Source organism: Bacillus glycinifermentans, assembly GCF_001042475.2.
GTDB lineage: Bacteria > Bacillota > Bacilli > Bacillales > Bacillaceae > Bacillus > Bacillus glycinifermentans.
Genome location: NZ_LECW02000011.1, coordinates 1 through 55,339, shown reverse-complemented (window position 1 = coordinate 55,339; position 55,339 = coordinate 1). Strand labels below are relative to the sequence as shown.

Genomic DNA, 55,339 nt, shown 5'->3' with positions numbered 1-55,339 from the left:
TAGTTTTCAAAGATCATTTATCAAAGCGACTTTTATATTATATCCAATCTCTAATATAAAGTCAAGAACTTTTTTCAAGTTCTTTTTTTGTTTCATTGCCTGTTTCGCGGCAACGAATAATAATATACCACCGTATTTACGATTGTGCAATACTTTTTTAAGAAAAAATTAAATTTGTTTTAAATTAAGCCGGAACCGCTGTAAAAGCGGCTTCGGCTTAGGGGAAATTAACGATGCCTCATTTGCGGGAATAGTAAAACGTCCCTGATTGAAGGAGAATTCGTCAACAGCATAATAAGCCGGTCAATTCCAATTCCTAAACCGCCTGTCGGAGGCATTCCGTATTCCAATGCTTCGACGAAGTCTTCATCCATCATATGGGCTTCATCATTACCCTCTTCACGTTCTTTTAATTGCGCCTCAAAACGCTCTTTTTGATCAATAGGGTCATTTAGTTCAGTAAATGCATTCGCGTGCTCACGGCCCACGATAAACAGCTCAAATCGGTCCGTAAAGCGAGGATCTTCCGGATTTTTCTTTGCTAGCGGCGATATTTCAACCGGGTGTCCGTATATAAAGGTCGGCTGAATAAGCGTTTCTTCGACTTTTTGTTCAAAGAACTCATTGATGATATGCCCTACTGACATATTCTCAGAAATTTCAACCCCGTGCTCTTTTGCGTATGCTCTCGCTTCAGCCAAAGATACTTCTTTCCAGAAATCAATGCCGGTCAATTCCTTAACGGCATCAACCATGTGAAGTCTCTTCCATTCAGGTTTCAGGTCGACTTCATGCTCCCCATATTGAACAGTTGTAGTGCCCAGTACTTCCTCAGCAATGTGAGCAATGAGGTTTTCTGTTAATCTCATGATATCTTTATAGTCGGCATAAGCTTCATACAGTTCTATCATCGTAAATTCAGGGTTATGACGGGTAGAGACACCTTCATTGCGGAATACGCGTCCGATTTCATAAACCTTTTCCAATCCGCCGACAATCAGCCTTTTCAGGTGAAGCTCGATGGCGATCCTCATATAAAGCGGCATATCGAGCGCATTATGATGGGTGATGAACGGACGGGCAGACGCACCGCCTGGGATCGAGTGCATCATTGGTGTTTCAACCTCTAAGTATCCGTGGCTGTCCAAGTATCTTCTCATAGACTGAATGATTTTGCTGCGCGCAATAAACGTTTTTTTGCTGTCCGGATTCACGATCAAATCCAAATAACGCTGGCGGTAGCGCTGCTCTATGTCTTTTAAGCCGTGATATTTATCAGGAAGCGGGCGAAGGGCCTTCGTTAAAAGGTCAAATGATGTTGCTTTAACAGACAGTTCGCCTACGTTCGTTTTAAACATGACGCCTGTGACGCCGACGATATCGCCCAAGTCGGAGCTTTTAAACAGCTCATACCGCTCTTCACCGACGCTGTCTTTTCTTACGTAAATCTGAATTTGACCTTGCAAATCCTGAATATGCGCAAACCCGGCTTTCCCTTTGCCTCGTTTTGTCATCATCCGTCCTGCAATGGTGACTTCAATTGCTTTCTCCTCTAACTCTTCTTTTGAAAACCCGTTGTACAGGTCGATCAGTTCGCCTGATTGATGCGAGCGGTCAAAACGCTGACCGAACGGATCTTTGCCGCTCTCCCTTAGTTGACTCATTTTTTCCCGTCTGACTTGCAGTTGATCGTTCAATTCTTCATGATTATGCTCTTCATGACTCATCAGTATCACTCCGTTACTTTTATTCTTTCAGGAAAAAAGCAGAAAAACTGCCAGTGAAAACTGGCAGTGAGCAGAGGTCGGATTTATCCTACTTTTGCATCCTGAAGCTCTTTTGCCTCGGCTTCAATCGTAAACGCATCCAGCAGTTGAACAAGCTCATCTCTTGTTTCACAATTGTTGATTTCGTTCCGGACCTTTGCGTTTCCTCTTATGCCTTTTAAATACCAAGCTGCATGCTTTCTCATTTCGCGAACCGCTACATGCTCTCCTTTAAGCTTAATTAAACGGTCGAGGTGAAGCTTGCAGACAGACATTTTTTCGCGCACTTTCGGTTCATCTTTCAGCTCGCCCGTTTCCAGGTAATGAACCGTACGGTAAATCATCCACGGATTACCCAAAGCGGCACGGCCGATCATGACGCCGTCCACCCCTGTTTCATCAAGCATGCGTTTGGCATCTTGAGGCGTTTTTACGTCACCGTTGCCGATGACAGGGATTGAGACAGACTGCTTCACTTCTTTGATGATATCCCAGTTCGCCGTTCCTTCATACATTTGAACGCGGGTCCGGCCGTGAAGAGCCACCGCTTTTCCGCCTGCGCGTTCAACGGCTTTCGCATTTTCAACCGCATAGATGTGATCTTCGTCCCAACCCATTCTCATTTTGACCGTAACGGGCTTATTCACGGATTCGACAACGGCAGAAACCATTTCGTAAATTTTATTCGGATCGAGCAGCCATTTGGCTCCCGCATCGCATTTTGTAATTTTCGGTACCGGACATCCCATGTTTATATCAATAATATCAGCTGTCGTGTTTTGATCAACAAACTTTGCGGCTTCGACAAGCGTTTCCTTTTCACCGCCGAAAATTTGCAGGCTGAGCGGCTTTTCGCGTTCATCGATGTAAAGCATTCCCATCGTTTTTGCGTTATTATAGAGGATCGCTTTGTCGCTTACCATTTCGGCGCACACGAGGCCCGCTCCGAACTCTTTGACTGTCAGGCGGAAAGCGGAGTTGCACACCCCGGCCATCGGCGCTAACACAACCCTGTTTTTCAATTCAATATCACCGATTTTAAACATTTTGAGTCCTCCTTTCTTATTCTTCTGATGGAGATAATTCCTCCACTGTTATATTTAACGTATTGGCTACATCCCTGAGCATGCTTTCCGACGGCATACGATTTCCCCGTTCTACCTCGCCGAGTACAGAAACGGATATACCGAGCGCTTTTGCAAACCCTTCTTGAGTATAACCTTTCAGCTTTCTGTACGCACGAATTCGTCTACCCCAGATTTCCGTTTCCATATCCTTACACCTTCTCGATTTTTTGCATGATCACAAGACCCCTCAAAATCCGGATAAATCTCCAGCAGCGGGACGAGTACAAACATACGTTCATGCATTCTCGGATGAGGAACTGTGAGTTGCTCTGTCTCAATATTTTCACGATTATACAGCAAAATGTCAAGGTCTGCCGTTCTCGGACCCCATCTGATCTCGCGGGTCCGGCCGAGCTCATTTTCGATGCTTTGCGTCAAATCGAGCAATTCAAACGGAGAAAGAGACGTCCTGACTTTTGCCGCCATGTTTAAAAATAGATCCTGATCGGTGTACCCGACGGGATCTGTTTCATAAATCGAAGACACGTCGGTAACCGTCACGTACGGATGCTGATGAAGGAGAGCGACGGCTTTTTTTAAATATTCTTCCCGCTGGCCGATATTGGAGCCCAGCGCTATATATGCAGTATGTGTCATGTCCGCTTTCTCGTCATTTCGATAGCTACGGATTTATAGTGGCCGGGTATCGGCGGATCGGGTTTTATCACTTTCACGGTGCATTCCTGAACCGTCTGAAATTGTTTGAGCACGCGCCCTGCTATTGTTTCCGCAAGGGTTTCGACAAGGTTGACCGGCTCTCCTTCCACGACCTCTTTGCAAAGCTTATACAGCTCAGCGTAATTAATGGTCGCATCAATACGATCGGTTTTCCCCGCTTCACTCAGGTCAAGATGGGCCGTCAAATCGACGCGAAATCGCTGGCCGAGTTTGTTCTCCTCCTCGAAAACGCCGTGATACCCGTAAAACTCCATGCCTTCAACATAAACTTTATCGATGATAAGCGCCTCCTTTATCAATCATGGCATCCATCATTTTCGCCATTCTTGAGATTTGCTTGACATCGTGAACCCTGACAATGTCGCATCCTTTTTGAATTCCCAGGCATACCGTCGCCCCCGTACCTTCTGCCCTCTCCTCAGGCGGAAGGTCCAAAACGCGGCCGATGAATGTTTTGCGCGAAGTCCCTAATAAAACCGGATACCCCAAATTGCAGAACGCTTCGAGCTGGTTCATGACGGCAAGGTTGTCCTTAAACGTTTTCGCAAATCCGATCCCCGGATCCAAGATGATGTGATGGTCCGGGACGCCGGCGGCTTTTGCAAGATTGACGCATTCCATCAAATCAGAAATCATGTCCGGTATCAAATTTTTATAATTCCGCTCATGGCGATTGTGCATTAAAATAATCGGCACATCGTGAGAAGCAGCGACCGTCGCCATGTCCGGATCTGCCTTGCCCCCCCAGACGTCATTGATGATAGAAGCCCCGGCTTTTATCGCTTCATCCGCGACGCAGGCCTTATATGTGTCTATCGAAATCGGCGCATCGATTTCCTGAACCAGCTTTTCAATAACAGGTATGACCCTTTCCAGTTCTTCATCGGCAGAAACCTCGACTGAGCCGGGCCTTGTTGATTCTCCTCCGATATCAATGATATGTGCGCCGTCTTCTATCATTTGTTTTGCATGAATCAAAGCGCGATCTATGCTGTTGTATTTCCCTCCATCTGAAAACGAATCAGGAGTCACGTTTAAAATCCCCATAATCAACGTTTTGTCTTCATATGACAACGTATGGTGTTTTGCAATCAACTGTTTTGAACGGGCCAATGTTTGCGGCGCCATATCCTTCACCCTTTAGATCATTTATAGTCTTTGATGCTTTTTCTATCGTTAGTGTATACCTCTTGCAGACTTTTTGTCAGGCTTCCATCCTTTCCCGGAAATAGGGCATTGCCGATTTTCCGAAAAGGCACGATTTCCTGAACGGAATTGGTCATCCAGGCTTCATCCGCACCAAGCAGATGTTCCAACGGGTATTCCCCCTGCCTGACGTCAACATCCATTTTTTCAAGGCACTCCATGATATAGCGTCTTGTCACTCCGTCTAAAATCCCTGTCTTGAGTGATGGTGTATACACGCATCCGTCTCTTGTCCAAAAAACATTGGAAACAATTCCTTCGGCAACAGCTCCGCCGTCCGTCAGAAAGATCCCCTCTTTTAACGGATCATTTCCGATTTCTCTTTTTCCGTATAAATTATTCAAAAAATGATGGGATTTCAGGCGAAACAGGCCTTCCGGCGTATTTCTGCGGACGTTTAGCACAACCCCTTCAATTTCAGCCGGCACAGCTGAAGGGTCAAAGGCGTTCATGATCACCATGACGCCGGGCTGTTTGTACGAATCGGCAGAAAGCCCTGACGGAGAGGGTCCCGCGGATACATTCAGGCGGACCCTCGCATCTCCGTTTGGCGGCTGATTCAGCTCCAGAAGCCTGGTCAGCACGTCCATTACATCATCCTTCGTGAGCGAAACTTCGATTTTCAGATCACTTACTGATTTTTCAAGCCGTTCCAAATGCCGTTTCAAGAGGAATGGCTTCCCTCCATAAAGGCGGAATGTTTCAAAAACACCGATTCCATATAGAAAACCGTGGTCAAACGGAGAAAGTCTCGCTTCCCCCTCCTCCAAGTATTGACCGTTCAGGTAAATGATCATGCATTCACTTTCTTTCGGTATGTCTTAATAAAGTTTTTCAGCATGTCTTTTCCAAAGGAGGTCATGATGGACTCCGGATGGAATTGCACGCCTTCAACCGGCAATTCCTTATGCCTGATCGCCATGATTTCCCCTTCTTCTGTCCATGCTGATGTGACAAAGCATTCAGGCAGCGTTTCAGGCTTTACGATCAGTGAATGATATCGGGTGGCGGTCAGCGGGTTTTCAAGATTTTTAAAGATCGTTAACCCGTCGTGTAAAATCTCGGATGTTTTCCCGTGCATCAAACGTTCCGCCCTGACCACGTCGCCGCCGAAGACCTGAGCGATCGACTGGTGTCCGAGACAGACGCCGAAAATCGGAATCTTCCCGGCAAAAAACCGGATTGCTTCAAGGCTGATCCCTGCTTCATCCGGGCTGCACGGTCCAGGTGAAATCATCAGAAAGTCAGGGGACATGTCTTCGATATCCGCGAGCGCGATCTCATCATTCCGCTTCACAACAAGCTCTTCGCCAAGCTCTCCTAAATACTGAACCAAATTGTACGTAAACGAATCATAATTGTCGATCATTAAAATCATTTCTCAACTCTCCTCTGCTCTTTTTTCTCTTCTTCACTCAGCTCTATCGCCTTTTTCATCGCTATGGCCTTTTTGAACGATTCCTTGTATTCATGCTTAGGGTTTGAATCGATGACGATTCCCGCTCCCGACTGCATGAACGCATGGCCTGCTTTAACATAGATCGTCCGGATGACGATATTAAAGTGCATATCTTGATTATATCCGAACCATCCTATAGAACCAGTATAAAGCCCTCGCCGCGTCGGCTCAAGCTCCTCAATAATTTCCATCGTCCTGACCTTCGGCGCCCCGGTAATCGTTCCTCCCGGGAACACGGCATGGATTACGTCTACGGCGTCGCACTCATCTCTTATTTCCCCGCACACGTTTGACACAATGTGCATCACATGGGAGTATTTTTCAATCACCATAAATTCATTGACGCGCACGGAACCGTATTTTGACACTCTTCCAAGGTCATTTCGCTCCAAATCAACAAGCATGACATGTTCCGCGCGTTCTTTCTCATTCATGATCAGTTCGTTTGCAAGCGATTCATCCTCTGCCTCATCTCTTCCCCGGGATCTCGTCCCTGCGATCGGCCTTGTTTCAAGAAGCCACCCTTTCTTTTTAATGAGCAGTTCTGGCGATCCGCAAATCACTTGAAAATCGGGCGTTTCCAAATAGGCCATGTAAGGTGACGGATTCACTTCCCTTAACATTTTATAGACGTCAAATGACGGTGCCGACAGCCTTTCTGACTGCCGCAAAGAGAGGTTAACCTGAAAGACGTCTCCGCTTGCAATATATTGCTTTATTTTCTCCACGGCTTGTGAAAAACCGGCTTCGGTAAACGATGAAGCAAATGTTGCGCCCTTGTTTTCAGCGGGCTTTTCACGTTTTACCGCTTCGCTGTCCTCCAATTTCCACATCTTTTCAAGCAGATCCAGCTTCTCATAAGCTGCGGAGAGCTCGTCCTCTTCGGTGTGGGTGATCAGCCAAAGCTGCTCCTTTGCATGATCATAAACGGCCAAATCGTCGAACACGAGAAAAAATAAATCAGGCGTTTGCAGATCATCGATTGACAGGAGCTTAAATTTTTCAATATACCGGGCATAATCATAGCTTAAAAAGCCGATAGCCCCTCCCTGAAAATCTGGAAAATCTGCAACCGTCTCCGTTTTCAGCGTTTGAAACCACCTTGTGAACTGCAAAAACGGATCTCCCTCTTTGAATATGGTCTCCCCTTTATAATGGATCGTTGTGATGCCATCTTTTCCTTTCGCTATGGCCACAGGGTCAATGCCGGCAATACTGTATTCGCCGCCTCTGGCGCTTTCCAGAAGAACATGATGTTCTTTCCCTTTGGAAAGGTGCTCATACCGCTGTAAAAAACGCTCATTGGAAAAAGGAAACGTTCTAGCTACGGGCCTTCGTTGTCTCATCGTAATCATTCCTCTGCCGTTATTCTACTGTCCCTATTGTAAAGCATCTCTTTTTTCTAGGAAAAGAGAATTTCGTTTCCAATACGTAAAAAACCGCGAAAACACAAAAAACCGCCGACAATGTCGACGGCCTATGGCTTTCCGTATTTATTCAAATTGATAAAGCGGCGTGCTTAAGTATCTTTCTCCGTTGCTCGGAAGCACCGCGAGCACTTTTTTGCCTTTTCCAAGCTTTTTGGCGACCTGAAGCGCGGCAAAAATCGCAGCACCTGAAGAAATTCCGCCGAGCACTCCTTCTTCTTTCGCTGCTTTGCGGGCATATTCGAAGGCTTCTTCATTTTTAACCGTAATGATTTCATCATAAACATCGGTATTCAAAATCTCAGGAACGAATCCGGCTCCGATTCCCTGTATTTTATGCGGACCCGGTTTTCCTCCGGAAAGAACCGGCGAGTCCGTCGGCTCAACCGCGAATATTTTGATGGAAGGGTGTTTTTCTTTCAGCACTTCTCCTGCACCTGTGATCGTTCCGCCTGTACCGATACCTGCGATGAACGCATCAAGACCTTCATCGCCGAATTGCTCGGCGATTTCTCGGCCTGTCGTACGGCGGTGAATTTCGGCATTCGCAGGGTTGTTGAATTGCTGCGGCATGAAATAGCCGTGCTCTTTCGCAAGCTCTTCCGCCTTTTTAATGGCCCCTTTCATGCCTTCCGCACCCGGCGTCAGCACGAGCTCAGCACCGTAAGCGCGAAGAAGGTTGCGGCGTTCAGAACTCATCGTATCAGGCATGACGAGAATCGCTTTAATGCCTTTTGCGGCAGCAACCATCGCCAGGCCGATTCCCGTATTTCCGCTTGTCGGCTCAATGATGGTGTCTCCTTCTTTCAAAAGGCCTTTTTCTTCAGCGTCTTCGATCATCGCAAGCGCAATCCGGTCTTTTACACTGCTTCCCGGATTCATATACTCCAGTTTTACATATACATCAGCGCTGTCTTCATCGGCTAGTCGATTTAATTTTACGATCGGTGTATTTCCAATTAAGTCATAAACAGAGTTTGCAACGCGAACCAATTATGAACACCTCAATTTCCGAGTATTTTTATTGGGATTATAAATAATTTATCAATATCAAAATATTTTGTCAATCTTTATTTTTTCGGTCATAGAACCACGAAACATCCGCATCTTTCCAAAGCGTTTTGACCGACGCTTTGTCTCCTAATTGATCCATGGCAATCTGTCTTCGGATTTGGTCCTTTACTTGATCGTATGTAAATGTCCGCCCGTCGAGCTTTTCTTTTCGCAGGACGATCGCGTAGCCTTGGCTGACTTTAAGCGGCTCTGTCGTCCATTGATCGTCTTTTAGACGTTTGGCCGTCTCTATGTATTCTGAAGGGACGTTATCCCGCTGTTCGTTGACGAATCCAAGGTCTCCTCCATATGGAGCCGTATACCGGTCTGTCGAGTGTTCCGCGGCGGCGGCTTCAAAGCTTGAACCGTCCTTCAACTCTTTTAAAACCCGCTCGGCTTCGCTTTTTTCTTTTACAACGATGTGCTTCAGCCGGTAAGAATCATCGAATGTGTATAAGTCCTTGTTTTTTTGGTAAAACGATTTTAATTCGTTGTCAGAAATGACGATATCTTTCGTCAGCAATTCTTCAAGAAGGATATTATGCCTGATTTGCTCTCTCCACTCTTTTTCCGTCGTGCCTTCATCTTCGTAAAAAGAATTGTATACGGCTTTGATCAGAAGAAATTCCCTGTCGATTTCGTCTTTAGAGACGCTGATTTTGTTTTTTTCGGCGAGCCGGTCGACGACCCGGTCATTAATCATATCCTCCAATGTTGATTTCCCATACCGCTCTTCCATTTTACTCAGCCATTCTTCCCTCGTAATTTCGTTATTGCCAATATTGGCAATAACCTCCTGAGCAGATGAAGAAGAAGCCGTCATCGATTTTGTAAGGACGTATGCGATTACAATGCAATTGACGAAAAGTGCACCCAATACGATCGGCACCAGTCTTGATTTCAAATTTGTTTCTCCCCTTTCCTTATTGTAAAAGACCCGCTAACGGGTAGCGGGTATTATATCTCATTTAGAAGCGCTTCAAGCTCTTCCTTTGTAAACAAATACGTTTCATTGCAGAAATGACATTGCGCTTCAGCCTTGCCGTCTTCATCGATCATCGCCTGAATCTCCTGTTTGCCAAGTCCGATAATCCCTCTTGCAAAGCGCTCCTTCGAACAATTGCACGCAAAGCGGACGGGAACTGTCTCAAGCACTTCCGGTTCCTCTCCCAAGACAGCGCTAAGTACTTCTTCAGGTGTAAGGCCCTTTTGAATCAGCTTAGATATCGGCTCCACTTTTGATAAATTGGTTTCAAGCTTTGTAATGGTTGCATCGTCAGTACCCGGGAGCAGCTGAATGATAAACCCGCCTGCTGCCAAAATCGTATTGTCGGGATTGACGAGAACGCCGACGCCTACGGATGACGGAACTTGCTCGGACGAAACGAGGTAATACGTAAAATCCTCGCCGAGCTCCCCGGAAACGATCTCAACCTGGCCCGTAAACAGCTCGCGCATCCCGAGGTCTTTCACGACGCTTAATGTCCCGGAAGTTCCGACCGCTCTTCTGACGTCAAGCTTCCCTTGTTCATTCAAATCGAAATGAACGTGCGGATTTGAGACATATCCCCTTACTTCACCTTTTGCGTTCCCGTCGGCGACGATGGCCCCGATCGGCCCGCCCCCTTCGATTTTAACCGTAAGCTTATCTTCGCCTTTCAGCATCGAGCCGAGCATCACGGCCGCCGTCATCGTCCTGCCTAAAGCGGCAGAGGCCGTAGGCCATGTATTGTGGCGCCTTTGCGCTTCATGTATTGTTTCTGTCGTTCTCGCTGCATATGCGCGGACTTTGCCGTCATACGCTATGGCTTTTACTAAATAATCCATTGTCATCCTCCTAAACACTTTCAACGCGATTCCGTTCGTAAATCAGTTCCAGCCCTTTTAACGTAAGGAACGGATCTACGACATCGATGCAGTCGGATTCATCGGCAATCAATGATGCAAGACCGCCTGTCGCAATTACTTTCGGATTTTGCCGCGACTGCCATTTCATCCGTTTGACAATGCCTTCGACCTGTCCGACATAGCCGTAAAGAATGCCGGATTGCATCGCGCTGACCGTACTTTTGCCGATGATGTTATCCGGCCGGGCAATTTCAATTCTCGGAAGCTTGGCAGCTCTCGAATAAAGGGCTTCGGTCGATATCGTAATACCGGGTGCGATCGCTCCGCCCATGTATTCCTTGCGCTCATTAATATAACAGTACGTTGTCGCCGTTCCAAAATCAACCACGATCAGCGGGCTTCCGTAGAGATGAATGGCCGCCACAGCATTTACGATGCGGTCTGCCCCGACTTCTTTCGGATTATCGTATTTGATATTTAATCCCGTTTTCATGCCGGGACCGACAATTTGCGGTTCGATGTGAAAATATTTGGTGCACATTCTTTCGAGCGCGAACATGATCGGCGGGACAACGGAAGAAATGATGATTCCTTCAATTTGGTCAAACATCAATCCCACATAATCAAATAAAGAACGAATGAGCATACCGAATTCATCCTCTGTTTTATGGCGGCTCGTTTCGATCCGCCAGTGATATTCGAGCTCTCCGTTATGATATACACCGAGGACGGTGTTCGTATTTCCCACATCTATAACAAGTAACATCTGATCACCACTTTTGACTAGTTTCTCTTACTTGGACATAAAACATTCTACCATCATACAATACACGATGCCGATTCTTTTTGTAAACGAATCAAAACTGTCCGGGGAAACCGATGTCCGAACGGAAAACAAAAAAACTGCCAAAAGCAATGTTTGGCAGTTTTTCTTTCAAGAATGGAAAGCGAGCCGGTTACTCTTTTTCATCCTCTTTTTTCTCTTGATCTTCTCGTTTGTTGATGTTCACTTTCACGTCATCTGTTTTCTCATCATCAGCTGAAACATCGCGGTCAGGAAGTCTTCCGTTTTCGTACAGATGCTTGATTTGCTCAGCATCGAGCGTTTCAACTTCCAGCAATGTTTGAGCGATCAGTTCAAGTTTGTCGCGTTTCTCGGTCAGGATCTCTTTCGCACGTTCATAACATTCTTTAATGATACGCTGAATTTCCTTATCGATTTCGTACGCGATCGCATCGCTGTAGTTTTGGTCATTGTTGAAGTCGCGGCCTAAGAACACCTGACCGCCTTGTGACTGTCCAAACTGAAGCGGACCAAGTTTTTCGGACATACCGAATTCCGTTACCATCCGTCTTGCAATGTTCGTAGCACGCTGGAAGTCGTTATGGGCTCCCGTGCTGACTTCACCGAAGGTAATCTCTTCAGATACGCGCCCTCCAAGCAGGCCGACGATTTTATCAAGAAGCTCCGGCTTCGTTTGGAAATAACGGTCTTCCCTAGGCAACATGACGGCATAACCGCCCGCTTGGCCGCGGGGAACGATCGTTACTTTGTGCACCATATCGGCTTCGTCCAACACCAGGCCGATGACGGTGTGACCCGCTTCGTGATATGCCACGATATTGCGTTCTTTTTTGGAAATAACCCTGCTTTTTTTGGCAGGACCTGCAATGACACGATCTGTCGCTTCATCAATGTCAGTCATGTCGATTTTCTTTTTGTCATGACGGGCCGCTACAAGAGCCGCTTCATTGAGAAGGTTCTCAAGATCCGCACCTGAGAATCCAGGCGTTCTCATCGCAATCGCTTTTAAGTTTACCGATTCGTCAAGCGGTTTATTTCTCGCATGTACTTTCAGGACAGCTTCACGTCCTTTAACATCCGGACGGTCAACCGTGATTTGACGGTCAAAGCGTCCCGGGCGCAGCAATGCAGGGTCCAGGATATCGGCGCGGTTTGTCGCAGCGATAATAATGATCCCTTCATTGGCGCTGAATCCGTCCATTTCGACAAGCAGCTGGTTCAGCGTTTGTTCACGTTCATCGTGACCGCCGCCAAGGCCGGCTCCCCGCTGGCGTCCGACGGCATCAATTTCATCGATGAAAATCAGACACGGCGCATTCTTCTTTGCATTTTCAAACAAGTCGCGCACACGGGATGCACCGACCCCGACGAACATTTCAACGAAGTCTGATCCGCTAATGCTGAAGAAAGGCACGCCCGCTTCACCCGCACAAGCTTTCGCCAGCAATGTTTTACCGGTTCCCGGAGGTCCGACTAAAAGCACGCCTTTTGGAATTCTCGCTCCGAGCTCAACGAATTTGCGCGGATCTTTCAGGAAATCAACGACTTCTACCAGCTCTTGCTTTTCCTCATCCGCTCCTGCCACATCTTTAAATTTGACGCGTTTCTTTTCTTCGGTATAGAGCTTCGCCTTGCTTTTACCAAAGTTCATGACACGGCTTCCGCCGCCTTGAGCCTGATTAAGCAGGAAGAAGAAAAGAATGAAGATAATAACAAAAGGGATTATGGTGGTAAAGAAGGTCACCCATCCGCTCGTTTCCTGAGCAGGTTCAACCAGTACCTTCATTTTCTTAGCGTCGGCAACAATCTGGTCTGCCCCGCGTCCTTCAGGTACATGGGTCAGGAAATACTGGTCTTTGGCATAATTCTTCAGCTGCCCTCTGACCTCATACACACCTCTCACAGGCTGCATGGAAACATTAGTAACCTTCCCGTTTTCAAGGTTTGAAACAAAGTCACTGTACGTCATATTTTCGGTTTTCGGATTTGCGGTTTGGAAGTAGCTCACAACTCCGATCACAACTAATAAAATAAGTAAATAAAAAATGGTATTACGGAAGACCCGATTCATTCCTTACCTCCTCCCACAGTAAGCACAACTATGTTCAATAGTATCATAGAAAATCGTTCCAATACAACAGATATCCCTTACCCAATCAGCTTTCATAAACCGCCGGTTTTAGCACTCCGATGTAAGGCAAATTGCGGTAGCGTTCCGCATAGTCAAGACCGTATCCTACAACGAAAGCATCCGGAACCTCAAAACCGACGTAGTCCGCTTTGATATCCGCCTTGCGTCCGCTCGGTTTATCAAGAAGGGTAACAATCTTAATCGACTTCGCCTTGCGGTATCGGAAAAGCTCTACAAGATAACTCAAAGTCAGCCCACTGTCGATGATGTCTTCAATAATCAAGATGTCACGGCCCTCTACAGACGTATCCAAATCCTTAATGATTTTAACCTCTCCGGAAGATACCGTGGAATTGCCATAGCTTGATACATCCATGAAATCCATTTCCAAGTAAGTATCAATATGCTTGATAAGGTCAGCCATAAATGGCATGGCCCCCTTCAATACACCGATGGCCAGCGGGAACTTGTCGCTATACTCTTCCGTTAAGGAAGCGCCGAGCTCCTTGACTTTCTGCTGGATCTCATCCTCGGAGATCAAAATATTCTCAATATCGTGTTTCATTCTTTGCTAGCCCCCTACACTTTTCATGCTGTCTATATTGTAATACAATGCGATCATTGTTTGTAACATCAAGTTCCTCAAAATCGGTTTTTTTCAGACCCGGTATCCAGATAATCCTTCCTTCCGCGTCTGTCACAATGGGCCAGCTGTCTCTTTTTGCAAGAGGCACTTTTTCATCAATAAATATATCTTTTACCTTTTTTGAGCCGTTCATCCCTTTAAGTTTGATTCTGTCCCCTTTTTGCCTTGTCCGCACATAAAGGGGGAAATGAACCTGCTTTGGACTTGTTGCAAAAACATCATTTCCTTTCAAAGTAAGATCTTTGCCTTGTCTCGTCACATGAAGAGAGAAGCCGCCCGGAAGCATCAGGTCTTCTTCGTCTGCTCCGCTTATTTCATAATGATAGGAAATGTTTTCACATTGCAACGGGTGAAATGTAAACAAACATGTATGATAAGATTTGACCACTTTTAACCCATTTGGAAAATCAAGCGAACCGGATGGATCTTTTTTTGAAATCCATTCCAGAAGGACTTTAATATGATGGGCTGAAAACGCAGATGGAACGTTTTCATAAAGATAGTTTAATATTAGTTGAACTCCTCTTCTTTGTAAAGGCAAAGGCAGTTCAAGAAGCCGTTCAACGCTGATCTTGACGCTGGAACTCGACTTGTCTGTGATTACTGTATTCATTTTATCTTTCGTTAATGCCTGTAAGTATATTTCATCTTCAGCCAGCGAATCGCTGACTGTTTGAAAACGCTTATGGACATCTTCCGACTCCGCCTTTAAGAAAGGGAGAACATGATGCCGGAACCTGTTCCGTGTATAATCATCTTCATCATTGCTCGGATCCGTTCTAAACGGTACATGATTCGCCTTGCAGTAATCCAAAATGTCTTCCTTGGAAAGACCGAGAAACGGCCTGATCAGCCATCCCTCTCCAAATCGCCGCTTTGGCCGGATGCCGGCTAGTCCTAAGCCGATGGTTCCCTTCGCCAATTTCATCAGCATCGTCTCAATTTGATCATCCCCATGATGAGCGAGGGCCAAATATTCCGCACGGTGCTTTTCCATCTGGTCTTTAAAGAAGCGAAAGCGCAGTTCCCTTGCCGCTGCCTGTTTGTTGAGATTTTTTTCGGCGGCATACTTTTGAACGTTAATCTGCAGCGCCTCGCAAAGAATGCCCTCCGCTTCGCAAAATTCCTGTACAAACCGCATGTCCTGTTCAGACTCAGCGCCTCTGAACATGTGATCGACGTGTGCGGCAATCAGTGTTGCCGAAGCAGGAATCGTATATTTCAACGCATGAAGCAGAGCCATCGAATCAGGCCCTCCGGAGACTCCTGCAATGATTGTCACTTCGTCAAAAGACAGATCGTTTTTTTTCATAAACTTTTCAATACTTTTCACGATGTCCTCCCACTAAAAGCAGGGTGTATTTCAAAAGATATAAATATCCTAACACTTTCAATCATTCCCTGCAAAGAAGAGCTATCGCCGGATAATCCGCTCACATAAAAAAGAGAACGATATACGCAAAATAAAAGGCGAGGACGCTGACGACAATCAGCAATGTTTCAAAGATGCCCCCGGATTTCCGGCGCTTCCTTTTCAGTTTGCGACCGCTTCTCATCTGCTGGCGCGACACGGCCGGCCTCCTTTGTGCCGCGCTATTCGGCGGAGCCGACACAGAAGAAGCATATCCGGTTCTTGATGAACGCAGCCTTTCGCTGCCGTCGGGGCGGCCGGCCTCAAGCAGGCCCTTCTTCATGTCATCAGCCGTTTTGTATGCTCCTTTAAAAGCCGATACCAGAACCGTTTTGTAGGTTTTTAAAAACGGATGGCTGTCGATGACTGAAAGAAGCTGGCTCATTGGATTTCCGGTTTTTTTGAATTCTTTTTTCACCGCGCAATTTATCATGATCATCGCAACGGAAAACAAATCATACGAAGGTTCGGCCTTGCGTGTCCCGCACACCCAATATCCCCTGTCAAAAAACTCGGTGTATTCCTTGATTGCCCGGCCTTTTTTTGTCGTTCCCCCGACATCGATGCAGCGGATTCTTGCCGGGGACCCCGTTACGATCAGATTTTCAGGTTTTAAGTCTCCAAATACCCACCCTTCGCGGTGGATGATGGATAAATTGGACAGAAGCTGGCTGATCAGTACAGGAATCCACTCTTCCCCTTTTTCGGCGATATAACGCAAAAGAAGCGGCCCCTCTATATATTCCATAACGTAAAATGAAAGTTTTTTGCCGCCGCCCGATACATGCATATCGTCCACGTCAAAAAAAGAAGGCCCCATTGCTCTTGCCTGGGCCTTTGAGAAAGATTTGAGAACATTCACTTCCGAGGTAATCGACAGGCTGTCATCGCTTACTTTCAACGCCACGCGGCCTCCTTTGGAATCGGCCAGATAAACAACGCCATTAGCCCCTTTTCCAAGCTGTCTGATGATCTTATAGGAATGATTGTTCCACTTTCCAACAATGGTTGAACCCGGCTTTAGATTACCCGCCAAACTCGTCGAAGCGTCTTTCATCATCTTCTAACATGCTCCTTCTCGAGCCGATTTTTTTAAAATGCTGAATAGCCTCCCGGATTGCCGGCCCTGTCGGCGTAATGCCCCCGGCGGCAAGCTTCGAAAATATTGAGGAAAGGGATTCAAACTTTGGCGTCCAATCAAGCACGAGTTCGACCTCTTGTTTTTTCCCGGGAAATATAAACATCGCAAATTCGTTTTCGCCGATCCGGGAATTCAGACTGATGGACAGATCGATCAAAGCCTCTTTGACCGTCGGCAGCTTCGGGTTCATGCTGGCGCTCGTATCAACAAGCACAAGGACGTGTAAATGAACGGTTTCTCCTAGTTCATCAACGACTTCCATAACCTCGCCGCGTTTATCAGGAGGCAGTTCATCCATTTCTGCATGTCTTCCGAGAATCTGTTTGAGCTCATTGTTCACAACGCCTTGGAGTGTTTGGGTCATCGCTTTTTTCGTGACCATCTGCACCGTCTGCGACAGCTGCGAGGCATAAACCACCTGATGAACGCCGCCTCCGGCGAGAGCGATACCTTCGACTTCCTTCATTGCTTCTTGATCCATTGTATTTTCTTCCATAATTCCGATTACATTCACGGTTATTCCCTGCTCTTTCGCAAAGGCTGCCATGGCCTGCGGATCTTCACCGCGGTTTGAACAGCCGTCGGTAATCAGCAGGATTTGATTTAAGTGCCCCTTTTTCATTGCGATTCCTCCTGGACAAAGATATCTTTAATTCCATCATCGCCAGAAGAAATCTGATTTATACGAATGCTAAGAAATCTCTTGGTTCTTTTGGAAAAAAGCAGGTGCAGGAATTGAGGCCCACTTCGGCGTATTATGGTCTATTCTGATGACGATCACCGTCATATCGTCCTCGATGAGCCCCGATCTCGTCCGGATCACCTCTTCCATAATTAAATCTGCGATTTCCTGAGGGTCTTCGGTTTTGAGCGATTTCAGCTTCCTTTTCATCCAGAGATCGTGGTTTTCCACATGCCTCGGTCCTTCAAAAATGCCGTCGCTCATCATGATCAAAATGTCACCGGCTTTTAGCTGTTCGCTGACGACGTCAACGTCAAACTCAGAAATAATGCCGATCGGCAAATTGCTCGCCTGGACTTTGATGATTTGATCCGCTCTCTTAATAAAGCTCGGCGTTGAACCGATTTTTAAAAACTTGCAGCTTGCATCCTGGAGGTCGATGATCGATAAATCCAGCGTCGAGTAAATTTCGTCGGTCGTTCTTAACGACAGAATGCTGTTTATCGTCTTAATCGCTACTTTTTCGTCAATTCCCGACTGAAGGATTTTCTCCAGAAGCTTAATCGTCTCATTGCTTTCAAAGTGCGCTCTTGCACCGTTTCCCATGCCGTCGCTGATGGCCGCGGCATACTTGCCGGCTCCGAGTTCCATCATATTGTAGCTGTCGCCGGAGACAAGGCCGCCGCCTTTCGCCGCATGGGCTGCACCCGTTATCACGCGGTACGATTTCGCTGAGCCGAAGGCGACATGGCAGTATCCGTTCGGGTGGCCGGCACATTGTTCTGCCTTGACGATAATCTGCTCTTCAAGAATATCGGAAAGCATCGGCGCAATGATTTTTTCGCATTCCCCGTGCCCGTTGCAAAACGGAATACTCATTTCGATGTCAATGTTTCCTTGATCAAGGCAGTAAATTTCAACTTGCTGAATTTCAACGCCGAAATGCTGGAGCGCTTCCCTGATTTGTTCTTCCTGGATGAAATGCTGTTCCCTTTCCCTTTTTATTTCCCGAGAAAAGTCGGCCATCACCTGAGAAACGCCGAGAAGCTGCTCGGCAACAAGCCGCCTGCTGTCATGAACCTTTTGTTTTAAAGCCTGATTGGCTCTAAAATGAGTCAGCTCGTCCTCTATCAACGCTTCAACCTGTTTTGATTTTGAACAGTGCTGGTGAAATTCTTTTTTCAGCTTGCGGTTTTTATAATATTGCTTTTCTTCCGTTTCTTGCATAACCCGCTTCATTAAATCATATGTTTTATCAAAGTTCTGCACCCAGCATTTATTTTTCTTATAGCATGATTGACAGGAATGTTCTGTCACCGTGCTTAAAAACAAATCGATTTCCTTCTCTTTCACTTCATCCTCAGGAACGGTGTGGTAAAATGTAGAAAAACTGTCAGATAAAGCGTGAAACACGCTTGAAAACTGATCGACTTTTTGAGCCGTGACATCGCGGATTTTTCTCGCATATTGCTGCTGCTCCTGCGCATGCTCGGTCGTTCCCGGAATATGCTTGGCCACTTTTTTTGTAATCGACTGGGGTGTTAACAGAAACAGCCCGATCGCGATCAGCGATTCATACAGTGTCGGTACAAGCTCGGCCGAGCCCCCGCCGTAAAGGGAAATCAGCAAAGAGCCAATCAGCAGGCCGACCGCCGCCCCCGCTTTTTTACCCTCTTTCAGCAGGCCGCCAAGCAGGCCGGAAAAAGCGAGCAGGCTCATCTGGTATAGGTTTCCGATATTCGAAAGGCTGAGAATCAGCCCGGTCACAACCCCTACTGTACAGCCGATGCTGGCTCCGCCGATAAACGAGAAAGTCAGCACGACATAACGGGCCAATATCAGTTCAGCCTGCATGCCTTGAAACGAAACCCCCGTAAGCCCGGTGAGAACAGATGCAATTAAAATCATAAAGCAAATGATCTCTTCGATTTTCAATGAATGCTTCGCACGTTTAGACGTAACGATCGGCAGGCTTTGCAAAAAAATCAGCGTTAAAATAAACGATAATCCGGCTTCGACAAACGCCATAATGTAATGATAGCCTGAGACCGTTCCGTATTGAGCGTAAACAAAGCCGCACCTTGTCAGCGACATCGCCAAAAAAACGACAACAGGCAATGTCCTGACACGGTCTTTTATAATAAGAGAGGTCATTTTTGAGCATACCGCAAATGATACTAGCGCCGCGAGAACGAACAGGGAATGCTGCGGGGATATGCTTAATGCGCCCGCCAGCAGCGCCAGACATGCCATGAGGGCCTTGTCCTTTTTGATCAAAAGCATTGCTCCGAAAAATGGAAGAGCAAAGGGAATAACCTCTGACAAAATGAAGGCTCGTCCCAATAAAAAACCAATGACCATATAAATCAGCCCTTTATAAAAAAAGAGCGAATACAAGTGCTGCATCATGAGCTTTGCCATTTTGCCGAACCATGCATACATTTTTTGAACAAGAGGCCCCGCCATCGGGCTGTTAACTCTTCTTTCCGCTTTTTCCATGCTCTCATCTCCCACTGGATTATTCATTGCTTGCCATTATAACGAAAGATGAAATAGGATTTTGTCAAAAGAAGGTAACGATTCGAAAGAACTCTTCGACGGTTTCTGTAGAAAGCTTCAATCTCTCTTGGTAAGTCGAGTTCATTCTTGCTATTTTGCAGATTCGGCTATATTTTAAGCAACAAAAAAACCGGTTTCCATGTGAAACCGGTTTTCGCGATGACCCGTACGGGATTCGAACCCGTGTTACCGCCGTGAAAGGGCGGTGTCTTAACCACTTGACCAACGGGCCTTCTAAAAGTAGCGGCGGAGGGGATCGAACCCCCGACCTCACGGGTATGAACCGTACGCTCTAGCCAGCTGAGCTACACCGCCATGTATTCAATTTGTTCTTTTAACGCACAAGTTCTATAATACAAAGGTTTATTCGCTCCGTCAATAGTAAATTGAATAAAATTTTTTCTAAAAAATAAAAAGGCATCCGTTGGGATAAGACGAATGCCTTTCGTTTATATAGAAAGCAGCAAGTTAACCTCTTCTTGCTCCGCGCCCTCCACGTTTTGATTCCGTGTTGCGTTTTAGAGACGATAAGCGATCTTCACTATCTTTCAAGAACTTATTCATTTTCTGTTCGAACGTTTCTTTAGAGCGGAAATCATTTCTAGGTCTTGATTGAGGACGGTCCACAGCCTTTTTGATGGATAAGCCGATCTTTCCATCTTTTTCTACGTTGATGACTTTCACTTCTACTTGATCTCCGACCTTCAGATGATCATTAATGTCCTTCACGTAATTATCGGCGACTTCACTAATATGAACAAGACCTGTTGATCCTCCAGGCAATTCAACAAACGCTCCAAAATTTGTAATACCTGTTACTTTCCCTTGCAACTTGCTGCCAACTTCAATCGACATAAAAAAAGTGCTCCTCCTTAGACTTAAAAAAGATCATTTGTTTAATTATACATAAAGAAAAAATTAAGTGTCAACAAGGCTACTTGCTCTTCTCATCAAACTTGAAGATGATCTCGCCGTTCTTTGACAGGTAGTAATCCTTTCTGGCAAGCTCGGCGACGTAGTCTTCGTCCTTCAGCTTGACAATCTCATCCTTCAGATCGGATTTTTTTGCTTCCAGCTTATCCAATTGTTTCAAAAGCTGCGCTTTTTTCGCTTCCTTCGTATTGATGTCGGACGCCTGCGACCATAGCGATCCGGCAAACACGATCGCCGCCAGCAGCACGACAGCTCCAAACACCGTCAACCGTCTGTATAGTCCGCGTCTTTTTCTTTTTAAATACTGCTGTTTCCGTTCCATTTGTTCTTTATACTCATTCTGTATTTGAGATATATTGCGTTTCTTAAAATCGTTCAATGTCAGACGGCCTCCCTTCACTTTTTCGAAAATTTCGTTTTGATTGTTATGAATAGTTTCTTTCCCTTTTTGAAAAATCCTGCTCCCTTTCGAAAAAAGCGCTTCAATGCAAGCCGAATGCGAACAGGAAGGAACCTGAAGCATTGGCGGATAACAAAATAGAGCGGATAACCGGCAATTTTTATGATCTTATATAAACATACCGCAAAAAAACGAAAAAGAACATAGATATATCTCAACGTTAACAGAACAATCGCAAAAATGGCATGAATCGTCCACACTACGGGGCGGAACAGCATCATCTGCATCATTTTTGTGAGCATTCTGTAGATGAAAACGAAGAACGCGATCGTCCAATCCAGAATTTTGATGTAGACTCGCTTAAAAAGGCTTTGATATGCGGCAAAACCTAAAAGGACGGCTAAAAAAATATAGGTTCGGAACTCGCCTTCATTCACGCTAAGGAGAACGTAGAAAAACAGGAGACCTTGTACCATCCAAAACAACAAGTCGTGAATGAACAAGAGCCACCTTGCCGTTTTCGGGCGAACCACAAAACGAGTGTAAGTATCAAGGGAAGCGCCCAGCCATGCCCCCATTCCGGCCATGGCCAGCATCGTGTAGAATTGTGTGGTCAGCGTCATTTAAACAACTTGCTAAAAAACCCTTTAGCTTTCTCCCCCTGCTGCTCATCCAAATAGACGAGATCAAGCACTCTTCCTTTAATGGAAACAACGCCTTTTTCCACATCCAAATTCTTCATCTGTAAGTTTTCGCCTCTGACCGCAAGCATCCCCATGACGGTATCAAGCAAAAACTCCTCATTGTCAAAACTCTCGACCTGTTTGACACCGGAAATATCTAACAGCTTGCGGCCTTTCATCATCACGTTATGTTCAGGAACAGATGACCCACCGGAAGGGTTGTGCTGATCGTAATATAAACTCATCTATTCATCCCCCATATCCTCATACTAAGATTCGTTACTGCATTGTATGAGAGAGGGGATTTTTTTAGAACAAGCCTATTCTCCGCCGAGTTTTTCCTCTTTCAGCACGGTGTACATATTTGCCGCTTCTTCCTTTTTCGTCGTATCCTTCAATTCATTCACTTTAACGGTAACAAGTTTCTGGCCGAAGCGGACCTCTAGCTCGTCTCCTTCTTTTACGTCAGTGCTCGCTTTCGCCTGTTGGCCGTTGATCGTGATCCTGCCCTGATCGGCCACTTCCTTTGCCAGTGTGCGCCTTTTAATCAGTCTTGATACTTTGAGAAATTTGTCAAGCCTCATGGCTATCAGCCCCTTTCCATATCTTTCGCTTTATTCCAAAGTTCGTCCATTTCCTCCAGCGTCATGCTTTCAAGATCTTTATCGGAACGCTTGGCCGATTGTTCAATATACGTGAACCGTCTGTAAAACTTGGAGTTTGTCATCGCAAGCGCTTCTTCGGGTTCAATTTTATAGTAGCGGCCGATGTTGACGAGGGCAAATAAAAGGTCGCCGAATTCTTCCTTTATTTTCTCGCCGTGAGATTCGGCTTCGGACACTTCGAAAGAAAATTCTTTTATTTCTTCATTGACTTTGTTCCACATATCTTTCACGTCAGACCAGTCAAACCCGACCTTAGCGGCCTTTTTCTGAAGCTTATTTGCTCTTGAGAGGGCCGGCAGCGGCTTCGGAATGCCGTCCAGAATCGATTTTTCGACGTCCTGTTTTTCTTGTTTTTTAATCTCTTCCCAGTTCGCCATGACGTCAGCCTCATCGCGTACAGAGATATCTCCGAAGACATGCGGATGCCTTCTGATCATTTTTTCGGTAATGCCGTAAATGATATCATCGATGGTAAAGAGGCCGTCGTCTTCTCCGATCTGCGCATGGAGAAGAACTTGCAGCAGGACATCTCCGAGTTCTTCAACGAGGTGATCCGGATCATCTTCATCGATCGCTTCAAGCACTTCATAGCATTCTTCTATTAAGTATTTTTTCAGCGATTGGTGAGTTTGTTTCCGGTCCCAAGGACAGCCGTCAGGCCCGCGCAATTCCCGGATAACGCGGCGGAACGCCGAAAATTCATGATACAGCAAGCCTTCGTCTTTGACGGGCGGAACATAAACGCTCGTCAAATTGGTGATGCCGACACTTCTATCCAACTCATAAAGAGGCACCCTTCGGATCTCTTCCATGCTGCTTCCGGCCGCCGTGACAATGACGATTTCATAATCGTCGGGAAGCTTCTCCATCAATGTAAGCTTCACTTCCGAAGCCGTCATTTGATCATAGACTTGGCAGATGATCAAATGGTGCTGAAGCTCGATTTCATCCGCCGAAAATTGGACGGCGTCAACGAACTGGAATCCTTCGATCGGATCGATCTTCAGGGCGTTGAACGTCGCATCAAGAAAACTGTGGCCTCCCTCCACCGCTACCTCAACCTGATGAAGATGTTGTTTATCAAGCAAAAGCTGAACGGTTTTTTCGGCTACAAACGGATGTCCAGGCACGGCGTAAAGCACGTCCTGGTGCTGCGCTTCCCGAAAAAGCGCCTCAGCGATTTCTTCGTACACCTCTTCAAATTGGTCGTGCTTTTCATACACATCATCAAAGTAATGAATCTTCGGTATTTCGTTTTTCAACTCTTCTATTAAAGGATGGTCTTTCGTCCTGACATAAAGCGTCTCAGCCCGGGTAAGACGTTTGTAAACGCCGAGGGTTAACTGATTCATATCGCCCGCCCCGAGGCCAACAACGGTTATTTTACCTGCCATTTTGCCGCCCCTTTCTTTTTTTATCTCAACAGCTTGCTTACAAAAGGCACAAGCTCAAGTTCTTTCTCCGTAAACACACGACATTTTAAGATGCTGAACAAATAGGCTCCTCCGCCGATGAAAACGGCAGTCATGCTTTCAACCGCCGATAACCATCTGCTTTCTTGCGGGATTACTGCTTCAAACGCGTACAGCCAAATCAATAATACGGCGGACATGATCATGGCGGAGACGGCCATTCCGGCGATTCTATAATCCGAAAGCTTGAACAGGCCATTCCTGTTCAGACGGAAAAGGTTGAGTCCCGCGACAGCTGCAAACGACATCACAGTCGCCGAGGCTGCTCCGGAGATCCCGAAGGCGGGAATCAGCATCACATTCAGAACAGCCTTGAGGAAAAATCCTGATAAAACGGAGGCAGCCGGAAAAAAAGTATCTCCGAGACCCTGCAAAACGGCGGTTATCGTCATGGCAAGTGATGCAAAAAAGATCGACACGCTGAAAATTTGAAGCGCCGCCGTTCCCTCGCTGTTTTTAAACAGCATGGTGTTCACCGGTTCCAAAATGCAAATGAGACCTGCCGCCGCTCCGATTCCGATGACCAGGCTCATTTTTAAGGAATACCGGGTTTTTTCCCGAACTTCCGTCATCTGCTGCTGTTTCTTCGCTTTCGTAAGAGACGGGACAAGAGCAGTCGAAATGCTCGCCGCAAACACGGTTCCGAGCTGCAGAAGCGGCTGTCCCCTGTCGTAAACGCCTTTTGTGTGCTTTGCCTCAAGCTCACCGATGCCTTGACCTGCAAGCAGGGAATATAAGTTCAGCGCATCTACAAGCTGAATGAGAATCATCATAAGGCTTGTGACACAGATGGCCACCGTATACAGGCAAAGCTGTTTTAAAATGGCCTTCGTGCCGATACCGGCCCGTTCGTTAGACAGATTCCTTTCCCTCTTGACCCAAAACGCCGCCAAAATCAAAAACGCCGTGAGGCCTCCGACCAGAGATCCAAAGGCCGCCCCGGCACCGGCGTCATATAAAGAATGGCCATTCCTGATCAGCCACCATGTAAAAAAGAGAATCGCAGCAACACGTAACAATTGTTCGCCGATTTGGGAAAATGCCGTCGGCAGCATGAGCTCGTTTCCTTGAAAATACCCCCGGAATAGAGAGACGAACGGAAGCAGCAAATAAGAGTACGAGACGGCCCGAATGACCTCGGCAAGGCCTGGATCGCCCATCAGCTCTGCAATGCTTTTCGCTCCGGCAAAAAGGAGAAGAAAAAAGCTAATGCCGACGACGGATATAAACAGCATGGATACGCGAAGAATTTTTGTTTGGCTTCCCGGGCCAAAATCATTCAATAGCTTCGAGATGATAACGGGAAAGCCTGATGTCGCAAGCATCACCGAAATTCCGATCATCGGATACACTTGCTGAAAAATATAAAAACCGACATCTCCGACTATGTTTTGAAATGGCACTCTGTAGACAGCGCTCAATATTTTCGATAGAATTCCCGCCAATGATAACACAAAGGCACCTTGCCAAAGCCGTCTGCTTTGGACGTTTGAAAAGCTCATCTGCAAGCTCCTTTCAATGTGCTTTTCTTTAGAAAAACACAACGAAACGTGCTTATTATACCACATCCCGTGCCATTCACCTTTAACTAAAAAAAGAACAGCCCGAAGGTGTGCTGTTCCAGTTGGTTGTTTCGGCATTCCGCTTTATCAGGAATGACAAAGGAAAAGGAATGAGACCTATTGTTCCATTTGGCGCGCTAAAAAACCTGCGGCAGTTTCAACTGCCTTATGTTCCACTTCACCAATCGACTGGTCTTTTGAAAAAATGACAACGGCACCGATCGGATCACCGTTCGCAACGATCGGACCAATTGTATATGAAGCGACTTCTTCGTCAATCCCGTCAATAAGCTGAATCGTTTTCGCGTCTCCTTCCAGGACAGAGTTGCGCTGATCCATTGCTTTTTCAACCATATCGCTGATCGATTTATTTAAATAGTCTTTTTTAGAGCTTCCTGAAACAGCAATAAACACATCCCTGTCGCAAATCAAGACGGAATGGCCCATGCTGTCATAAAGGGCGTCCGCGTATTCCTTTGCAAAATCTCCAAGTTCGCTGATAGGTGAATATTTTTTTAAAATAACCTCCCCATCGCGGTCGACGAAAATTTCCAGAGGATCTCCCTCGCGAATGCGTAATGTTCTTCGTATTTCTTTGGGAATGACGACCCGCCCCAAATCATCAATTCGACGTACGATACCAGTTGCTTTCATCTGTGCTGCCTCTCTTTCATTTGATGATATATCTGGTGGATAAAACAGAGCTGTGTATTTACTAACACTCTCCACTCTTGATTGATTTTAGTATCCGTCACATCAAATGTAATATACGCGAGAAACAACAAAATTTTACGATGAAGCGATCGTTTGTTTCTTGACGTTTTCCAGTCCTTTCAGAATATCCAGCAATGTTTCGAGCCATTCTTCCGGCTTGCGGTTTTTAACTTGTATCGAGATTTTCAGCTTTTTGCCTTCCATCCCGAGGCCGATCTGCCTGCCGTATTTGCTGCCAAGCTCGAACAGCTTTTGTCCGTCAATCTCAGCGCTCGCCTTCTCGTCGATCGTCAGTCTGACGGCGTCTTTATCCTGTTTGATCAGCTCGACGCGCTCTTTTATGGCGTATACTTTCATTTCCGCGATGGCAAATAAATATTCGACTTCCTTCGGATATTCGCCAAAACGGTCGATCATTTCATCTTGAAGCTCATCTTTTTCTTCAATCGCTTCAATGGCTCTGAAGCGTTTATACATATCAATTTTCTGCTTGCCGTCCGTGACATACGATTGCGGAATATAGGCGTCAAGCTCCAAATCGATTTCCGGCTCAAAGCGTTCGATTTGCGCCGTGTCTCCCTTGCGTGCTTCGATCGCTTCCTTGAGCATTTGCGAGTATAAATCAAAGCCGACGGAATCAATGAAGCCGTGCTGCTGCGCACCGAGCAGGTTTCCGGCTCCGCGGATCGTCAAGTCGCGCATGGCGATTTTAAAGCCTGAGCCAAGTTCTGTGAATTCTTTAATGGCCTGAAGCCTTTTTTCCGCCACTTCGGTCAGAACTTTGTCTTTTCGATACGTAAAGTAAGCATATGCGACCCGGTTGGAGCGTCCGACGCGTCCCCTTAGCTGATAAAGCTGTGAAAGCCCCATTTTGTCGGCGTCATGCACGATCAACGTATTGACGTTCGGAATATCGACGCCTGTCTCGATAATCGTCGTACTGACGAGAACATCGGATTCTCCCTCTAAAAAGTTGAGCATGACGGATTCGAGTTCATTTTCCGTCATTTTGCCGTGGGCATACGTCACCTTAGCATCGGGGACAAGCATCGAAATCTCTTCAGCTTTTCTTTCGATGTCCTCGACGCGGTTGTACAGAAAGTATACCTGTCCTCCTCTGGCAAGTTCGCGTTCGATCGCTTCCCTTACCAAAGCGCCGTTGTATTCGACAACATACGTCTGAACCGGAAAGCGGTTTTCCGGAGGCGTTTCGATGACCGATAAATCCCTGACGCCGAGCATGGACATATGAAGGGTTCTCGGTATCGGTGTCGCCGTTAAAGTCAAAACGTCGACATTCGCTTTAATCCGTTTGATTTTTTCTTTATGCGTAACACCGAACCTTTGTTCCTCATCAATGATGAGCAAACCGAGATCCTTGTACACGACATCCTTTGATAAAAGCCTGTGGGTTCCGATCACGATATCGACCGTGCCGTTTTTCAAGCCTTTGATCGTTTCCGACGATTCTTTCCGCGTGCGGAAGCGGCTGAGCAGGCCGATTGTGACCGGATAATCTTGAAAACGCTCCAATATCGTTTCATAATGCTGCTGGGCCAAAATCGTGGTCGGCACAAGGATGGCAACCTGCTTGCCGTCAGCGACTGCTTTAAAAGCGGCTCTGATAGCCACCTCCGTCTTGCCGTAGCCGACATCACCGCAAAGCAGCCGATCCATCGGGCGTTCTCTTTCCATATCTTTTTTAATTTCGTGAATCGATCTGAGCTGATCCTCAGTTTCCTGATAAGGAAAAGCCGCTTCAAATTCGCGCTGCATTTCGTGATCGGGAGAAAACGCGTATCCTTTGCTCGCTTCCCGCTCGGCATAAAGCTTGATCAAGTCGTCAGCGATATCCTGAACGGACGATTCTACCTTTTTCTTGACCCGCTTCCACTCGCTTCCTCCCAATTTGTACAGCTTCGGTTCTTTTCCTTCCGAACCGACGTATTTCTGCACCTGGTCAATTTGATCGACAGGCACGTAAAGCTTATCGCTTCCCTGGTAGTGAATATTTAAATAATCTTTGTGGATTCCGTTGATTTCAAGCGTTTCAATACCCAGATATTTACCGATTCCGTGATTGACGTGAACGACATAGTCGCCGATCTGCAGCTCCGAGTAGCTCTTAATTCTCTCCGCGTTTGTCAGCTTTTGTTTGCGCGCTTGCTTTTTCACGCGCTTTTTAAAGAGTTCTTCCTCCGTGATGACGGCAAGCTTCATCAATGGAAGCTCGAAGCCCGTTTGAAGGCCGCCTTCCATGATATAAATCTGGCCTTGGGCGAGCGCTGTATTTTCATCGGCTTGGGCAGCTTCTATTTCATAATCTTCCAGAACGGATGCAAGTTTTTCGACGCGTTCCCGGCTGTCCCCAAGAAAAACAGTCGTATATTTAGATTTTTTAAACCGTTCGATCTCGTTTTTGAGCACATTCATCTGCCCGTGAAAACTTTGCATTTGTTTGCTGGAAACATTCACGATGTTTTGCGGGCTTGTATGCTGAACATGTCTTAAAAACAGCGAATAGTACAAAATCGGACGGGGTTGTTTTGCCATGAGGCTGTGAAAAGGAAATGACATCGAGATGTCATGAAGAATCTTGCCTTCTTCAAGAAGGCTCGTGATCCATTCGGCCTCTTCCTTTTGCAGCTGCTCTTCCATTTCGTGAATGCGGCTGACTTCGTCTAAAATAAGCAATGTATGAGACGGAAAATAATCTAGCAAACTAGCAGGCTTTTCATAGAAATACGAAAGGTATTTAACCATTTCCTGGCCGATGTTGCCTTCTGTAAGCCGTTCTTTGTCCTCCTCGATGTTTTGATGGAGGATTTCTTTTTGTTTATCAAGCTTCAGCTTTTTCAGGCTGTCAGTAAGGCCTTTTTCCAGCTTCTCGAGGGCCCGCTTCCGGTCTTCTTCACGCACGATCAATTCTTTGGCAGGGCCGATCGTCACCTCATCGCGCGTTTCCAACGAACGCTGGTCATCTGAGCTGAACGTGCGGATGGAATCGATCTCGGTATCAAACAGCTCAATCCGGATCGGATTGTCCTCAGTCAATGAATAAACGTCGATAATACCCCCGCGAATACTGAATTCACCAGGGGCCGCCACCATATCGGTACGTTCGTATCCGATTTGGACAAGGGTTTGAATGAGCTTTTCCGGATCGATGTCCCGCCCCGTTTTTAAGTGAATCTGGCTGCTTTTCCATATGTCCACCGGGGGCAGCATTCTTCTGACGGCTGCTGCAGGAGCAACAACGATCGGCGTTTCACCGCTTGCAAGCCTATTCAAAACGTCCAGCCTTTGTGAACGCAGTTCAGGGCTCGCGACCGCAATTTCGGATGAGATTAATTCATTGACAGGGTATAAAAGGACAGGCTGATCTTTTATCAGTCCTGTTAAATCGTCTGTGATTTTTTGAGCTTGATAAAGGTTATGCGTAATCAAAAATAACGGACGGTTTGTTTCTTTTGAAAAAGCGGCTGTAAATAATGACCGTGCAGATCCGGAGAGCCCCGCAAGCAGCTGTTCTTTCAGCCCTTCGTTTAAACCGTTGACGATGGATTTAAAATCATCGCTTTTTGTAATAAAGGATTGAATATTATTCAAATGAGCCCCTCCTCTCTTCCTCAAATAGAAAAATGCTTTGGTCTAGTTTCTACACCAAAGCTTTTTATTGAATAAACGACTGATATTGATGATAATCCGGATTTCTTTCTAACGCTTCCTGACAATCTTCACATATCGTCTTTACGTGTAAATCCCCATTATCCATATAAGAAATCATATCGTTTCTTTCCTCATTTGTTAAGTGGTCAAAACCCAATTGTTTGCTGTTGACGTAAGAATGGTCAAGACTTCCTACTTTAACGCCGCAATGGCGGCAGTAATAATGCAAAGCCATACGGGAACCTCCAATAACGAGTCTTTTTAAGACTAGTATGATCCGTTCCCGTTCGGCTTATACCTTTGCGTTATATTCATTCATAACTTCCAAAAAAGGTTTTTCCAAAGAAGCTTCACAGGCCTTAACCGTTTTTTGAACGGCTTCCCGAATGGCCGGCTCCTCTTCGCCCGTAAAAGCGCCAAGGACATAATCGACGATTTTCATTCCGTTTACAGGACGGCCGATCCCGACTCTGATCCTGTTAAAATCAGATGTCCCAAGATGCTGAATCATCGATTTAATCCCGTTGTGTCCTCCGGCGCTTCCTTTTGTCCTGAGACGGATTTTTCCGGTTGGAAGATCCAAATCATCATAAATCACTTTCATATTTTCAATCGGGACCTCGTAGTAGTCCAAAAGAGGCCTCAAACATTCTCCCGATAAGTTCATATATGTAAGCGGCTTAACAAGTAGAACCTTTTTGCCGGAAACAAATCCGATTCCGTACTGTCCATGAAATTTTGTTTTATCAAGGGCAATATTCCATTCCTTTGAAAGCACGTCAATCGCCATGAAACCGACGTTGTGTCTCGTATTTTCGTACGTTTTACCCGGATTGCCCAAACCTGCAAACACAAGCATTCTATTTCCTCCCTTAATCAAAACCCTGCCTCACCAGCCATGAGGGGGAGCGTCCTTAATTCCCCTCATTCTAGCACAAAAGACGTAACCGCGGGAGGATTACGCCTTAAGCATTTATTCATTTTTTTCCTTTTCATTGCTTTCTTCTGGTTCCTCAACTTCCTGGGCTGCTGATTCGGCTTCTGTTTCCTCTTGCTTTTGAGGAGGGAGTATGGATGCGACGACTTCATCCGGTTCATGGTTGAATGAATAATCGCCTGCAGGCGTGATATCGCCGACCGTTAATACATCGTTCACCTCAAGGTGTGAAATGTCCGCTTCAATGGCTTGGGGGATGTTCTGCGGCTTAGCTGTAACCGACAGCTCGTAAAGCGGCTGCTGAAGTACGCCTCCCTGCTTGATTCCCTCAGCTTCTCCCGCCAGATTCACGGGAACGGCTGCTTCCATTTCGGCTTCCATATCAACCACCTTGAAATCGGCATGGACAATCGAATCTTTCAACGGATCCGTCTGAACCTCAGTCACCATGACCGGGTACTGCTCACCGTTTACATCCAGATTGATAATCGTGTTTTTTCCCTCATCGCGCAAAATTTTTAAAAGCTTGACACTATCCAGCGAAACAGACTTGTTCTCTAACTCTTTTCCGTAAACGACACCCGGCACAAATCCCGACAGCCGGATCTTTCTTAAAGAAGAGCGCTTGGAGCCTGTTCTTTCTTCCGCTTTTAAGATTGCCATATCCAGCACCATCCTATCGTAAGATTGGTTTTTCTAAAACCATACCCATAACGACAAAACTTTAAACCAGAATCAGCAAATTAATCGAACAGGAAGCTGACAGATTGCTTCTCGTGTACGCGGATGATCGCTTCTGCGAGCAGCGGAGCAACGGAAAGCTGCTTGAATTTCTCGATTTTCTTTTCTTCCGGAAGCTCGATGCTGTTTGTCACGACAAGCTCTTTAATTTTGGAGTTTTTGATTCTTTCAATCGCCGGACCTGAAAGAACCGGATGCGTACAGCAGGCGTATACTTCAGATGCGCCGCTTTCGACAAGCGCATTTGCCGCAAGCGTGATCGTTCCTGCTGTATCGATGATATCATCGATTAAAATAGCGGTTTTTCCTTCAATATGTCCGATGATGTTCATGACTTCAGCCACATTCGGCTTCGGACGGCGTTTGTCGATAATCGCGATCGGCGCTTTGAGACGGTCGGCCAGCTTGCGCGCCCGCGTAACCCCGCCGTGGTCAGGAGACACGATAACAATATCATTCAAATTTTTCTGTTCAAAATAACTTCCTAAAATCGGAACACCCATTAAATGATCAATCGGTATATCAAAGAAACCTTGAATTTGCGGGGCATGCAAATCAAGTGCAATCACCCGGGTAGCGCCGGCTGTTTCAAGCAGATTCGCCACCAGCTTAGCGGTGATCGGCTCACGGGCCCGCGCTTTTCTGTCCTGACGGGCATAGCCGTAATAAGGCATCACGATATTAATCGTTTTAGCGGACGCGCGTTTCAATGCATCAACCATGATCAACAGCTCCATGATATTCTCGTTAACCGGAGCGCTCGTCGATTGAATGACATAGCAGTCACAGCCGCGGATGCTCTCTTCGATATTGATTTGCACTTCACCGTCGCTAAAACGTTTAACAGAACACTTTCCCAGCTCTACTCCGACGATCTCCGCGATTTCGGCCGCAAGATCCGGATTTGAGTTTAAAGAAAAAATCTTCAAATTGTCGTCTTCATATTGATTAGACATTGTAAACCTCCGATTTTAGGATTATTTTTTGTGTATATTCTTAACGTAGTCTTCCTTGTTGACCTGTCTTGCCCTGGCAATGGACAAAGCTTGGCCTGGTACATCGTCGGTAATGGTGGAACCGGCTGCCACGTAGGCGCCTTTGCCAATCGTAACAGGTGCAATCAGATTTGAGTTGCAGCCGACAAAAGCACCGTCTTCAACCTTAGTCATAAACTTATTTTTCCCATCATAATTAACGGTAATCGAACCGCAGCCAAGATTCACATCTGAACCAATTTCCGCATCCCCTATGTAGCTTAAATGAGAGGCTTTGCTTCGATCTCCGAATTCAGCTTTCTTCACTTCTACGAAATTTCCGATTCTGACCTCATTGCCGATTTTCGAATCAGGTCTGATATGGGCAAACGGGCCGATCGTTACGTCGTCACCGATTTCGCTGTCTACAACCACGGATTGTTTAATGACCGTCCGGCTGCCGATCGTACTGTTTTCCAACTCGCTGTTTTGACCGATAACCGTGTCCTCGCCGATCACCACCCGGCCTTTGATGACGGTTCCAGGATAAATGACCGTATCCCGGCCGATGACGGCTTCCGGAGAAATATACGTGTTATCGGGGTCGATTAAGCTCACGCCATTTTGCATATGGCGTTTATTGATGCGCTGCTTCATGTACTTTTCCGCTTGGGAAAGAGCGACTCTGTCGTTGACTCCGAGCGTTTCTTGGAAGTTATCAGTCTGATAAGCGGCAACAGTTTCACCTTGATTTTTGAGGATTTCAATAACGTCCGGAAGGTAGTATTCCCCTTGGACATTATCATTGGACACCTGCTCGATCGTCCGGAAAAGAGCTTCATTATCAAAACAGTAGGTGCCTGTATTGATTTCATTGACAAGCCGTTCCTCATCTGTCGCATCTTTATGCTCGACAATTTTCGCAACGTCTCCGTTTTCATTGCGTATAATCCGCCCGTAGCCTGCCGGATCCTCTGCAATCGCCGTTAAAATGGTCACCTTTGCCCCTTTTTCCTGATGCTCCCTGAGCATGGCTTCCATTGTTTCAGCCGTTAACAGCGGCGTATCACCGCAAATCACGATCGTCGTTCCTTTTTTGCCGGCAAGAATCGATTTGGCCTGCTTCACAGCGTGCGCCGTGCCGAGCTGTTCAGCCTGAAGAGCGTACTCGCTCTTTTCCCCGAGCTGCTTTTTGACATCTTCCGCGCCATGCCCGACAATTGTGACAAGTTTAGCCAATGATAGCTTAAGAGCTTCATCGACAACATGCTCGACCATCGGCTTTCCGCAAACAGGATGAAGAACTTTATACAACTTTGATTTCATTCTTGTTCCTTGACCAGCTGCTAATACAACTGCAAACCGCTTATCCATTTATTGGCCTCCATTATCCCTATTATCCATAGAAAAATATATCTTAAATATGAGTTGATTTCAAGCAAGCCCAAATGAGAAATCAGCAAATTGTCCAGACAAATTTTAGATGGTTTGATCATACTTGGAATCCGCCTGCTGAGCGGCATATGCCCGACTTGCCGTTCCGGGTGCCGCTTTTGTCCGAATACCGATATTCGCCCGTTCTTTATCCCCATTTACTGATATATGCCGCAACCAACCATATATTGTCAATTTGTTATCATACCATCATTTTTTTTGCAAAATAAAAAGGGCTTCCATAAGCCCTCTTTTTAAGAAGCTCCAGCTTCTTCATATTCTATTTCCTCAACTTCACCTAAACGGTGATATTCATTTAACACCGCGTCCTGAATTTTTCCGCGGGTGCTTGAGTTGATTGGATGAGCGATATCACGAAACTCTCCATCAGGTGTACGCTTACTTGGCATCGCAACGAAAAGACCATTGTTTCCATCAATTACACGAATGTCATGGACTACAAATTCGTGATCCAGCGTGATGGATGCAATCGCTCTCATGCGACCATCGGTATTCACGCGGCGTAATCTTACGTCGGTAACTTCCACAGTAGTTCACCACCTTTTCCCAATATAAAAACATTAGTTTAACTATTCAACGGGTTTTTTTGTTTTCCTGCATATTTAAAAATATTTTTGCAATATTGGAATAAAAACACACAGAATTGTCAAATACAAAACAAAAAAAGATGATCTTGTATACCAAAATCATCTTTTTAAAAATATCCTATTTCACAAGGGCAATAACTTCTATTTCAACGAGCGCATCTTTCGGCAGCCGAGCCACCTCAACGCATGACCGCGCCGGTTTATGCGTATCGAAATACTGGCCGTACACCTCGTTAACCTCTGCAAATTGATTCATATCCGCCAAAAACACTGTCGCTTTGACGACCGTTTCAAGCGAAGCTCCCGCTTCCTTTAGGACGGCTTTTAAATTGCGGAACACCTGGTGCGTCTGTTCGGTAATATCCCCGTTTATCATTTCGCCGGACGGAGTCAAAGGAATTTGCCCTGAGCTGTAAAACATGTTATTGACAATAATCCCCTGTGAATACGGTCCGATTGCTTCCGGCGCTTCTTTTGTCTGAACAACTTTTGTCATCTCAAACTCCCCATTCTTTATTCATTTTCTTTAAAAAACGCTTTAAAATTTCCGTTTTGGATTTCGACGTTTTTTTCCTTCATATCGATTTCCGAAAGGGTAAGAAGTGACATATATTCATCAACCAGCCGCTCCTTTACTCCCTGAGCCTCCACAAGAACTCCGATTCCCGCCACATACGCATTGAATTCATCCAGCAAATTGATCATGCCGTTGATCGTTCCACCCGCTTTCATAAAATCGTCTATGATTAAAACGTGCGATCCCGACTTTAAGCTGCGTTTTGCAAGCGACATCGTCTGTATGCGATTGGATGAACCTGAGGCATAATTGATGCTGACCGTTGACCCTTCGGTCACTTTATTATCCTTCCTGACGACAACGGTCGGCACGTCCAAATAGCTGGCCACCGCGTACGCCAGGGGAATTCCTTTCGTTGCCACAGTCATGACGACATCAATTTCCCTGTCTGAAAAGGCGGAAGCAAAAATTTTGCCGACCTTCGACAACACGGACGGCTTTCCGAGAATATCCGTCAAATATAAATAGCCCCCGGGCAAAATACGTTCCGAATCAATCAATGACTTCCCGAGTGCACTGATAAATTCCTCCGCCTCCTCAAGCTTTACCTTCGGAATATATTTAACGCCTCCAGCCGCCCCGGGAACCGTCTGCAACGTTCCGATTCCCTGCTGCTCAAAGGTCTGCTTAATAATGGTTAAATCTTCACTAATTGACGATTTTGCAGATTGATACCGTTCTGAAAAGAAGGTTAATGGCACTAAGACATGCGGATGGGTCAACAAATAATTCGTCAGATCTACCAATCTGCCGCTTCGACGAAACTTCATGCACTTACCTCCAAAATCCGAATATTTCTAAAAATAATATAACTTAACATACGGATTTAATCAAGGTCATTTTGTTCCCCGATCATTCGCACAGCATATACCTGATCGCAAAACCCTCTTAACCCGTTATATATACGTTGCACTTTTGATTCATACTGAACAAGCCCAAACACCGTCGGACCGCTTCCGCTCATCAATACCGCATCCGCTCCAAAGCGCTTCATCTGGTTTTTAATCATTGCGACTTCAGGGTGCATATTTAATGTAACCGATTCAAGCACATTCCCGAGTTTTTCACACATCTTATGAAAATTTTTCTCCTCAATGGCCGAAATCATACCTTGCACGTCCGGATGTTCGATATTGTCGGTCTTGAGCTGTCTGTACACTTCTGCGGTCGATACGCCGATCGTCGGTTTTGCAAGCAAGACCCAGCAATGCGGCGGCGTTTCAATGTGGCGGATCTTCTCTCCCCTTCCAGTTGCAAGAGCTGTCCCCCCATGAACGCAAAACGATACATCAGATCCGATCTCTGCGCCTAGATCGGCGAGCTCATTTACGGAAAGCTTCATATTCCACAGGCGGTTTAAGCCTCTCAGTACGGCAGCGGCGTCACTGCTTCCGCCCGCAAGCCCCGCAGCTACCGGAATGACCTTCGTGATCAAAATCGAAACGCCTTTTTTAATGCCGTATCGTTTTTTCATCAGCATGGCCGCTTGATAAGCAAGATTCCTCTGGTCATCCGGAACAAACCGGTTGTGGGAGGCAACCGTAATCTTATCTTCCGATAGCTCCGATAACTCGACCCGATCTGCGAGATCAATCGTCGTCATGACCATTTTCACTTCATGGTACCCGTCAGGACGTTTGCCGAGGACGTCGAGCGACAAATTGATTTTTGCCGGCGCCTTTTCTAAAATACGCAATCCAAATTCACCTACTTCTCCATCTAAACATAAGTATCCACATTGTAACATATTTTATAGTACAGGACGTACAAATGCACGTAGAGCGGCAAGGTTCGGACGTTTATAACGAAAAAACGGAGGACTGCAGCGCCCTCCGTTGTCACCCGTTTTATCGATTCTGTTGATTTTGAGCCATATGCTGTTCGGCTAATTCAATGGCCCGCTTCACCATGTTTCCGGCGTCTCTGGCCCGAATCGCTCCCCAGCCTTCGTTTTTTACAGTATCGTAAAACCCAAGATCTTTTGCCAATTCATATTTGAATTCCTCTGACATGATGCTTCGACGTCTGCCCATGCGAAACAGCCCCTTTCAAGTATCATACCATTAGCAGAACCCTCATAAACGAGTGACATTTATAGCTTTGCTTCTTCCCCGTCAGATCTTTCCCGAAAAATATTGGATAAAAAAAGGCAAAACAAAAAGCAGTAAACATAATGTATACTGCTTATTAAAGGGCTACTGAGCCCGTTTTGTCGTCGGAAAACCTTAATTCGACGGTCTCAGTAAGAATATCCGCATAACTGTATGAAACTCTCTCGAACGAATTCTCGTCCTGATCCAGTTGTATCACAAAAACAGAAGGGTACGTCTCAGCTAAAATGCCCGAACGCTCAATCGTTTTTCGGCGGCCTCCGTTTGCTTTTAACGTAAGCCTTTTTCCTAAATGTCCATCAAGCGATCTTTTAATATCGGACAACGTTTTCGCCATTGCATCCACCTCACTACATTCAGTATACTACAATAGCCCATTTTTGTCAAATAAAATTTAAATTATATCAACGTTTATGAGCTATTGTCAACAAAATAATTGTGAAAATTGTACGCCAACTTTCCCCTATTTTTCTCATTTTTCGTTTATTTATGTATGTTTTTAAAAAATAAGGCGATGATTTGACAAAAACCCGCCAAAATCGGGCGGGTTTAATCGTTTGCTTTCGTTTTATACGGCATTCCAATTCGCAAAACGCCCCGGGTTTCAATGCCTCCGAGCCCTTTCTCCCTCGTCAGCGTATTTCTGAGCACTTCCCAGACGTTAATTCGGTCCATAAAAGGAGTGAAGCTGATTTTTGCGACAATATAGACCGGGTCAAGCGCGTGAATGTTGACCCTTGACGGTGAGCTCGCAAAATTGGCCCCCGCCTTGATCAATGATTCAAAATGGGACTGGCACGCCCCGGCAAAAATCACGAGCTGATCGAGATGGGGAATTTTTTTTCTTGCTTTTTGAACGGTTTCGATAAAATCCTTTGAATGCCTGTAGGCATCCAAATTGTTGATGTCCCCTTTTTGCTTCGAATACGCGTCATGCCCTGTGATAACCAATAAATCCGGCCGGTACTCGTCAATAAGCTCCTCAATGACGGCTGACATTTTCTTTTCATAACAATGGATGCCGTATACCGGAACCCCGATTTTTTCATACAATGCGAGGCACTTCTTTAAATAAGCCGAATCCCCGTCTAAATGAAGGACTCTTCCCGGCATATGAAAATACTGCTGTTGGTGACTGTATTGATTTGTTGCACGGTATTCGTGTTTTTCGCGCAGCAGCTTATAATCCTGACGGAGCAAATCGAGGGATTCCTTCATTTTTGTTTCTTCTTCCTGTTTTCTCATCAGGCGCTCAGCCTCGCGGACAATCTCCAGATCCGTTAAATGCGCGTCAGCGATTAACCTCACTTCATCCCCGTGCAAAACGGCTATCGGTTCTCCCTTTGCCGATTGATCGATTCGTATGATTCGAAATAAAATATCTCTTCGATAAGATTTTCTCACTACCATATCGCCTATTTTAAACTGCATGCTTTTCACTCCACACATAGACTAAGCCCTACTCAAACAATTGACAGACATTATAAAGGTGCTTCTTTAGCCTATGTACCTCGAGGTCAAGTGGTGAACAGGTGGCAAGCCGTCACATGCCCATGAAAAAAAGCCTTTCTTTTACAGAAAGGCTTTAGACAAGCGGTCGGAAAGCACAGCAAATTCCTCAATGCTAAGCGATTCTCCGCGCCTCTTCCCGTCAATATGCGAATCCTGCAGCGCTTTTTCAATGTCCGCTTTCTTTTCCTTGCCGTTCGGCAAATTATTGACGAGATTGTTTAAAAGCGTTTTGCGGCGCTGGGCAAAGCTCGCCCTGACGACCTGAAAGAAAAACGCCTCATCCTTGACCGCTACAGCCGGAGCTCCTCTCAGCGTCAGCTTGATGACGGCGGAATCGACATTCGGCTGGGGAACGAAAACCGTCTTCGGTACTCCCATAACCGTTTTCGGCTCAGTATAAAATTGAACCGCGATGGAAAGCGAGCCGTATTCTTTTGATGAAGGCTTTGCAGCCATCCGGTCTGCCACCTCTTTTTGAAGCATGACAACGATGCCTTTAAGCGGCAGATTTTCTTCCAAAAGCTTCATAATAATAGGGGTCGTCACATAATACGGCAAATTGGCGACAACCATCACTTCATCACAGTCCTGAAACTGCTCGTCCATCACGGCTTTAACATCAGCTTTAAGGACGTCCTGATGGATTACAGTCACATTGTCATAAGGCGCCAACGTATCCTTTAAAATAGGCAGAAGCCTTTGGTCAATTTCAAAAGCCGCCACTTTCTTCGCGCGCTTTGCCAATTGCTCGGTCAAAGCTCCGATTCCCGGACCGATTTCAATCACGCCCGTACGCTCCGTAACCCCGGCATGGTCGACGATTCTGTCCAGGATATTCGTATCAATTAAAAAGTTCTGTCCCAAGCTTTTTTTAAAAGAAAACCCGTATTTATCGAGGATTTCTTTTGTCCTTTTGGGGGTGGCGATGTCTTTATTCATTCTTTTCCTCCCGCAGCACAGCATCCAGAGCGCTTAAATAATCGCTTTTTTTAATTTGAAACATCTGCAGACGCTTTTGAAGCTGCTTTCCGTTTGTATATCCAATATTTAAAATCTCACCGAGCCGCTCCCGTCTTTGTTTGGCAAGAGGGCCGCCGATCAAACCGGCTTCGATTAAATCGCGGGCTTCGATTTCCGGCTCAGTCGGTTCCATTTCCTCCTGAACGGTCTTCAGGCAGGCTCTGATGCTTTCAATCGATGCATGCTCAACGCCGATTCCCCGCTTGTTTTTAGGCTTTGCCAAATCTTTCGGCAAAAATGCATGCTTACAGCCGGGCACCTTTTCGGCGATCGTTTTTCTAATTTTTTCACCCGGAAAATCGGGATCCGTTAAAATAATAACGCCCCGCGTTTTTTGAGCGAGCTGAATTCGTTTAATCACATCTTCCCCGATGGCGGAACCGTTCGTTTCAATTGTGTCCGCATCAACAGCGGACTTGACCTTTGCTGTATCGTCACGTCCTTCGACAACGATGATTTCCTTAATCTTCATTTCTTCCTCCGCATGTTGAAAAACATTTTTAAAAAAACTGAAACCTTTTTGTAATAAAACCGTCTAATTGATTAGAAAACAAGATGGATCTATTATAACCAAAAAAACAGAGGGCGCAAAATCCCTCTGCTTACAATCAGAATAATAAATATATATTTAGTTCAGAACCTTAATTTTAACTTTTTTGCTTCCCCACCGGTAAGCCGCAGACTTGCTCGGAAAGAACACATCGATTTTGCGGCCTTTGATTGCCGAACCTGTATCGGCTGCAATCGCATAGCCGTATCCTTCCACATGGACTTTAGTGCCCAATGGAATAAAGCGCGGATCTACCGCAATGACCTTGGAGCCCGGATTGTTCTTTAAATTGACACCTGTTGCCGTGTGTCCCGAGCAGCCGCTGCAGCTCGCCGTATACGCTGTTGAAGACACGTAGAACTCTTTTCCAGAGGATTCATTGCCGCGCGATACATTTGCGCTTACTTGCGCTACGGTTTTTTTCTTCGTGCCGACGGCGATGATTTTGGCTTTGCTTTCTTTCGCTGTTTCCTCTTTAATCAATTCCCTGGAAACTTCTTTGCCGTTTTTCTTCACAACGGCATAGTGCTTTTTAAGCTTGCCGTGTTTGCCTTGCTGAACCACCTTTTCCGTGCCTTTTTCCAAAGATGCATCTTCTTTCTTCCGCACGTCAAAAGGAATGTCCTCTTCCACTACATCGGTGACCTTTTTGATACGAGTAATGTGAATATCCGCCTGATCCTTCGTCAGCTTTTCATCCAGCGCAGGCTTGACTTCATCCTCGCCTTTTATGCTGATCTTGTGATGTCTTAAAAAGTCAGCGACAGTAGTCGAAGTTGTCCATATGTCTTTATTTTTGCCGGCATCCTTTACAGTCACTTTAAAAGCTCTTTGCAAAGTCAGCTTCATGTCTTTTTTTATCTCTTTATCAACTGAGGGATCAATTTGATCATGTTCCGCCAACTCTAGATTTAACTCTTTAAGAAGTTTGCCGACCGTTCCCGCTGTCGTCCACACCTGCTTTTCCTCACCGTCCATCGTCAAACGGACCGGTTTGGCAGCAACGTATTCAACACTCATGCTGCTCGTGATTTTTGTATCTTCAGCGGGAGAGATGTGATCTTCTTTCCTCGTTTCGATGTTTAAGCTTTTCATCAGCTCACCTACCGTTTTCGCATGCGTCCGTACGCTCTGCTTTTTCCCGTTAATTGAAATCGAGACCGGTTGTTTCGTGAGCTCATTTGCTCCGTAAGCGGTTCCTGTGCCTGCTACCAGCAGTCCGGCAGCAATCAGAACCCCCCTGCTTCTGCTAAGCTTTACGGAAAACAGCTTTTTCATTTTTTGTATGATGAAAAACGCCTCCTTCTCCTCGGGGAGATTATATAGAGTATCTACAAGCCTGTCAACCCTCCTCCCTTTTTAATCCGCAAGCCGCCATTACTTTTATTATGGGAAAACAACCTCATAAAAGAAAGGAAGACTTGTCGACAAAGATATCCTATGAGTGTAAACAGACATGTAGAACTTCTAAGAATCAACTCCCGAAAAGACAGGCTTGCGTAAAAATTGACATCAAATGCTGTCAGCAGATGCCGAAAAGTTTTTTTGCATTTTCGGTGGTAATGGCAGCCACTTCTTCATACGTCATTCCTTTTAATTCTGCGATCTGTTCCGCGACCAGTTTTACATAGCTCGGTTCATTCCGCTTTCCTCTGAAAGGGTGCGGCGTTAGATACGGGCAATCCGTCTCGATCAGAAGACGGTCATTTGGTACTTGTTTGACGACTTCTTTCGGTTTTTTTGCATTTTTAAATGTGACCGGACCGCCGAAAGATAGGTAGAAATTCATATTGATGCATTCTTTCGCCACCTCGGCGCTGCCTGTAAAGCAATGCATGATTCCGCCGACTTCCTCGGCCCCTTCTTCCCGCAAAATCGTGACGACATCCTCAGTTGCATCCCGGTTGTGGATCACAATCGGAAGGCCAACTTCCTTTGCCAGAGCAATTTGCTTGCGGAACACTTCTTTTTGAACGTCTTTCGGCGACTTATCCCAGTGGTAATCGAGGCCCATTTCGCCAATTGCCACGACTTTCTCATGGGAAGAAAGCTCTTTAATCCATGCAAGGTCCTCATCTGTCATGTCGATTGCATCAACCGGATGCCATCCGATTGCCGCGTATATAAAGTCATATGTCTCAATCAATTCCATGGCCCGCTTGATCGTTGGACGGTCAAAGCCTACAACGACGATATTCTCGACCTTTTCTTCCTTTGCCCGGGCAATGACATCTTCCAAATCCTCGTTAAACTGCTCTGCGTTTAAATGTGCGTGTGTATCAAATAACATAAAACATTGCCACCCTTTTCGTATGTATTGTCGATAAAAACAAAAGGTGTTCGACGAAATGTTACACGTGAAACACCTTTTGTCAGATTTTATTTGATTCGCGTTCCGTTTGCTAAAGAGCTGTCTACAGTTGCAAGGGACAGAACCCCGTTGTCCTCACCGGCTAAAATCATCCCCTGAGACAATTCTCCTCTCAGTTTTACCGGTTTTAAGTTTGTTACACAAATGACTTTTCGTCCGACTAATTCTTCAGGCTTGTAGTGCTTGGCAATTCCAGATACGACCTGGCGTTTTTCAAAGCCCAGATCGAGCTGCAGTTTTAACAGACGATCGGCTTTTTTAACAGGTTCCGCCTGAAGGACTTCAGCTACCCTGAGCTCTGTGCTCATAAAATCGTCAAATGTGATTTCCGGAAGCCTTTCCGGTGCTGCTTCTTCTTTTTTCGGTTCTTCTTTCGGAGCCGTTCCCTGCATTTTTGATTTGATATATGCAACCTCTTCTTCGGCTTCTAGCCGCGGGAACAATGGTTCTCCTTTTTGAACCTTCACCGATTTCAACTGTCCGAAGCTTGCGATGCTCTCCCACGTTTTTAATGACGGATCTGCCACGCCGAGCTGTGCAAAGATTTTTTCAGGCGTTTGCGTTAAGAACGGCTGCAGCATGACCGCTGTGATTCGCAGAGATTCAGCCAGATGATACATCACGGATCGGAGTTCGCCTTCTTTTTCTTTATCTTTGGCAAGAATCCAAGGTGCGGTTTCATCAATGTATTTATTCGTTCTGCTGACAAGCTGCCACAAGGAAGAAAGCGCCACAGAGAATTCCATGTTTTCTATCGCCTGTTCATAAGCTTTGATCGTTTCTCCTGCAAACGATGACAGAGATTCGTCATACTCCGTTACAGCCCCTTGATAAGATGCAATCTCGCCGTCAAAGTATTTGTTGATCATAGCGACCGTTCTATTCAAAAGGTTTCCTAAATCATTCGCCAAATCATAATTAATCCGCTCAACGAACCCTTCAGGAGTGAAAACGCCGTCAGAGCCGAACGGCACTTCGCGAAGCAGGTAGTAGCGCAGCGCGTCAAGTCCGTATCTGTCGATTAATGTAACCGGATCTACCACATTCCCTTTTGATTTGGACATTTTTCCGTCTTTCATCAATAGCCATCCGTGGGCAAAAACCTTTTTAGGTAAAGGAAGGTCCAATGCCATCAGCATGATCGGCCAGTAGATCGTATGAAAGCGGACGATTTCCTTCCCGACAAGGTGGACATCGGCAGGCCAGTACTTTTTGTAAAGTTCATCATTCTCTGTGCCAAAGCCGAGAGCCGTTATATAGTTAAAGAGGGCGTCTATCCATACATAAACGACGTGTTTTGGATTGCCCGGCACCTTGATGCCCCAGTCAAACGTCGTCCGGGATACGGCCAAATCTTCGAGGCCCGGCTTGATGAAGTTGTTGATCATCTCGTTTTTGCGGGATTCAGGCTGAATAAATTCAGGATTTTCTTCATAAAAAGCGAGCAGGCGGTCAGCATATTTTCCCATGCGGAAGAAATAGGATTCCTCTTTAATCAGCTCAACAGGATGCCCGCTGTCAGGACTTTTTCCTCCGATGATTTCCCCTTTTTCATTTCGTTCAACGTCGACGAGCTGAGTCTCCGTATAGAACGTTTCATCAGGGATGCTGTACCAGCCCTCATATTCATCAAGATAAATATCCCCGTTGTCAAGCAGCTTTTGAAAAACCTTTTCGATGATGACCTTATGGCGTTCTTGTGTCGTCCGAATGAAATCGTCGTTGGAAATATCGAGCTTTTTCCAAAGCTTCTGAATATCTTCTGCCGCACGATCCACCAATTCCTGCGGTGCAATGTTTGCCTCTTCAGCCTTTTGCTGGATTTTTTGGCCGTGCTCATCCGTTCCGGTTAGGTATCTGACATCGTAGCCTCTCAGCCTTTTATACCGGGCCATTGCATCCCCGGCAACTGTGGTGTAGGCGTGTCCAATATGTAATTTTCCACTTGGGTAGTAGATCGGTGTTGTAATGTAAAACGTATTTTTTTCTTGCAGCATGATGGAACCTCCCAATTAAAATGTCAAAAAACTCCCGCCCAAAGGACGAGAGCGGCAAGTGTCTTCATTCAATATATCGTTGATTACATATTCCCTCTTTATATGATACCATCTTAGCCTTTAAGTTCAAGAAAATATACATATCGAAAAACAAGCAATATAGACGTTTACATATTATTTTTTGAGTATCCGATTCAACTTCGACAAAAAAATGCTTTCATTGTCGAATAATGTCGTATATAATCGATATGAAGAAAAACCTTAGTTCGAAAGTCTTGATTTAAGGACATATTTTAGGATTATCGATAGGTTATATCATCTTCTAATCCCTTGTTTCATCAGTTCTCTCAAGGTCTTTTGACTATAAGATCTAATTTTTACAAACTATAGAAAAGAAAATGATTGACGTTTATTGGAAACCTTGTTATGCTAGGACTGTAAGGATTTTGTCGAATAATGACGAAGATTATAACACTTATTAAAATAAGAATCTTTCGGGAGGAGAATGAATATGAAATCTACAGGTATTGTACGTAAAGTTGACGAACTAGGACGCGTGGTGATTCCGATTGAACTTCGCCGTACTCTTGGAATCGCGGAAAAAGACGCTCTTGAAATCTATGTTGATGACGAAAAAATCATCTTGAAAAAATATAAACCAAACATGACTTGCCAAGTAACTGGCGAAGTTTCTGATGACAACCTTAAACTTGCCGGCGGTAAACTGGTTCTTAGCCCAGAAGGCGCTGAGCAAATCATCAACGAAATTCAAGCACAGCTTCAATCTCTAAAAAATTAATTTGATTATACAAAAACCGTTCTTGCCGAAGCAAGAGCGGTTTTTTTCAATTTTGGATATGATATGCGTCATAGATTTTTCGTTTTGGAACGTTTCGGTCAACGGCAGCTTTTTTGATGGCTTCCTTGGAATGAAACCCTTCGCTGATATAATGTTCGACATGTTCTTTTTCCGAGAGATTTTCCCACCAGGCCGCTTCTTCGGCAACAGTTTCACCGCAACCTTCAACGACTAGGCAAAACTCTCCGCGCACTTGTTCTTCCCCGGCCCATGTCAGCACTTCTTCTACCGTCCCTCTTATAAATTCTTCAAATTTTTTGGTCAGCTCTCTCGTCACCGCGATCCGGCGGTTTCCGAATACCTCGTAAATCGCCGACAGCGTCTCCTTCAACCGATGGGGCGATTCATAGAAAATCACGGTTTCCTGTCTGTTTTTTAAACCGTCAAGCTGTTTTTTTCTCTCCCGCTTGTTCCGGTCCAAAAAACCGAAGAAGAAAAAGGGCTGAGGGGGAAGGCCGGAAGCGATCAGAGCGGTTAACGCTGCATTCGCACCGGGCAAAGGCACGACATATCCGCCGATATCGATAAAGTCGCGGACGATTTCAGCACCGGGATCAGATATGGTCGGCATTCCGGCGTCACTGACAAGCGCGACGTCTTTCCCTTCCTTCAGCCATTCCAAGATTTTATGTCCGCTGCTCTCTTTATTATGTTCATGATAACTGACAAGCTGTGTTTCGATTTGATACACATGGCACAATTTCTTCGTCTGCCGGGTATCCTCCGCAGCGATGATATCAGCCGTTTTCAATGTTTCAACGGCCCGAAACGTCATATCCTCTAAATTGCCGATCGGTGTGGGAACGAGGTATAACGTTCCCATGTGTGATCGTTGGTCAAAGCTCTGTTGACGATTGATGATGAACACCCGCCTTTCGCTTCTCTTCTATATAGATTTCTTTGTTTTTCCTTGATAATTTTTTGAAATAATATTCCGCCTGCATGGCTTCTCTTTTTGTCGAAAAGCGTTCCGCATAGTGAAGCTTTACAGGGAGCCTTGCTCTTGTATATTTCGCGCCTTTTCCGTCATTATGGGTTTTCAGCCGCTTTTCAATATCGTTCGTATATCCCGCATACAAGCTGCCGTCCCGGCAGGACAGCACATAAAAATAGTGGTTATTTGTCTCCATATAAAATCTTCCTTATCTCACTTGTATATTGATCGTGTTCGTCATATACAAAAAGAGGCGGCAGAATCTTCAGGTCGGGGCGGCCGTCTTTCATACCCTCTACTAAAATCGTATTGGCTTCTTTTCCCTGCTTCGGATACACGAACTGCACACGCTTCGGCTCTATTTGATACGCCTTCATGAGTTCAAAAATCTCGAGCAGCCTTCCCGGTCTATGGACAAGAGCAAGCTTTCCGCCCTGCTTTAAAAGCTTGCTGCTGACACGGACAACATCTTCAAGCGTGCAATAAATTTCGTGCCTGGCAATCGCCAGGTGTTCATTAAGATTTTGTTCCGTTTTTTGCGGTGTCTTAAAGTAAGGGGGATTGCATGTGACAACATCGGCTCTATTGTGTCCGAGCACCTGCGGCATATTCTTCAAGTCGTCTCTGATGAGATGGATCTGTTTTTGCAGATTATTGTATTCCACGCTTCTTACAGCCATGTCGTACAATCTGTCCTGAATTTCAACCCCGGTGATTTCCGCTTTTGAGCGGGTGCTGAGAAGCAGCGGAACAACTCCGTTTCCCGTGCAAAGGTCGATGATCTTTCCTTTTTGAATCGGAACATATGCAAACTTCGACAGGAGGACTGCATCTAAGGAAAACGCAAACACCGTCGGGCTTTGTACGATTTTCATATCCTCTGCCAGCAAATAATCGAGTCGCTCATCATCTTTTAATTCAATCATGTTTTTTCCCTTTCCGAAAAAAATCTAGTCTTGGCACTTATTCCGTTAAAAGGGCTTCCGTTTTGATCCGGAAGCCCTTCCTTTATTTTTTATTTAAAAACGAGAGGCAGAAAAGGCAGTCTCCTTCTTTGCGGACGCTTCCGTAATGAATGTTGCAAATGTGGAAGCCTTCCTGATACAAGCGCGCCAAATTGTCATGGCCTTCACCAATATCAGCATGCCCCGTCTTCTCCGCTTTTAACTCTTTCCCGCCTGCCTTTGCCGTCTTCAGCCTTTGGTCGGTTTCTTCCAGCCGCTTGCGCAAATGTTCGTTTTCAAGCTGCAAATGGTTGTTTTCTTCGATCATTTCTCCGATATGCTGCTTGAGGTCTCCCAGCTGGCGGTACAGAGATCCTATTTGTTCTTCTAAACTTATGACTGTATCAAACAATTCTTTTTTATCCAAGGTTTCACACCTCGTTAATCTGTGGTTTGTGCAGATACGACACCTTCTTGCAGCAGTTCATCCCACGTATATTCCACAACTTTTTCGCAGTTTGTCAGTTCAACCTGAAGAATGCGTTCGAGTATATTCAGCCCGACGACTTTCGCCGGTCCGTTGGACGTGGCGATCACTTCCCCGATATCCGGAAGCTGCTCTTTCGCCGTTTCATATTCATCGTTTTCGTATTTCAGACAGCACATGAGCCGTCCGCATAGTCCGGAAATCTTCGTCGGATTAAGGGACAGGTTTTGATCTTTCGCCATTTTGATGGAAACCGGCTCAAAATCACCGAGAAATGTCGAACAGCACAGCATTCTTCCGCACGGTCCGATGCCTCCAAGCATCTTTGCTTCATCCCTTACTCCGATTTGTCTGAGCTCGATCCTCGTTTTGAAAATAGAAGCCAGGTCTTTTACAAGCTCCCGGAAATCGACCCTTCCGTCAGCCGTAAAGTAAAAAATGACTTTATTCCGGTCAAATGTGAATTCGACATCGACCAGTTTCATCTCAAGACCGTGCTCATTCACTTTTTTCTGGCAAACATCAAAGGCGGAAAGAGCGGCTTCCTGATTTTCCTCGACAATCAGGCGGTCGCGCTCATCGGCCACCCTGATGACCTTACGCAAAGGCAGCACCACGTCATGCTCGTCTACCTTCTTATTCGCGATGACGACCTGCCCGTATTCAACACCGCGAACCGTTTCAACGATCACACAGTTGTCTTTATCTATCGTAAATCCATTCGGATCAAAATAATAAATTTTGCCCGCTTTTTTAAAGCGAACACCAATGACATTATACAAGCTTATCCCTCCTGCAGCATTAAAACCAAGTGCTCCATTAAACCTTGAGCATTAACATTGGAATAAAGCCGTTTTTTTGCTTCTAAAACAGCAAGAATCTGGTTTGTCACTCTTTGTTGCGTTGATTGCAGCGCGTGCTGTTTTAATGTTTGGAATAAGTCCTGAAATAGTATTTTATCTTCATGTCCTATCTGAATGGACAATATATCACGGTATATAAATAAAAGCATATCAAGACCCATTTCTTGGTGGTCTTTCTCCTTGAAAAAGGGCATCCACTGATCTTGAATATAGAAAAAAGCATGTCCTTTTCGCTGGTGTAAGACTTCATACAATTTTATCACTTTCGCTCTGGACTCTGCAAACTGATCATTTCGACTCAATTCGAGCGCTTCCGATAAATTGTTTGTCATATTCGACAAAAGCGCTGCAAGATGCGGGGAGACCTCTTGTTTGATCAGTTCCTTTTCAATCGATTCAGGCAGCAGCGATTGAAACACCAGAGCCTGACATCTCGATATAATCGTATCAAGCAATTTCTGCGGCTGTTCCGTTAAGAGCACCGCTATCGTATCATTGTTCGGCTCTTCCAAAAACTTCAGCAGGCTGTTTGCGGCGTTTGCCGTCATTTGATCAGCGTGCGAAATAATGTAGAGCTTTTTATGCGATTCCAGGCCGGTTTTTGAGAACTCTTCCTGAAGAGCCTGGATTTGTCCCTTTTTGATGGACAGGCCGTCCGGGTGAACGACGTGCACATCAGGATGGTTGCCGGAGGCGATCCGCTGACAATTTCGGCACGATTCGCAAGGCTCCACGCCTTTTTCAAGGCAAAAAAAACTTTTCGCCAGCAGCATGGCCGCGTCTAATTTTCCCGTCCCTTTTCGCCCTTCAAACAAATAGGCGTGGGCAAGCCGGTTTCTTTCTATACTATTTTGCAAAAGCTTCATAACACGCGGCTGAAGCTTTTGCATTTCTGTCCATGTTGTAGCCATACGATCACTCTCTATGTGTAAAGGTTTATCAACAAACCCTTTATTTCCCCAATTCGTTCCAGCAGTTCAATGGAGGGCTTTTCTTGATCAAGCAGTTCCTCCGTCAGTTGAACGAGCTTTTCATCAAGCTCTTTGACAATGGTCAATGTCCTGCTGTTTCCATACAAGTCAAAACTCCTTGAATTCTCAACCGTCAGACCGTTTTCGACGGCTTCTTTTACAAAGCGCTTGATTAAGCCTTTAAATCTCGCCAAATCTTTAAAATTTCTCGACTTTGCAAGCCGTTTCCCAAACGCCTCAATATCCGACAAAAGCACTGTCAGCTGTTCGAATCTGAGCTTGCCGGTTTGGATGTTCATCTTTTCCTTAAATGAAGCAGAAATGTTCTCTCCTCTGGCGGGAGGAATCTGCTGTTTTTCTATCATCGTTCGCAGTTCTTGACTTATTTTCATATCCTCAGCCCTTAAAATTGATGGAATTGTTCAATCGGCAGCACAAACACGGTCGCTCCGCCCACTTCTACTTCAACGGGATAAGGGACATATGAATCTGCGTTTCCGCCCATTGGTGATACAGGAGCGATCAGCTGATCCCGTTTACTTCCGTTTTCTTTAATCAGACTCAATGCTTTATCAACCCGAATATCTTCAACGCCCAACATAAAGGTTGTGTTTCCCGACTTCAGAAAGCCGCCGGTAGACGCAAGTTTTGTCACGCGAAAATTATGATCAGTCAAAGCCTTTAAAAGCCGATTGCTGTCTTGATCCTGAACAACCGCTATGATTAATTTCATTTTAAAAGCCTCCTAAGGATATTCTTGTTACCATTATAACAATAGAATGGGAAGCAGGTCACAGTCGAATCGTTTTTAATGCTTCTTCAATGATTTCGTTTACGCTTTTTTGCACATGCTCAATAGACCGGCTCGCATCGACCGTTCTGAAGCGGCCGGGAAAACGGTTTATAACCTCCTGATAGCCTTTTTGAACGAGCGTATGAAAATGGAGTTGTTCAAGATCAAGGCGGTTTTTCTCACGCGAATCATTTGCATTGATCCGTTTGATGCCTTCTTCCGGATCAATGGCAAAGTAGACGGTGATATGCGGCATCATGTTTCCGATTGCAAATTGATTAATGGATAAGACTTCGTCAATTCCAAGCCCTCTAGCATAGCCCTGATAAGCGAGGGAGCTGTCGATAAAGCGGTCGCATAAAACGATTTTCCCTTCTTCAAGAGCCGGCTTTACCTTTTCAACCAGGTGCTGCCTTCTCGCCGCTGCATATAAAAGCGCTTCTGTTTTTGGATCCATGGCCGTGTTTTCCGGATGTAAAATGACCTCGCGGATTTGTTCTGCTATTTCAATGCCGCCCGGTTCCCTTGTTGCGAGAACGAAATGGCCGTTTTTCCTTAATTCTTCTGCTGCCGCTTGAAGTATGGTTGTTTTCCCCGCACCTTCAGGGCCTTCAAAGGTAATAAATAAACCGTTCATGATTTCTCCTCTTCGATATATACAGTTAGTTGTTTTTGTTTTAAGTGGCTGCTTCCTTGAATGTGTACGTGCAGATCGATAAGCCGGGACAACCGGCTGATACTCTCCTGCTTCACCCTTTCCCCTTCCATGATGAGAGGAATGCCCGGCGGATACGGAATCACCTGTTCAGCGCTTACCCGTCCTGCGGCCTCGCAGAAAGGCACTGACTCCGTTTTAAAAGAGGACAGGGTGCTTTTTTCGTAAGGCAGGGTCGTGATTTTTTCTACGGGCTCTCCGATCGGAGCCTGGCTGTGAATCCCTGGTGATCCGCTTTCTATTTCCTTTCCAATCCTCCTGATCGTCTCAGGATCCAAGCTTCTTTTTCCTTCCAGCGGCAGGATGAACAGTACCTGCCTTTCATCCGCCAGTTCAGGATGCACGCCATTTTGCTCAAATATATTCTTTAATTCGTAGCCTGAGTGGCCTTGCTTCGATCTGACGCACACTTTCAGCGGATCTTGCCAAATGAGGGGATCGGCCGGTTCTGCGATCTCTACACCTGCTATATTCAAAAACTGTTCTTTCATAGCGGTGATCTCTTTCTCTGCACGTTCCATCTTGTTTGTTTTTAGCAGATGTTCCGCGTAAGCCCTCGCCAAATCCAACGACGCCATAATCGGATAAGACGGGCTGCTGCTTTGCAGCACGGTTAAATAGTGCACAAGCCGATCCCTGTCGATTCTCCGGCTGTTGAGATGCAAAAAAGACCCCATTGTCATGGCCGGTAGCGTTTTATGTGCAGACTGAACGACGGCATCGGCTCCTGCCTCCAGAGCTGACTTCGGAAAAGGACGCCCCAACACAAAATGAGCGCCGTGTGCTTCATCGACCAAAACAGGCATGTGATGTTTATGGGCTTCTGCGACGATCGGCTTCAAATCGGCGGCATGACCGTAGTAATTAGGATATGTCAGCATGATACCCTTTGCCGTCGGATATTTTGAAACAGCCTCTTTCACTGTTTGCTGCAAAATGCGTGTCGGAACAGCCATCTCATCATCAATTTCAGGCGTTAAGAATACCGGACGGGCTCCGGCGAGTTCGATCGCATGAAAAACCGATTTGTGGCAGTTGCGCTGAACGAGCAAAAGATCGCCCGGCTGGCAAACCGAAAGAATCATCGCCAGGTTCCCAACGGTCGATCCGTTCACGAGAAAAAAGCTTTCTTTTGAACCGTAGAACTCGGCTGTTAAATCTTGCGCCTCCTTAATGACGCCCGAAGGTTCATGCAAATCGTCAAGCCCCGTCAATTCGGTCAAATCTATTTGAAGTATGGAATTAAACAGTGACTTTCCTTCATCAAAAAAGACATCTCCATTGTGATGTCCCGGAACGTGAAAAGAATAAGGGTTTTCTTTGGCATGGTTTACCAATGCTGTAAATAGAGGTGTCTTCATGTCATCCGATCCTTTAATATGACAACTGATTTCTGCCCTTATTATACCCTTCCGGATGAATAACTTAAAGAAGGACCTTATGGTAAATCTTTATCATCTTTCATGAAGGGAGGGTTGATTTTTTTGTTTACCAGCTTGTCCTCTAAGATCATCTTCCATCATCCTGATTTCTTCTTCTGCATGAAGGCGTTTCGTGCGGCCTTCTTCTTGGATTTTAATGGTCTCTTCAAGCGTGGCGATTAAATTTTCCTGGACTTTTTTCAACGTGGTGATATCGACGAAGCCGCGCTCGTTCTCTTTGGCGGTTTCAATCGTGTTGGTTTTCAGCATCTCCGCATTTTTTAACAGCAGCTCGTTTGTCGTTCTGGAAACCTGCTTTTGAGCCTCTAGGACGCGGCGCTGACGCAGCAATGTCAAAGCGATGGCCACTTGATTTTTCCAAAGCGGTATCACCGTCATAATCGAAGATTGGATCTTTTCAACGAGCACCTGGTTTGTATGTTGAATCAGCCTGATCTGAGGTGCGCTCTGCATTGTGATTTGTCTGCTTAACGTTAAATCATAGATCCGCTTTTCCAGCCGGTCTGCAAATTGAATCATGTCGTTCACTTCTTGAACAGCCATTTGATTTTGGTCTGTTTCGTTTTTTTCTTTTAGCGCCGGAATGGTTTTTGTATGTAACTCTTTCAATTTCAGCTGTCCAGCTGCAATATAAACATGCAGCGCTTCATAATATTCATTATTTTTTTCATACAGCTGTTCAAGCATCTGATTGTCCTTGATCAGCGCGTTTTTGGCATGCTCAAGCTTGACGCTGATTCTGTCAATTTGGGCTCCCGTTTTCTGATATCTTGATAATGCTTCTTGAACCAGTCTGGGCATCCTTCCAAAGATACGCGAAAACAGATTTTTTTTTGCAGGCTTCAGCTCATCGGGACTGACCTGTTCAAGCTTTTTCATAAGGTCGTTCAAAATATTCCCGATTTCGCCGACATCGTTTTTTTGAACGCGCTCAAGCATGGCATGCGAAAAATTCAAAAGTCTGGATTGGGCCTCGTTTCCAAACCATTCAATGCTTTGGTAATTCTTCGGATCAATCTGCTCTGACAGCTGCAACGCTAGGCGGCGTTTTTCCTCAGCCAACGAATCAACCTCTTTTTCTGCCTGTCCAAAGGATACGGACAAATCGCCTTTCTTCTGCCATGGCGATTGATACTGGCTCATTCAGCTTTTCCCCTCCCGCTTTCCAATGAATGCCTGGCGACATCCAGCTCAAATTCCAAATCGTCGATATCCGGTTTAAGCAAGTCGTAAAGGTCCTCTTCCAATTGTTTGGACAGTTTGTCAATTGTCATGCGGGTTTCGCTTAGGGACACTTCAAGCTTTGCGCTTCGTTTTGGCTGCGAGGCTAAAAAAGCATATTTTTCGGTCAGTTCAACAATCGAATCAAGGCTTTGATAAAAAAAACGTTCTACTTGATAAAAACGCTTCGGTTCTTGTTTTGTCAGCATATAAATTTTCCGGACAATCCGCAGTATTTCCAGGTTTTCCTTGATCGTTTGAATGTTTTTAACTGCAAACAGGGATTTTCTCAATCTGGCGATTTTTAATTTCGCTTCCTGTAAATTTTGCTTGATGTATGCGTATTCCCGTCTTGTCAGCTGATGTTGTTTTAAAAATACATGCGTTTCATACCATTTGCCCCCAAGGTAAATCACGGCCCAACCGGCACAAGCGTAAAGAGAAGACAGCAGAAACGTCTGGTTAAAAGCAAAGAAGCTGGTCAGCCAAAGAAGCACTGACATCGTGCTTGCGGTTAATACACGAAGCAAAAATTGAAGGATCTGTTTCATCACCATCTACTCCTCATGCATTTCTCGATTCCCGATAACACAAAGTTCCCGCAATTATAGAAAAAAAGACATCTTCGTCCAGATGCCTAAAAAGTCAATGTGTCAAGTTTCGATAATACCATTATACATGGCCTTCATATGAACTTAAAGTTTTCCGTTCCGCGGCAAAAAAAAAGACCTGGAAACGGTCTAAGAATACAATGGCGGCGTACGGAGACTTTTTAATTTTTTGACGTAATCAGAGTACTGGGGATCTGACGTTGATGTAGAAATAATTTTTTTTTCGCAATCCGCACATAGAAATTTTGTATAAAGGTGAATCCCTTCGGTTTTTTTTTCCTCACAAATGATGCACGTTTCCCCATGATCAGACTTACTCATTCATTCCACCTCCATGGGCTTCAGTATTCCCGAAAAACAACATTTGTATACAAAATTAAGAAAGTTTTTGAAGGTTAGATTAGTATATGTAAGCGGCAGACTTTAGGTGTCTGTATCACAATATCGACTTCTGTGCCGCCTTGGGCGGATAACCCGTGATGTGGTTGCCGGTTATCATAAGAACTCCCAATCTATGAAATCAATTTGATTGGTGTAACAGGAGTATACAAAAAAGGCCAGCTTTACTAAGCTGGCCTTTCGGGTTGCTTGGCGGCGTCCTACTCTCACAGGGGAAACCCCCAACTACCA

The 55,339-nt window shown here is 45.6% G+C and carries 58 protein-coding genes, 2 tRNA genes and 1 pseudogene; 1 reads left to right on the top strand and 60 read right to left on the bottom strand.

Going from position 1 to position 55,339, the window contains the following annotated elements; genetic code table 11:
- Window positions 1-227: 227 nt before the first annotated feature.
- The 47 genes and pseudogenes from lysS to metG all read right to left on the bottom strand — a co-directional run bounded on the left by lysS (window position 228) and on the right by metG (window position 44,869).
- The gene (lysS, locus tag AB447_RS08000; protein WP_048355685.1) at window positions 228-1,727 is read right to left on the bottom strand and encodes a lysine--tRNA ligase; all 1,500 of its coding nucleotides are present in this window, start codon (window positions 1,725-1,727) and stop codon (window positions 228-230) included.
- 83 nt (window positions 1,728-1,810) lie between these two features.
- Complete coding sequence (gene dusB / locus AB447_RS07995) at window positions 1,811-2,812, bottom strand: tRNA dihydrouridine synthase DusB (RefSeq protein ID WP_048355684.1); 1,002 nt, start codon at window positions 2,810-2,812, stop codon at window positions 1,811-1,813.
- Between the two features lie 16 nt (window positions 2,813-2,828).
- The gene (locus tag AB447_RS25100) at window positions 2,829-3,038 is read right to left on the bottom strand and encodes a helix-turn-helix domain-containing protein (RefSeq protein ID WP_046131818.1); all 210 of its coding nucleotides are present in this window, start codon (window positions 3,036-3,038) and stop codon (window positions 2,829-2,831) included.
- A complete protein-coding gene (gene folK, locus AB447_RS07990; RefSeq protein ID WP_048355683.1) occupies window positions 2,990-3,490 on the bottom strand; it encodes a 2-amino-4-hydroxy-6-hydroxymethyldihydropteridine diphosphokinase in 501 nt (166 codons plus the stop codon). The genes AB447_RS25100 and folK overlap by 49 nt, the downstream gene beginning before the upstream one ends.
- Window positions 3,487-3,849, bottom strand: a complete 363-nt coding sequence (gene folB, locus AB447_RS07985) for a dihydroneopterin aldolase (RefSeq protein ID WP_082634634.1) — start codon at window positions 3,847-3,849, stop codon at window positions 3,487-3,489. The genes folK and folB overlap by 4 nt, the downstream gene beginning before the upstream one ends.
- Window positions 3,842-4,699 carry a dihydropteroate synthase gene (gene folP / locus AB447_RS07980; protein ID WP_048355682.1) on the bottom strand — a complete coding sequence of 286 codons (858 nt, stop codon included), beginning with the start codon at window positions 4,697-4,699 and terminating at the stop codon, window positions 3,842-3,844. Before folP ends, folB begins: the two co-directional genes overlap by 8 nt.
- 17 nt (window positions 4,700-4,716) lie before the next feature.
- Window positions 4,717-5,574: an aminodeoxychorismate lyase gene (gene pabC / locus AB447_RS07975; protein WP_048355681.1), complete on the bottom strand. Its 858-nt coding sequence runs from the start codon at window positions 5,572-5,574 to the stop codon at window positions 4,717-4,719.
- Complete coding sequence (pabA, locus tag AB447_RS07970) at window positions 5,571-6,155, bottom strand: aminodeoxychorismate/anthranilate synthase component II (protein WP_048355680.1); 585 nt, start codon at window positions 6,153-6,155, stop codon at window positions 5,571-5,573. The genes pabC and pabA overlap by 4 nt, the downstream gene beginning before the upstream one ends.
- The gene (locus AB447_RS07965) at window positions 6,152-7,582 is read right to left on the bottom strand and encodes an anthranilate synthase component I family protein (protein ID WP_048355679.1); all 1,431 of its coding nucleotides are present in this window, start codon (window positions 7,580-7,582) and stop codon (window positions 6,152-6,154) included. Before AB447_RS07965 ends, pabA begins: the two co-directional genes overlap by 4 nt.
- Before the next feature lie 147 nt (window positions 7,583-7,729).
- Entirely contained in the window at window positions 7,730-8,656 is a 927-nt protein-coding gene (gene cysK, locus AB447_RS07960) for a cysteine synthase A (protein WP_048355678.1), read from the bottom strand.
- A gap of 70 nt (window positions 8,657-8,726) precedes the next feature.
- Window positions 8,727-9,620: a peptidyl-prolyl cis-trans isomerase gene (locus AB447_RS07955; RefSeq protein ID WP_057957507.1), complete on the bottom strand. Its 894-nt coding sequence runs from the start codon at window positions 9,618-9,620 to the stop codon at window positions 8,727-8,729.
- A gap of 53 nt (window positions 9,621-9,673) precedes the next feature.
- The gene (gene hslO / locus AB447_RS07950) at window positions 9,674-10,543 is read right to left on the bottom strand and encodes an Hsp33 family molecular chaperone HslO (protein ID WP_048356471.1); all 870 of its coding nucleotides are present in this window, start codon (window positions 10,541-10,543) and stop codon (window positions 9,674-9,676) included.
- Between the two features lie 10 nt (window positions 10,544-10,553).
- Window positions 10,554-11,330 carry a type III pantothenate kinase gene (locus tag AB447_RS07945; protein ID WP_048356470.1) on the bottom strand — a complete coding sequence of 259 codons (777 nt, stop codon included), beginning with the start codon at window positions 11,328-11,330 and terminating at the stop codon, window positions 10,554-10,556.
- A gap of 190 nt (window positions 11,331-11,520) precedes the next feature.
- Window positions 11,521-13,440 (bottom strand): ATP-dependent zinc metalloprotease FtsH, encoded by a 1,920-nt coding sequence (gene ftsH / locus AB447_RS07940; protein WP_048356469.1) that lies wholly within the window; start codon window positions 13,438-13,440, stop codon window positions 11,521-11,523.
- An 85-nt stretch (window positions 13,441-13,525) separates the two neighbouring features.
- Entirely contained in the window at window positions 13,526-14,065 is a 540-nt protein-coding gene (hpt, locus tag AB447_RS07935) for a hypoxanthine phosphoribosyltransferase (RefSeq protein ID WP_048356468.1), read from the bottom strand.
- On the bottom strand, window positions 14,049-15,479 hold the full coding sequence (tilS, locus tag AB447_RS07930; RefSeq protein ID WP_048356467.1) for a tRNA lysidine(34) synthetase TilS: 1,431 nt from the start codon (window positions 15,477-15,479) through the stop codon (window positions 14,049-14,051). The genes hpt and tilS overlap by 17 nt, the downstream gene beginning before the upstream one ends.
- A gap of 100 nt (window positions 15,480-15,579) precedes the next feature.
- Window positions 15,580-16,617 (bottom strand): protein kinase domain-containing protein, encoded by a 1,038-nt coding sequence (locus AB447_RS07925; protein ID WP_057957506.1) that lies wholly within the window; start codon window positions 16,615-16,617, stop codon window positions 15,580-15,582.
- Window positions 16,583-17,320, bottom strand: coding sequence for a VWA domain-containing protein (locus AB447_RS07920; RefSeq protein WP_048356466.1), 738 nt, complete (start codon window positions 17,318-17,320; stop codon window positions 16,583-16,585). Before AB447_RS07920 ends, AB447_RS07925 begins: the two co-directional genes overlap by 35 nt.
- A 69-nt stretch (window positions 17,321-17,389) precedes the next feature.
- Window positions 17,390-19,879: a stage II sporulation protein E gene (gene spoIIE, locus AB447_RS07915; protein WP_048356465.1), complete on the bottom strand. Its 2,490-nt coding sequence runs from the start codon at window positions 19,877-19,879 to the stop codon at window positions 17,390-17,392.
- A gap of 220 nt (window positions 19,880-20,099) precedes the next feature.
- Window positions 20,100-20,171: transfer RNA gene (locus AB447_RS07910), tRNA-Glu, on the bottom strand.
- Between the two features lie 9 nt (window positions 20,172-20,180).
- Window positions 20,181-20,254: transfer RNA gene (locus AB447_RS07905), tRNA-Met, on the bottom strand.
- Between the two features lie 153 nt (window positions 20,255-20,407).
- Window positions 20,408-20,794: a S1 domain-containing RNA-binding protein gene (locus AB447_RS07900; RefSeq protein WP_006640405.1), complete on the bottom strand. Its 387-nt coding sequence runs from the start codon at window positions 20,792-20,794 to the stop codon at window positions 20,408-20,410.
- A 79-nt stretch (window positions 20,795-20,873) separates the two neighbouring features.
- A complete protein-coding gene (locus AB447_RS07895; protein WP_057957505.1) occupies window positions 20,874-21,251 on the bottom strand; it encodes an FtsB family cell division protein in 378 nt (125 codons plus the stop codon).
- Window positions 21,252-21,268: 17 nt separating this feature from the next.
- On the bottom strand, window positions 21,269-21,895 hold the full coding sequence (gene yabQ / locus AB447_RS07890) for a spore cortex biosynthesis protein YabQ (RefSeq protein WP_048355885.1): 627 nt from the start codon (window positions 21,893-21,895) through the stop codon (window positions 21,269-21,271).
- Entirely contained in the window at window positions 21,892-22,200 is a 309-nt protein-coding gene (yabP, locus tag AB447_RS07885) for a sporulation protein YabP (protein WP_046131800.1), read from the bottom strand. Before yabP ends, yabQ begins: the two co-directional genes overlap by 4 nt.
- 75 nt (window positions 22,201-22,275) lie before the next feature.
- Entirely contained in the window at window positions 22,276-22,539 is a 264-nt protein-coding gene (locus AB447_RS07880) for an RNA-binding S4 domain-containing protein (protein ID WP_048355886.1), read from the bottom strand.
- 5 nt (window positions 22,540-22,544) lie between these two features.
- Window positions 22,545-24,014 carry a bifunctional methyltransferase/pyrophosphohydrolase YabN gene (gene yabN, locus AB447_RS07875; RefSeq protein WP_048355887.1) on the bottom strand — a complete coding sequence of 490 codons (1,470 nt, stop codon included), beginning with the start codon at window positions 24,012-24,014 and terminating at the stop codon, window positions 22,545-22,547.
- Between the two features lie 20 nt (window positions 24,015-24,034).
- On the bottom strand, window positions 24,035-25,594 hold the full coding sequence (locus AB447_RS07870) for a putative polysaccharide biosynthesis protein (RefSeq protein ID WP_057957508.1): 1,560 nt from the start codon (window positions 25,592-25,594) through the stop codon (window positions 24,035-24,037).
- A gap of 177 nt (window positions 25,595-25,771) precedes the next feature.
- Window positions 25,772-26,308: a stage V sporulation protein T gene (spoVT, locus tag AB447_RS07865; protein ID WP_046131796.1), complete on the bottom strand. Its 537-nt coding sequence runs from the start codon at window positions 26,306-26,308 to the stop codon at window positions 25,772-25,774.
- Between the two features lie 135 nt (window positions 26,309-26,443).
- Window positions 26,444-29,977, bottom strand: a complete 3,534-nt coding sequence (gene mfd, locus AB447_RS07860) for a transcription-repair coupling factor (RefSeq protein WP_048355888.1) — start codon at window positions 29,975-29,977, stop codon at window positions 26,444-26,446.
- A 64-nt stretch (window positions 29,978-30,041) separates the two neighbouring features.
- The gene (locus tag AB447_RS07855; protein WP_048355889.1) at window positions 30,042-30,272 is read right to left on the bottom strand and encodes an anti-sigma-F factor Fin; all 231 of its coding nucleotides are present in this window, start codon (window positions 30,270-30,272) and stop codon (window positions 30,042-30,044) included.
- A 57-nt stretch (window positions 30,273-30,329) separates the two neighbouring features.
- Complete coding sequence (gene pth, locus AB447_RS07850) at window positions 30,330-30,896, bottom strand: aminoacyl-tRNA hydrolase (RefSeq protein WP_048355890.1); 567 nt, start codon at window positions 30,894-30,896, stop codon at window positions 30,330-30,332.
- A 114-nt stretch (window positions 30,897-31,010) separates the two neighbouring features.
- Complete coding sequence (locus AB447_RS07845; RefSeq protein WP_048355891.1) at window positions 31,011-31,637, bottom strand: 50S ribosomal protein L25/general stress protein Ctc; 627 nt, start codon at window positions 31,635-31,637, stop codon at window positions 31,011-31,013.
- An 80-nt stretch (window positions 31,638-31,717) separates the two neighbouring features.
- Entirely contained in the window at window positions 31,718-32,671 is a 954-nt protein-coding gene (locus AB447_RS07840) for a ribose-phosphate diphosphokinase (RefSeq protein WP_046131791.1), read from the bottom strand.
- A gap of 21 nt (window positions 32,672-32,692) precedes the next feature.
- Window positions 32,693-34,063, bottom strand: a complete 1,371-nt coding sequence (gene glmU / locus AB447_RS07835) for a bifunctional UDP-N-acetylglucosamine diphosphorylase/glucosamine-1-phosphate N-acetyltransferase GlmU (protein WP_057957504.1) — start codon at window positions 34,061-34,063, stop codon at window positions 32,693-32,695.
- A 314-nt stretch (window positions 34,064-34,377) separates the two neighbouring features.
- Window positions 34,378-34,671 (bottom strand): septation regulator SpoVG, encoded by a 294-nt coding sequence (gene spoVG / locus AB447_RS07830; protein WP_006640390.1) that lies wholly within the window; start codon window positions 34,669-34,671, stop codon window positions 34,378-34,380.
- 178 nt (window positions 34,672-34,849) lie between these two features.
- Window positions 34,850-35,227 (bottom strand): 2-iminobutanoate/2-iminopropanoate deaminase, encoded by a 378-nt coding sequence (gene ridA, locus AB447_RS07825; protein WP_048355892.1) that lies wholly within the window; start codon window positions 35,225-35,227, stop codon window positions 34,850-34,852.
- A pseudogene (gene purR, locus AB447_RS07820) lies at window positions 35,228-36,078 on the bottom strand (pur operon repressor); the annotation flags it as partial. It lies immediately after the preceding gene.
- A gap of 56 nt (window positions 36,079-36,134) precedes the next feature.
- Window positions 36,135-37,004, bottom strand: coding sequence for a 4-(cytidine 5'-diphospho)-2-C-methyl-D-erythritol kinase (gene ispE / locus AB447_RS07815; protein WP_048355894.1), 870 nt, complete (start codon window positions 37,002-37,004; stop codon window positions 36,135-36,137).
- Window positions 37,005-37,155: 151 nt separating this feature from the next.
- A complete protein-coding gene (locus AB447_RS07810; RefSeq protein WP_046131786.1) occupies window positions 37,156-37,341 on the bottom strand; it encodes a small, acid-soluble spore protein, alpha/beta type in 186 nt (61 codons plus the stop codon).
- A 154-nt stretch (window positions 37,342-37,495) separates the two neighbouring features.
- Window positions 37,496-37,756 carry a biofilm formation stimulator Veg gene (veg, locus tag AB447_RS07805; RefSeq protein ID WP_046131785.1) on the bottom strand — a complete coding sequence of 87 codons (261 nt, stop codon included), beginning with the start codon at window positions 37,754-37,756 and terminating at the stop codon, window positions 37,496-37,498.
- A 212-nt stretch (window positions 37,757-37,968) separates the two neighbouring features.
- Window positions 37,969-38,850, bottom strand: coding sequence for a sporulation peptidase YabG (yabG, locus tag AB447_RS07800; protein WP_048355895.1), 882 nt, complete (start codon window positions 38,848-38,850; stop codon window positions 37,969-37,971).
- 141 nt (window positions 38,851-38,991) lie between these two features.
- A complete protein-coding gene (gene rsmA / locus AB447_RS07795; RefSeq protein ID WP_057957503.1) occupies window positions 38,992-39,870 on the bottom strand; it encodes a 16S rRNA (adenine(1518)-N(6)/adenine(1519)-N(6))-dimethyltransferase RsmA in 879 nt (292 codons plus the stop codon).
- Entirely contained in the window at window positions 39,863-40,423 is a 561-nt protein-coding gene (rnmV, locus tag AB447_RS07790; protein ID WP_048355896.1) for a ribonuclease M5, read from the bottom strand. The genes rsmA and rnmV overlap by 8 nt, the downstream gene beginning before the upstream one ends.
- A 156-nt stretch (window positions 40,424-40,579) precedes the next feature.
- Window positions 40,580-41,779, bottom strand: a complete 1,200-nt coding sequence (locus AB447_RS07785; protein WP_048355897.1) for a G5 and 3D domain-containing protein — start codon at window positions 41,777-41,779, stop codon at window positions 40,580-40,582.
- A gap of 244 nt (window positions 41,780-42,023) precedes the next feature.
- Entirely contained in the window at window positions 42,024-42,791 is a 768-nt protein-coding gene (locus tag AB447_RS07780; RefSeq protein ID WP_048355898.1) for a TatD family hydrolase, read from the bottom strand.
- 89 nt (window positions 42,792-42,880) lie between these two features.
- Window positions 42,881-44,869, bottom strand: a complete 1,989-nt coding sequence (gene metG / locus AB447_RS07775) for a methionine--tRNA ligase (RefSeq protein ID WP_057957502.1) — start codon at window positions 44,867-44,869, stop codon at window positions 42,881-42,883.
- A gap of 505 nt (window positions 44,870-45,374) precedes the next feature.
- On the opposite strand from metG, the gene abrB reads away from it, so the two are divergent.
- On the top strand, window positions 45,375-45,668 hold the full coding sequence (gene abrB / locus AB447_RS07770; RefSeq protein WP_087962552.1) for a transition state genes transcriptional regulator AbrB: 294 nt from the start codon (window positions 45,375-45,377) through the stop codon (window positions 45,666-45,668).
- A gap of 46 nt (window positions 45,669-45,714) precedes the next feature.
- On the opposite strand, the gene rsmI is transcribed toward abrB, so the two are convergent.
- The 13 genes from rsmI to AB447_RS07705 form a co-directional block, all read right to left on the bottom strand.
- Window positions 45,715-46,590 (bottom strand): 16S rRNA (cytidine(1402)-2'-O)-methyltransferase, encoded by an 876-nt coding sequence (rsmI, locus tag AB447_RS07765; RefSeq protein WP_096892196.1) that lies wholly within the window; start codon window positions 46,588-46,590, stop codon window positions 45,715-45,717.
- Window positions 46,565-46,858, bottom strand: coding sequence for a GIY-YIG nuclease family protein (locus AB447_RS07760; protein ID WP_048355900.1), 294 nt, complete (start codon window positions 46,856-46,858; stop codon window positions 46,565-46,567). The genes rsmI and AB447_RS07760 overlap by 26 nt, the downstream gene beginning before the upstream one ends.
- Entirely contained in the window at window positions 46,845-47,588 is a 744-nt protein-coding gene (locus AB447_RS07755; protein ID WP_048355901.1) for a tRNA1(Val) (adenine(37)-N6)-methyltransferase, read from the bottom strand. Before AB447_RS07755 ends, AB447_RS07760 begins: the two co-directional genes overlap by 14 nt.
- Before the next feature lie 82 nt (window positions 47,589-47,670).
- Window positions 47,671-48,033 (bottom strand): DNA replication initiation control protein YabA, encoded by a 363-nt coding sequence (yabA, locus tag AB447_RS07750; RefSeq protein WP_046131739.1) that lies wholly within the window; start codon window positions 48,031-48,033, stop codon window positions 47,671-47,673.
- 14 nt (window positions 48,034-48,047) lie between these two features.
- On the bottom strand, window positions 48,048-48,875 hold the full coding sequence (gene ricT, locus AB447_RS07745) for a competence/sporulation regulator complex protein RicT (protein WP_048355902.1): 828 nt from the start codon (window positions 48,873-48,875) through the stop codon (window positions 48,048-48,050).
- Window positions 48,876-48,877: 2 nt separating this feature from the next.
- A complete protein-coding gene (gene holB, locus AB447_RS07740) occupies window positions 48,878-49,867 on the bottom strand; it encodes a DNA polymerase III subunit delta' (protein WP_048355903.1) in 990 nt (329 codons plus the stop codon).
- 11 nt (window positions 49,868-49,878) lie between these two features.
- The gene (locus AB447_RS07735; protein WP_048355904.1) at window positions 49,879-50,319 is read right to left on the bottom strand and encodes a YaaR family protein; all 441 of its coding nucleotides are present in this window, start codon (window positions 50,317-50,319) and stop codon (window positions 49,879-49,881) included.
- 11 nt (window positions 50,320-50,330) lie between these two features.
- Entirely contained in the window at window positions 50,331-50,660 is a 330-nt protein-coding gene (locus AB447_RS07730) for a cyclic-di-AMP receptor (RefSeq protein WP_046131743.1), read from the bottom strand.
- Window positions 50,661-50,718: 58 nt separating this feature from the next.
- Window positions 50,719-51,357 carry a dTMP kinase gene (tmk, locus tag AB447_RS07725; protein ID WP_048355905.1) on the bottom strand — a complete coding sequence of 213 codons (639 nt, stop codon included), beginning with the start codon at window positions 51,355-51,357 and terminating at the stop codon, window positions 50,719-50,721.
- Window positions 51,354-52,796, bottom strand: coding sequence for an aminotransferase class I/II-fold pyridoxal phosphate-dependent enzyme (locus AB447_RS07720; protein WP_048355906.1), 1,443 nt, complete (start codon window positions 52,794-52,796; stop codon window positions 51,354-51,356). The genes tmk and AB447_RS07720 overlap by 4 nt, the downstream gene beginning before the upstream one ends.
- 93 nt (window positions 52,797-52,889) lie before the next feature.
- Window positions 52,890-54,020: a toxic anion resistance protein gene (locus AB447_RS07715; RefSeq protein WP_057957501.1), complete on the bottom strand. Its 1,131-nt coding sequence runs from the start codon at window positions 54,018-54,020 to the stop codon at window positions 52,890-52,892.
- The gene (locus AB447_RS07710; RefSeq protein WP_048355907.1) at window positions 54,017-54,649 is read right to left on the bottom strand and encodes a 5-bromo-4-chloroindolyl phosphate hydrolysis family protein; all 633 of its coding nucleotides are present in this window, start codon (window positions 54,647-54,649) and stop codon (window positions 54,017-54,019) included. The genes AB447_RS07715 and AB447_RS07710 overlap by 4 nt, the downstream gene beginning before the upstream one ends.
- Window positions 54,650-54,838: 189 nt before the next feature.
- Window positions 54,839-55,030 carry a sigma factor G inhibitor Gin gene (locus AB447_RS07705; protein ID WP_048355908.1) on the bottom strand — a complete coding sequence of 64 codons (192 nt, stop codon included), beginning with the start codon at window positions 55,028-55,030 and terminating at the stop codon, window positions 54,839-54,841.
- Window positions 55,031-55,339: the final 309 nt, after the last annotated feature.

What these genes read in the sequence shown, in the direction of transcription:
- lysS (WP_048355685.1), bottom strand. Translation starts at nt 1,727, where the DNA reads ATGAGTCATGAAGAGCATAATCATGAAGAATTGAACGATCAACTGCAA.
- dusB (WP_048355684.1), bottom strand. Translation starts at nt 2,812, where the DNA reads ATGTTTAAAATCGGTGATATTGAATTGAAAAACAGGGTTGTGTTAGCG.
- AB447_RS25100 (WP_046131818.1), bottom strand. Translation starts at nt 3,038, where the DNA reads ATGGAAACGGAAATCTGGGGTAGACGAATTCGTGCGTACAGAAAGCTG.
- folK (WP_048355683.1), bottom strand. Translation starts at nt 3,490, where the DNA reads ATGACACATACTGCATATATAGCGCTGGGCTCCAATATCGGCCAGCGG.
- folP (WP_048355682.1), bottom strand. Translation starts at nt 4,699, where the DNA reads ATGGCGCCGCAAACATTGGCCCGTTCAAAACAGTTGATTGCAAAACAC.
- pabC (WP_048355681.1), bottom strand. Translation starts at nt 5,574, where the DNA reads ATGATCATTTACCTGAACGGTCAATACTTGGAGGAGGGGGAAGCGAGA.
- pabA (WP_048355680.1), bottom strand. Translation starts at nt 6,155, where the DNA reads ATGATTTTAATGATCGACAATTATGATTCGTTTACGTACAATTTGGTT.
- AB447_RS07965 (WP_048355679.1), bottom strand. Translation starts at nt 7,582, where the DNA reads ATGAGACAACGAAGGCCCGTAGCTAGAACGTTTCCTTTTTCCAATGAG.
- hslO (WP_048356471.1), bottom strand. Translation starts at nt 10,543, where the DNA reads ATGGATTATTTAGTAAAAGCCATAGCGTATGACGGCAAAGTCCGCGCA.
- AB447_RS07945 (WP_048356470.1), bottom strand. Translation starts at nt 11,330, where the DNA reads ATGTTACTTGTTATAGATGTGGGAAATACGAACACCGTCCTCGGTGTA.
- ftsH (WP_048356469.1), bottom strand. Translation starts at nt 13,440, where the DNA reads ATGAATCGGGTCTTCCGTAATACCATTTTTTATTTACTTATTTTATTA.
- hpt (WP_048356468.1), bottom strand. Translation starts at nt 14,065, where the DNA reads ATGAAACACGATATTGAGAATATTTTGATCTCCGAGGATGAGATCCAG.
- AB447_RS07925 (WP_057957506.1), bottom strand. Translation starts at nt 16,617, where the DNA reads ATGATGAAAGACGCTTCGACGAGTTTGGCGGGTAATCTAAAGCCGGGT.
- AB447_RS07920 (WP_048356466.1), bottom strand. Translation starts at nt 17,320, where the DNA reads ATGAAAAAGGGGCACTTAAATCAAATCCTGCTGATTACCGACGGCTGT.
- spoIIE (WP_048356465.1), bottom strand. Translation starts at nt 19,879, where the DNA reads ATGGAAAAAGCGGAAAGAAGAGTTAACAGCCCGATGGCGGGGCCTCTT.
- AB447_RS07900 (WP_006640405.1), bottom strand. Translation starts at nt 20,794, where the DNA reads ATGTCGATTGAAGTTGGCAGCAAGTTGCAAGGGAAAGTAACAGGTATT.
- yabQ (WP_048355885.1), bottom strand. Translation starts at nt 21,895, where the DNA reads ATGACGCTGACCACACAATTCTACACGATGCTGGCCATGGCCGGAATG.
- yabP (WP_046131800.1), bottom strand. Translation starts at nt 22,200, where the DNA reads ATGAGTTTATATTACGATCAGCACAACCCTTCCGGTGGGTCATCTGTT.
- AB447_RS07880 (WP_048355886.1), bottom strand. Translation starts at nt 22,539, where the DNA reads ATGAGGCTTGACAAATTTCTCAAAGTATCAAGACTGATTAAAAGGCGC.
- yabN (WP_048355887.1), bottom strand. Translation starts at nt 24,014, where the DNA reads ATGGCAGGTAAAATAACCGTTGTTGGCCTCGGGGCGGGCGATATGAAT.
- AB447_RS07870 (WP_057957508.1), bottom strand. Translation starts at nt 25,594, where the DNA reads ATGAGCTTTTCAAACGTCCAAAGCAGACGGCTTTGGCAAGGTGCCTTT.
- spoVT (WP_046131796.1), bottom strand. Translation starts at nt 26,308, where the DNA reads ATGAAAGCAACTGGTATCGTACGTCGAATTGATGATTTGGGGCGGGTC.
- AB447_RS07855 (WP_048355889.1), bottom strand. Translation starts at nt 30,272, where the DNA reads ATGGCTTTGCATTATTACTGCCGCCATTGCGGCGTTAAAGTAGGAAGT.
- pth (WP_048355890.1), bottom strand. Translation starts at nt 30,896, where the DNA reads ATGCTTGTGTTTGCAGGTTTGGGCAATCCGGGTAAAACGTACGAAAAT.
- AB447_RS07845 (WP_048355891.1), bottom strand. Translation starts at nt 31,637, where the DNA reads ATGGCAATCTTAAAAGCGGAAGAAAGAACAGGCTCCAAGCGCTCTTCT.
- AB447_RS07840 (WP_046131791.1), bottom strand. Translation starts at nt 32,671, where the DNA reads ATGTCTAATCAATATGAAGACGACAATTTGAAGATTTTTTCTTTAAAC.
- glmU (WP_057957504.1), bottom strand. Translation starts at nt 34,063, where the DNA reads ATGGATAAGCGGTTTGCAGTTGTATTAGCAGCTGGTCAAGGAACAAGA.
- ridA (WP_048355892.1), bottom strand. Translation starts at nt 35,227, where the DNA reads ATGACAAAAGTTGTTCAGACAAAAGAAGCGCCGGAAGCAATCGGACCG.
- AB447_RS07810 (WP_046131786.1), bottom strand. Translation starts at nt 37,341, where the DNA reads ATGGGCAGACGTCGAAGCATCATGTCAGAGGAATTCAAATATGAATTG.
- veg (WP_046131785.1), bottom strand. Translation starts at nt 37,756, where the DNA reads ATGGCGAAAACGTTGTCCGATATTAAAAGATCGCTTGATGGACATTTA.
- yabG (WP_048355895.1), bottom strand. Translation starts at nt 38,850, where the DNA reads ATGCAGTTTAAAATAGGCGATATGGTAGTGAGAAAATCTTATCGAAGA.
- rsmA (WP_057957503.1), bottom strand. Translation starts at nt 39,870, where the DNA reads ATGAATAAAGACATCGCCACCCCCAAAAGGACAAAAGAAATCCTCGAT.
- rnmV (WP_048355896.1), bottom strand. Translation starts at nt 40,423, where the DNA reads ATGAAGATTAAGGAAATCATCGTTGTCGAAGGACGTGACGATACAGCA.
- AB447_RS07785 (WP_048355897.1), bottom strand. Translation starts at nt 41,779, where the DNA reads ATGAAAAAGCTGTTTTCCGTAAAGCTTAGCAGAAGCAGGGGGGTTCTG.
- AB447_RS07780 (WP_048355898.1), bottom strand. Translation starts at nt 42,791, where the DNA reads ATGTTATTTGATACACACGCACATTTAAACGCAGAGCAGTTTAACGAG.
- metG (WP_057957502.1), bottom strand. Translation starts at nt 44,869, where the DNA reads ATGCTGCAAGAAAAAAATACGTTTTACATTACAACACCGATCTACTAC.
- abrB (WP_087962552.1), top strand. Translation starts at nt 45,375, where the DNA reads ATGAATATGAAATCTACAGGTATTGTACGTAAAGTTGACGAACTAGGA.
- AB447_RS07760 (WP_048355900.1), bottom strand. Translation starts at nt 46,858, where the DNA reads ATGGAGACAAATAACCACTATTTTTATGTGCTGTCCTGCCGGGACGGC.
- AB447_RS07755 (WP_048355901.1), bottom strand. Translation starts at nt 47,588, where the DNA reads ATGATTGAATTAAAAGATGATGAGCGACTCGATTATTTGCTGGCAGAG.
- holB (WP_048355903.1), bottom strand. Translation starts at nt 49,867, where the DNA reads ATGGCTACAACATGGACAGAAATGCAAAAGCTTCAGCCGCGTGTTATG.
- AB447_RS07735 (WP_048355904.1), bottom strand. Translation starts at nt 50,319, where the DNA reads ATGAAAATAAGTCAAGAACTGCGAACGATGATAGAAAAACAGCAGATT.
- AB447_RS07730 (WP_046131743.1), bottom strand. Translation starts at nt 50,660, where the DNA reads ATGAAATTAATCATAGCGGTTGTTCAGGATCAAGACAGCAATCGGCTT.
- tmk (WP_048355905.1), bottom strand. Translation starts at nt 51,357, where the DNA reads ATGAACGGTTTATTTATTACCTTTGAAGGCCCTGAAGGTGCGGGGAAA.
- AB447_RS07720 (WP_048355906.1), bottom strand. Translation starts at nt 52,796, where the DNA reads ATGAAGACACCTCTATTTACAGCATTGGTAAACCATGCCAAAGAAAAC.
- AB447_RS07715 (WP_057957501.1), bottom strand. Translation starts at nt 54,020, where the DNA reads ATGAGCCAGTATCAATCGCCATGGCAGAAGAAAGGCGATTTGTCCGTA.
- AB447_RS07710 (WP_048355907.1), bottom strand. Translation starts at nt 54,649, where the DNA reads ATGAAACAGATCCTTCAATTTTTGCTTCGTGTATTAACCGCAAGCACG.
- AB447_RS07705 (WP_048355908.1), bottom strand. Translation starts at nt 55,030, where the DNA reads ATGAGTAAGTCTGATCATGGGGAAACGTGCATCATTTGTGAGGAAAAA.